This window comes from Burkholderia sp. BCC1985 (assembly GCF_905339915.1).
Classification (GTDB): Bacteria; Pseudomonadota; Gammaproteobacteria; order Burkholderiales; family Burkholderiaceae; genus Burkholderia.
Map to the genome: position 1 here is coordinate 1 of NZ_CAJPGY010000027.1, position 56408 is coordinate 56408.

51 protein-coding genes and 1 pseudogene are annotated in these 56408 nt (G+C 67.7%); 18 read left to right on the plus strand and 34 right to left on the minus strand.

Features of this window, described 5'->3' with window-relative positions:
- The 4 genes and pseudogenes from U4Z31_RS24870 to U4Z31_RS24885 form a co-directional block, all read left to right on the plus strand.
- Positions 1-316: pseudogene (locus U4Z31_RS24870) on the plus strand (potassium transporter TrkA); the annotation flags it as partial.
- A 142-nt stretch (positions 317-458) separates the two neighbouring features.
- Positions 459-1937 carry a sensor domain-containing diguanylate cyclase gene (locus tag U4Z31_RS24875; RefSeq protein ID WP_321811639.1) on the plus strand — a complete coding sequence of 493 codons (1479 nt, stop codon included), beginning with the start codon at positions 459-461 and terminating at the stop codon, positions 1935-1937.
- Positions 1938-2248: 311 nt separating this feature from the next.
- Complete coding sequence (locus U4Z31_RS24880; protein WP_321811640.1) at positions 2249-3676, plus strand: MFS transporter; 1428 nt, start codon at positions 2249-2251, stop codon at positions 3674-3676.
- A 104-nt stretch (positions 3677-3780) separates the two neighbouring features.
- Entirely contained in the window at positions 3781-4113 is a 333-nt protein-coding gene (locus tag U4Z31_RS24885; protein ID WP_044843221.1) for a cupin domain-containing protein, read from the plus strand.
- A 112-nt stretch (positions 4114-4225) separates the two neighbouring features.
- On the opposite strand, the gene U4Z31_RS24890 is transcribed toward U4Z31_RS24885, so the two are convergent.
- On the minus strand, positions 4226-4852 hold the full coding sequence (locus U4Z31_RS24890) for a helix-turn-helix domain-containing protein (protein WP_321811641.1): 627 nt from the start codon (positions 4850-4852) through the stop codon (positions 4226-4228).
- A gap of 310 nt (positions 4853-5162) precedes the next feature.
- Here U4Z31_RS24890 and U4Z31_RS24895 point away from each other — a divergent pair, with 310 nt between their 5' ends.
- Entirely contained in the window at positions 5163-5498 is a 336-nt protein-coding gene (locus U4Z31_RS24895) for an H-NS histone family protein (RefSeq protein ID WP_321811642.1), read from the plus strand.
- Positions 5499-5536: 38 nt separating this feature from the next.
- Here U4Z31_RS24895 and U4Z31_RS24900 read toward each other — a convergent pair whose 3' ends face one another.
- Together U4Z31_RS24900 and U4Z31_RS24905 are read right to left on the minus strand one after the other, a co-directional pair.
- Positions 5537-6295, minus strand: a complete 759-nt coding sequence (locus U4Z31_RS24900) for an SDR family oxidoreductase (protein WP_321811643.1) — start codon at positions 6293-6295, stop codon at positions 5537-5539.
- Positions 6296-6408: 113 nt separating this feature from the next.
- Positions 6409-7353, minus strand: coding sequence for a LysR family transcriptional regulator (locus U4Z31_RS24905; protein WP_321811687.1), 945 nt, complete (start codon positions 7351-7353; stop codon positions 6409-6411).
- 183 nt (positions 7354-7536) lie between these two features.
- On the opposite strand from U4Z31_RS24905, the gene U4Z31_RS24910 reads away from it, so the two are divergent.
- Positions 7537-8751 carry an FAD-dependent monooxygenase gene (locus U4Z31_RS24910; protein ID WP_321811644.1) on the plus strand — a complete coding sequence of 405 codons (1215 nt, stop codon included), beginning with the start codon at positions 7537-7539 and terminating at the stop codon, positions 8749-8751.
- 113 nt (positions 8752-8864) lie between these two features.
- Here U4Z31_RS24910 and U4Z31_RS24915 read toward each other — a convergent pair whose 3' ends face one another.
- Together U4Z31_RS24915 and U4Z31_RS24920 are read right to left on the minus strand one after the other, a co-directional pair.
- Positions 8865-10265 (minus strand): LLM class flavin-dependent oxidoreductase, encoded by a 1401-nt coding sequence (locus U4Z31_RS24915; RefSeq protein WP_124520711.1) that lies wholly within the window; start codon positions 10263-10265, stop codon positions 8865-8867.
- Positions 10262-11527, minus strand: a complete 1266-nt coding sequence (locus U4Z31_RS24920) for an acyl-CoA dehydrogenase family protein (protein WP_321811645.1) — start codon at positions 11525-11527, stop codon at positions 10262-10264. The genes U4Z31_RS24915 and U4Z31_RS24920 overlap by 4 nt, the downstream gene beginning before the upstream one ends.
- A gap of 293 nt (positions 11528-11820) precedes the next feature.
- Here U4Z31_RS24920 and U4Z31_RS24925 point away from each other — a divergent pair, with 293 nt between their 5' ends.
- Entirely contained in the window at positions 11821-13059 is a 1239-nt protein-coding gene (locus U4Z31_RS24925) for an SfnB family sulfur acquisition oxidoreductase (protein ID WP_321811646.1), read from the plus strand.
- Between the two features lie 130 nt (positions 13060-13189).
- Here U4Z31_RS24925 and U4Z31_RS24930 read toward each other — a convergent pair whose 3' ends face one another.
- Positions 13190-14128: an alpha/beta hydrolase gene (locus U4Z31_RS24930; protein ID WP_321811647.1), complete on the minus strand. Its 939-nt coding sequence runs from the start codon at positions 14126-14128 to the stop codon at positions 13190-13192.
- Positions 14129-14189: 61 nt separating this feature from the next.
- Positions 14190-15293, minus strand: coding sequence for an OpgC domain-containing protein (locus tag U4Z31_RS24935; RefSeq protein ID WP_044843341.1), 1104 nt, complete (start codon positions 15291-15293; stop codon positions 14190-14192).
- 381 nt (positions 15294-15674) lie between these two features.
- Between U4Z31_RS24935 and U4Z31_RS24940 the strand changes: the two genes are divergently transcribed.
- Positions 15675-16829, plus strand: coding sequence for a porin (locus tag U4Z31_RS24940; RefSeq protein ID WP_044843230.1), 1155 nt, complete (start codon positions 15675-15677; stop codon positions 16827-16829).
- Between the two features lie 52 nt (positions 16830-16881).
- On the opposite strand, the gene U4Z31_RS24945 is transcribed toward U4Z31_RS24940, so the two are convergent.
- Positions 16882-17793, minus strand: coding sequence for a LysR family transcriptional regulator (locus U4Z31_RS24945; protein WP_044843231.1), 912 nt, complete (start codon positions 17791-17793; stop codon positions 16882-16884).
- A gap of 140 nt (positions 17794-17933) precedes the next feature.
- Between U4Z31_RS24945 and U4Z31_RS24950 the strand changes: the two genes are divergently transcribed.
- Together U4Z31_RS24950 and U4Z31_RS24955 are read left to right on the plus strand one after the other, a co-directional pair.
- On the plus strand, positions 17934-18953 hold the full coding sequence (locus U4Z31_RS24950) for an aldo/keto reductase (protein WP_321811648.1): 1020 nt from the start codon (positions 17934-17936) through the stop codon (positions 18951-18953).
- 231 nt (positions 18954-19184) lie between these two features.
- Positions 19185-19925, plus strand: a complete 741-nt coding sequence (locus U4Z31_RS24955; protein WP_321811649.1) for a sulfite exporter TauE/SafE family protein — start codon at positions 19185-19187, stop codon at positions 19923-19925.
- A 102-nt stretch (positions 19926-20027) separates the two neighbouring features.
- Here the strand turns inward: U4Z31_RS24955 and U4Z31_RS24960 are convergent, their stop codons facing one another.
- From U4Z31_RS24960 to U4Z31_RS24970, 3 genes are all read right to left on the minus strand, one after another.
- Complete coding sequence (locus tag U4Z31_RS24960) at positions 20028-22202, minus strand: hypothetical protein (RefSeq protein ID WP_321811650.1); 2175 nt, start codon at positions 22200-22202, stop codon at positions 20028-20030.
- Between the two features lie 495 nt (positions 22203-22697).
- Positions 22698-23084 carry an ester cyclase gene (locus U4Z31_RS24965; RefSeq protein ID WP_321811651.1) on the minus strand — a complete coding sequence of 129 codons (387 nt, stop codon included), beginning with the start codon at positions 23082-23084 and terminating at the stop codon, positions 22698-22700.
- A 51-nt stretch (positions 23085-23135) separates the two neighbouring features.
- On the minus strand, positions 23136-24032 hold the full coding sequence (locus tag U4Z31_RS24970; protein ID WP_321811652.1) for a LysR substrate-binding domain-containing protein: 897 nt from the start codon (positions 24030-24032) through the stop codon (positions 23136-23138).
- Positions 24033-24568: 536 nt separating this feature from the next.
- Between U4Z31_RS24970 and U4Z31_RS24975 the strand changes: the two genes are divergently transcribed.
- From U4Z31_RS24975 to U4Z31_RS24985, 3 genes are all read left to right on the plus strand, one after another.
- Entirely contained in the window at positions 24569-25414 is an 846-nt protein-coding gene (locus U4Z31_RS24975) for a peptidoglycan DD-metalloendopeptidase family protein (RefSeq protein ID WP_321811653.1), read from the plus strand.
- Between the two features lie 189 nt (positions 25415-25603).
- Positions 25604-26494 (plus strand): class A beta-lactamase, encoded by an 891-nt coding sequence (gene bla, locus U4Z31_RS24980; RefSeq protein ID WP_321811654.1) that lies wholly within the window; start codon positions 25604-25606, stop codon positions 26492-26494.
- Between the two features lie 369 nt (positions 26495-26863).
- Complete coding sequence (locus U4Z31_RS24985; RefSeq protein WP_044843239.1) at positions 26864-27736, plus strand: LysR substrate-binding domain-containing protein; 873 nt, start codon at positions 26864-26866, stop codon at positions 27734-27736.
- 31 nt (positions 27737-27767) lie between these two features.
- Here the strand turns inward: U4Z31_RS24985 and U4Z31_RS24990 are convergent, their stop codons facing one another.
- The 9 genes from U4Z31_RS24990 to sapR form a co-directional block, all read right to left on the minus strand.
- Positions 27768-28103: a type 1 fimbrial protein gene (locus tag U4Z31_RS24990; protein ID WP_321811655.1), complete on the minus strand. Its 336-nt coding sequence runs from the start codon at positions 28101-28103 to the stop codon at positions 27768-27770.
- Between the two features lie 354 nt (positions 28104-28457).
- On the minus strand, positions 28458-28712 hold the full coding sequence (locus tag U4Z31_RS24995) for a GlsB/YeaQ/YmgE family stress response membrane protein (protein ID WP_044843241.1): 255 nt from the start codon (positions 28710-28712) through the stop codon (positions 28458-28460).
- 145 nt (positions 28713-28857) lie between these two features.
- Entirely contained in the window at positions 28858-29619 is a 762-nt protein-coding gene (locus U4Z31_RS25000) for an ABC transporter ATP-binding protein (RefSeq protein ID WP_124520696.1), read from the minus strand.
- Positions 29616-30530, minus strand: coding sequence for an ABC transporter ATP-binding protein (locus U4Z31_RS25005; protein WP_321811656.1), 915 nt, complete (start codon positions 30528-30530; stop codon positions 29616-29618). Before U4Z31_RS25005 ends, U4Z31_RS25000 begins: the two co-directional genes overlap by 4 nt.
- A gap of 1 nt (position 30531) precedes the next feature.
- Positions 30532-31446 carry a nickel transporter permease gene (gene nikC, locus U4Z31_RS25010; protein ID WP_321811657.1) on the minus strand — a complete coding sequence of 305 codons (915 nt, stop codon included), beginning with the start codon at positions 31444-31446 and terminating at the stop codon, positions 30532-30534.
- Between the two features lie 66 nt (positions 31447-31512).
- On the minus strand, positions 31513-32583 hold the full coding sequence (locus U4Z31_RS25015; RefSeq protein ID WP_321800459.1) for an ABC transporter permease: 1071 nt from the start codon (positions 32581-32583) through the stop codon (positions 31513-31515).
- A gap of 10 nt (positions 32584-32593) precedes the next feature.
- The gene (locus tag U4Z31_RS25020) at positions 32594-34195 is read right to left on the minus strand and encodes an ABC transporter substrate-binding protein (protein WP_321811658.1); all 1602 of its coding nucleotides are present in this window, start codon (positions 34193-34195) and stop codon (positions 32594-32596) included.
- Positions 34196-34259: 64 nt separating this feature from the next.
- On the minus strand, positions 34260-34823 hold the full coding sequence (ddpX, locus tag U4Z31_RS25025; protein WP_321811659.1) for a D-alanyl-D-alanine dipeptidase: 564 nt from the start codon (positions 34821-34823) through the stop codon (positions 34260-34262).
- 15 nt (positions 34824-34838) lie between these two features.
- The gene (gene sapR, locus U4Z31_RS25030) at positions 34839-35720 is read right to left on the minus strand and encodes a sap1 transcriptional regulator SapR (protein ID WP_044843248.1); all 882 of its coding nucleotides are present in this window, start codon (positions 35718-35720) and stop codon (positions 34839-34841) included.
- A 257-nt stretch (positions 35721-35977) separates the two neighbouring features.
- Between sapR and U4Z31_RS25035 the strand changes: the two genes are divergently transcribed.
- Positions 35978-36226 carry a helix-turn-helix domain-containing protein gene (locus U4Z31_RS25035; RefSeq protein WP_044843249.1) on the plus strand — a complete coding sequence of 83 codons (249 nt, stop codon included), beginning with the start codon at positions 35978-35980 and terminating at the stop codon, positions 36224-36226.
- 3 nt (positions 36227-36229) lie between these two features.
- Positions 36230-37564 carry a type II toxin-antitoxin system HipA family toxin gene (locus U4Z31_RS25040; RefSeq protein WP_321811660.1) on the plus strand — a complete coding sequence of 445 codons (1335 nt, stop codon included), beginning with the start codon at positions 36230-36232 and terminating at the stop codon, positions 37562-37564.
- A 36-nt stretch (positions 37565-37600) separates the two neighbouring features.
- On the opposite strand, the gene U4Z31_RS25045 is transcribed toward U4Z31_RS25040, so the two are convergent.
- From U4Z31_RS25045 to U4Z31_RS25075, 7 genes are all read right to left on the minus strand, one after another.
- Positions 37601-38854 (minus strand): hypothetical protein, encoded by a 1254-nt coding sequence (locus U4Z31_RS25045; RefSeq protein ID WP_321811661.1) that lies wholly within the window; start codon positions 38852-38854, stop codon positions 37601-37603.
- A 26-nt stretch (positions 38855-38880) separates the two neighbouring features.
- Positions 38881-39423: a class I SAM-dependent methyltransferase gene (locus U4Z31_RS25050; RefSeq protein ID WP_044843252.1), complete on the minus strand. Its 543-nt coding sequence runs from the start codon at positions 39421-39423 to the stop codon at positions 38881-38883.
- Positions 39424-39502: 79 nt separating this feature from the next.
- Positions 39503-41092: an ABC transporter substrate-binding protein gene (locus U4Z31_RS25055; RefSeq protein ID WP_124520684.1), complete on the minus strand. Its 1590-nt coding sequence runs from the start codon at positions 41090-41092 to the stop codon at positions 39503-39505.
- A gap of 138 nt (positions 41093-41230) precedes the next feature.
- Entirely contained in the window at positions 41231-41563 is a 333-nt protein-coding gene (locus U4Z31_RS25060; RefSeq protein ID WP_059533926.1) for a hypothetical protein, read from the minus strand.
- A gap of 247 nt (positions 41564-41810) precedes the next feature.
- Positions 41811-42140 (minus strand): hypothetical protein, encoded by a 330-nt coding sequence (locus U4Z31_RS25065; RefSeq protein WP_321811662.1) that lies wholly within the window; start codon positions 42138-42140, stop codon positions 41811-41813.
- Between the two features lie 135 nt (positions 42141-42275).
- On the minus strand, positions 42276-43196 hold the full coding sequence (locus U4Z31_RS25070; protein WP_321811663.1) for a bestrophin family protein: 921 nt from the start codon (positions 43194-43196) through the stop codon (positions 42276-42278).
- 12 nt (positions 43197-43208) lie between these two features.
- Positions 43209-45533 carry an FdhF/YdeP family oxidoreductase gene (locus U4Z31_RS25075; protein WP_321811664.1) on the minus strand — a complete coding sequence of 775 codons (2325 nt, stop codon included), beginning with the start codon at positions 45531-45533 and terminating at the stop codon, positions 43209-43211.
- A 152-nt stretch (positions 45534-45685) separates the two neighbouring features.
- Between U4Z31_RS25075 and U4Z31_RS25080 the strand changes: the two genes are divergently transcribed.
- Complete coding sequence (locus tag U4Z31_RS25080) at positions 45686-47107, plus strand: PLP-dependent aminotransferase family protein (protein ID WP_044843258.1); 1422 nt, start codon at positions 45686-45688, stop codon at positions 47105-47107.
- Between the two features lie 67 nt (positions 47108-47174).
- Here U4Z31_RS25080 and U4Z31_RS25085 read toward each other — a convergent pair whose 3' ends face one another.
- Positions 47175-48416: a mechanosensitive ion channel family protein gene (locus tag U4Z31_RS25085; protein ID WP_321811665.1), complete on the minus strand. Its 1242-nt coding sequence runs from the start codon at positions 48414-48416 to the stop codon at positions 47175-47177.
- 312 nt (positions 48417-48728) lie between these two features.
- Between U4Z31_RS25085 and U4Z31_RS25090 the strand changes: the two genes are divergently transcribed.
- Positions 48729-50447 carry a SulP family inorganic anion transporter gene (locus U4Z31_RS25090; protein WP_321811666.1) on the plus strand — a complete coding sequence of 573 codons (1719 nt, stop codon included), beginning with the start codon at positions 48729-48731 and terminating at the stop codon, positions 50445-50447.
- A gap of 110 nt (positions 50448-50557) precedes the next feature.
- Here the strand turns inward: U4Z31_RS25090 and U4Z31_RS25095 are convergent, their stop codons facing one another.
- Positions 50558-51433, minus strand: coding sequence for a LysR substrate-binding domain-containing protein (locus U4Z31_RS25095; protein WP_321800484.1), 876 nt, complete (start codon positions 51431-51433; stop codon positions 50558-50560).
- 95 nt (positions 51434-51528) lie between these two features.
- Here U4Z31_RS25095 and U4Z31_RS25100 point away from each other — a divergent pair, with 95 nt between their 5' ends.
- Positions 51529-52125: a LysE family translocator gene (locus U4Z31_RS25100; RefSeq protein ID WP_321811667.1), complete on the plus strand. Its 597-nt coding sequence runs from the start codon at positions 51529-51531 to the stop codon at positions 52123-52125.
- Positions 52126-52159: 34 nt separating this feature from the next.
- On the opposite strand, the gene U4Z31_RS25105 is transcribed toward U4Z31_RS25100, so the two are convergent.
- From U4Z31_RS25105 to U4Z31_RS25125, 5 genes are all read right to left on the minus strand, one after another.
- Positions 52160-53614, minus strand: a complete 1455-nt coding sequence (locus U4Z31_RS25105; protein WP_321811668.1) for a DHA2 family efflux MFS transporter permease subunit — start codon at positions 53612-53614, stop codon at positions 52160-52162.
- Positions 53611-54174, minus strand: a complete 564-nt coding sequence (locus U4Z31_RS25110) for an isochorismatase family protein (RefSeq protein ID WP_321800490.1) — start codon at positions 54172-54174, stop codon at positions 53611-53613. The genes U4Z31_RS25105 and U4Z31_RS25110 overlap by 4 nt, the downstream gene beginning before the upstream one ends.
- Positions 54175-54244: 70 nt before the next feature.
- On the minus strand, positions 54245-54700 hold the full coding sequence (locus tag U4Z31_RS25115) for a MarR family winged helix-turn-helix transcriptional regulator (RefSeq protein ID WP_321811669.1): 456 nt from the start codon (positions 54698-54700) through the stop codon (positions 54245-54247).
- Between the two features lie 163 nt (positions 54701-54863).
- Entirely contained in the window at positions 54864-55100 is a 237-nt protein-coding gene (locus U4Z31_RS25120) for a hypothetical protein (RefSeq protein WP_321811670.1), read from the minus strand.
- Positions 55101-55146: 46 nt separating this feature from the next.
- Positions 55147-56226, minus strand: coding sequence for a serine hydrolase (locus U4Z31_RS25125; protein ID WP_321811671.1), 1080 nt, complete (start codon positions 56224-56226; stop codon positions 55147-55149).
- Between the last annotated feature and the right edge of the window lie 182 nt (positions 56227-56408).

Below are 56408 nucleotides of genomic sequence, written 5' to 3' on the forward strand. Positions count from 1 at the left end.
GCAGGCGGGCGCGGACGTGATCGTGTCGTCGACGAAGATCGGCGCGCTGCTGCTCGCGGATGCGGTGCATAGCCGCTACATCGTGCCGTTCGTGAACGACATGCTGTCGACGCGCGGGCGCGCGACGCTGCTGGAGCGCGAGGCATTGCCGCACGAAATCGGCTGCATGACGAACGTCGTGCCGGGTGCGATCGTCGTCGGGCTCGATCGCTGCGGGAAGATCCATTCGTTCTACGAGGATCCACCGTGCCGGATCGAGGCGGGGGATACGCTGGTCGTGATTCAGTCGGCGCGGATTCCGGATCCGGATGTGTGAGGGCCGGTTGTGCAGCATCCCGGCATCGTGCGCCATGCCGCGCGGTGACCGGGGCAACCCCGCTTGATATGTCCCCGCACGTTATTTAGTATGAGGTAATCGCGTCGTGCGCCGCGCACGAGCGTGATCATCGAGGAGACACATGCAATTCAGGTCGACGGCGCCCTATACCATCGTCGTGATCGGTATCGTAATTGCGTGCGCGCTCATGGGTCTGTGCGTGCTGCAGCTGTTCCAGAGCCGTAACGACGCGCTCGCGCGGGCGAGCGAAACCTCCCGCAATCTCGGCCTGATCGCCGAGCGCGACATCGAACGCAATTTCGAACTCTACGACCTGTCGCTGCAGGCTGTCATCGCGGGGCTTCAACGTCACGACGTGATGACCGCGCCCGCGAGCTTGCGGCGCGCCGTGCTGTTCGATCACGCCATGACGGCAGAGTTTCTCGGCTCGATGCTGGTGCTCGACGCCGGCGGCAACATCGTCCTCGATTCCGCCGGCGACGAGCCGCGTCACGGCAATTTCGCCGATCGCAAGTATTTCACCATCCACCGCGACAATCCGGACGCAGGGCTCTACGTCAGCGATCCGTTCATATCGCGCCTGCGAAGAGGCTCGCCCAGCATCGGGCTCTCGCGGCGGATCTCGAACCCGGACGGCTCGTTTGCCGGCGTCGTGCTCATCGCGGTCAACCTCGAGTATTTCCATCAACTGTTCGCCGGCCTGTCGCTGGGGCAGCATGGCTCGATCTCGCTGATCGGCAACGACGGCGTGATGGTGATGCGCCAGCCGTACGACGTGCATACCATCGGGCGCAACATCAGCAAAGCCGCGACCTTCCGGCGATTCCAGACCGCGCCGGAGGGCTCGTTCTCTGAAACGTCGTCGATCGACGGGGTGCGCCGTCTCTATTACTTCAAACATCTACCCAAGCTCCCGCTGATCATCATGGTCGCGGAGGCGGAGCAGGATATCTACGCGGCCTGGCGGCACCGCGCCGTGACGATCGGCGCGCTGGTGGCGACGTTCGGCGCCGCGTTCATCGGGGTGTCCTTCGTGCTCGGCACGCAACTCCGGCGCCGGATGCGCGCCGAGTCGGAACTCGTGCTGCTCGCCCGCACCGACGGTCTCACCGGCCTGAACAATCGCCGCAGCTTCGCGGAAGTGCTGGACCGCGAATGGCGCCGCGCGCGGCGCGCGCGATCGGTGTTCTCGTTGCTGTTCGTCGATGTCGACCGCTTCAAGGCCTACAACGATACCTACGGCCACCAGGCGGGAGACGATGCGCTGGCTGCGGTTGCGCGCTGCATCGGCGACAACATTCGCCGGCCGGCCGACACCGCAGCCCGCTATGGCGGAGAGGAATTCGTCGTGCTGCTCCCCGATACCTCCGAGACGGGTGCCGCCCAGATTGCGGAGCGGATTCGCGCGGCGATCGACGAGCTGCCGCTCGAACACGCCGGCAGCGAACACGGGCATGTCACGGCCAGTATCGGTCTGGCGAGCTGGACGCCCGAGCACGATGCCGAGGCCGAGGCCGTGATCAAGGCTGCCGACGAAGCGTTGTACTACGCGAAGGCGACCGGCCGGAACAAGGTCGTCGCGTTTCAGCCGCCGGCATGACGCGTGGCGCGACACGCAGGCGCGTGGCCGCGCTCGAATTGCCTCGAGCCCGCCGCGGTCGCGATTGCACCTGCGCGTGCCTGCCAGGCGTACGCGGCCGCGAAACTTTATGACGTACACCGAATAATTTATCGGTTTATATCGGTTGGGAATGCCGGATCGCGGGAACAGAATCGTCGCTTCCGGAACCCGAATGCCTGTGTGTCGACGCTCCAGCATCCACTTTTCAGTTGATGGCGAGCGTGCATGCACGTGTCGGGTTCCTGTCTCCATGTGGACATCGCCGGCCATGCGGCGAACAAGGGAATGCGATGAGTTCGATCGATCTGAACGCAGTCACGCCGGTTTCCGCGCCCATCCGCTCCGTGAGCGACGTGGCGCGCCTGATCAATACGACGGACAGTTCCGTCAGCCACGCGCGGATGATCGTGCTGCTCGCGCTCGGCGGTGTGTTTCTCGACGCGTACGACCTGACGACACTGTCGTACGGCATCGACGACGTCGCGCGCGAATTCGGCCTGACGCCCGCGCTGACGGGGCTGGTCGGCTCGGCGATCATGATCGGCACGATCTTCGGCAGCCTGATCGGCGGATGGCTGACCGACAGGATCGGCCGTTATCAGGTGTTCATGGCCGACATGCTGTTCTTCGTCGTCGCGGCGATCGCGGCCGGGCTCGCGCCGAACGTCTGGGTGCTGATCGCCGCGCGCTTCGTGATGGGGCTCGGGGTCGGCATCGACCTGCCCGTCGCGATGGCGTTTCTCGCGGAGTTCTCGAAGTTCAACGGCCGCGGCAACAAGGCGTCGCGGCTCGCCGCATGGTGCCCGATGTGGTACGTGGCGTCGTCGGTGTGCTTCCTGCTGATCTTCGGCATGTATTTCCTGCTGCCGGCCGAGCATGCGGGCTGGCTGTGGCGCGCGTCGCTGATCTTCGGCGCGGTGCCGGCGCTCGTCATCATCCTGGTCCGGAATCGTTTCATGAACGAATCGCCGTTGTGGGCCGCGAATCAGGGCGACCTGGCCAATGCCGCGCGCATCCTGCGCGAGTCGTACGGCATTCACGCCCATGAAGCGGACGACGCGCCGCGCGAGCCGAGCCCGCCGCCCGTGCGGATTCGCGTGCTGTTCCAGCGTCCGTATCTCGGCCGAACGATCGTTGCCAGCGTGATGAACCTGTGCATTCCGTTCGAATACACGGCGATCGCGTTCTTCCTGCCGTCGATCCTGTCGCAGTTTCTCGGCGCGGGCGTGTTCGAGACGATCGCGGCGTCGCTTGCGCTGAACGTGCTGTTCGCGTTGACGGGCGGTTTGCTGGGCATGCGTCTCGCGTATCGATATCCGTCGCGTCACGTCGCGATCGCGGGGTTCGCGCTGCAGTTCGTCGCACTCGTCGCGCTCGCGCTGGCGGGGCATCCGCACGGCGCATTCGCAATCGGCCTCGTGTTGCTGATGCTCGGCACCTGGCTGTTCGCCGAAGGTTTCGGGCCGGGTGCGCAGATGATGATCTATCCGACGCTGTCGTATCCGGCGGCGATCCGCGGCACCGGTGTCGGCTTCGGGCGCTCGCTGTGCGGGATCGGCCAGGCGCTCGCGCTGTTCGTGCTGCCGATCCTGCAGGCCCGTCTCGGCACGGACATGTTCTGGGTCGTCGCGGTCAGCGCGGTCACGCCGATCGTGTTCCTGCTGATCGTGCGTCATGAACCGACGGCGCGCGATATCGACGCCGAGGCGGCCGCGTGAATGCAGCGCTTGCCGGAACCCGCAAACAAGTTCGCCGCGATGCCGGCCTTCGCGCTACATTGGCGTCATTCGCCTTCAGCCGAAGGCCGACCCGGAGTCGAACCATGCAACGCCAGACCGGCAACCTGTTCAGCCTCGAAGGTGCGCGCGGCGACGACGAGCGCGTCGACGTGCTCGTCGCGGGATCGCGCCTGAACGTCGAGCGGATCGTGTCGATGGGGCACACGAGTCCCGATGGATTCTGGTACGACGATTCGCGCGCCGAATGGGTCGTGCTGCTGTCAGGTGCCGCAGTGCTCGAGTTCGAAGCGGACGCGACGCTGCACGACATGCGCCCCGGCGACTACGTGCTGATCGAACCGCATTGCCGGCATCGTGTCGCGTGGACGCATCCCGAAGAACGGTCGGTCTGGCTCGCGATCTATCACGATCGATGAGTCGCGCGGGTGTGGCGTCACCCGTTCGCATGCGATGCAATGCCGCCGCATCACGCGTAATCCGGCCCGATCGCGGAGCCGGTCAGTCCTTTCGCGCCCGCGACCTCACAGGTCAACGCACGGGCTCCGCGGAGGCCAGCAAGCTGCGCAGGAACACCATGATCATGTGCCCGATCGGCACTTCGGACAGAATCGACTGTTGCAGCGACAGCCCTTGCGAGAGCCCCATGAACGACACGGCCAGGACGGCCGGCGACTCGGGCGGCACTTTCTTGAATCTGGCGAAAATCTGTTCGATGCAATAGGCGAGGCCGTCGCGGTGGGTGTCCAGCAACGCCTGCGATGCCGTCGCAAAAGCGGGATTGCGACGCCCCTGAAGCTTGAACTCGACGCCCAGCACCGACCACTCGGGCTCGGCATCGACCGTCTGCGACCACACTTCCAGTGCATCCAGTATGTCGTCCCCGGACGCGGACGGGTCGCTCAGCGCCCGGGCGATGTCGGCCACTTGCGTCTTCGAGCGCTCCAGCATCAGTTCGACAAACAACGCTTCCTTGCTCGCGAAATTCGAATAGAACGCGCCCTGCGTGTAGCCGGCCTCGGCCGCGATATCCCTGAGCGACGTGGCGCCGAAGCCGCGCTCGACAAACAGCCGCTTCGCCGCGGCAAGCAAATGCGCGCGGGTCTGCAGTCGACTTTCTTCGCGGGTCAGCCGCGGGGGAAGGGGCGCCATGTTCATGGGCGGAAGGATATCAGTTGATATTTGAGATGGATACCATTACGATGGCATTTCAAATATCACTTGATATGTGAAACGTGGCGCGCGATCGTGCACCTGAATGTCCGCCATGGGCGGGTCGTGGGCGAACGATCGTATCCGCACGCATGCGTCGTCGCGGCGTCGATGTGCGGCGGATGGCCGTTTTCCGTACACCGGGTCGGCAGCGTGACGATCGAGTGAATGCGGCCCTCCCGGGACGTGGTGAAACAGTCCATTAGTCATGCGAATCATATCGCTTCGCATGCGGATGCGAGGCAGGAAGCAGAAGATGAGCGTGAGGAAGACCTATGCGCAGCTCGTGGTGGAGCTGGCGGAACTGGACGAGGAAATCGAGCGCGCCCGCGCACGCGAACGCATCGATGCGATCGCGGAGGTTCACGCGCTGATGGACACCTATGCGATCAAGCATCGCGACCTGGTCGGCCGCAACGGCCGTCGGGGGGCGTACGTCGTGAAAGCCCTGCCGGCGCGCTATCGTGATCCGGCGAGCGGCAAGGAGTGGAGCGGGCGCGGTAACGCGCCGCTTTGGATCCGGGGCAAGGACCGCCGTCAGTTCGTCATAGGCAAGCCCCCGCCGATTGGCAAGAAGACGAGGAGGGGTTGACGGAACATGGGGCGCCCGGCACCGTCAGCTGCACGTGTTTATCCCCGTCCCACGAACGGCATCGTCGTCGCCATGATCGTCATGTTCAGGATGTTCGTGTCCAGCGGAAGAGTCGCCATCTGAACGACCGCATTCGCGACATGCGTGACGTCCATCCGCGCCTCGGGCGCCATGCGGCCGTCGGCCTGCGGCACGCCTTCCGTCATGCGATCCGTCAGCGACGTGGCCGCGTTGCCGATGTCGATCTGGCTGCACGCGATGTTGTATGCACGGCCGTCGAGCGCGAGCGACTTGGTGATGCCGGCCACCGCATGCTTGGTGGCCGTGTACGCGATCGTGTTCGGGCGCGGCGTATAGGCGGAGATCGAGCCGTTGTTGATGATGCGGCCGCCCTGCGGCGTTTGCGCCTTCATCACGCGCCACGCGGCCCGCGCGCACAGAAAGACGCCCGTGAGGTTCGTCGCGACGACGTCGTTCCATACGTCGAACTCGTGTTCGTCGAGCGGCACGGCCGGCGCATTGCGCCCGGCATTGTTGAAGAGGACGTCCAGCCGCCCGAACCGCTGCGCGATCTGCGCGAACGCGTGTTCGACCGACGCTTCGTCGGTGACGTCGGCCGGAAACGCGTGTGCGTCGCCATGGGCGGCGACGATCGCCTCTTTCGTTTCACGCAGCGAGGCTTCCTTGCGTCCGAGCAGCGCGACGGCAAATCCGGCGTTCGCGAGCGCGATTGCCGCGGCACGACCGATGCCGGATCCGGCGCCCGTGACGGCGGCGAACTTCTTCGAGACAGACATGGCTTGATTTCCTGCGGGTTGGGTGAGGAAAGCGGCGGCGGGCGCGCGATGGACCCGCCGCGCCGGTTGAAGCGACATCCTACCGCGCACACCGGATTTCGCGACGCGAGCGGCTATGCCTTGCGCGTCGGCGCGGCCTTGCGTTCGCGCGTTCCGGCTTGCGCGAACAGGCTGACCACGACATCGCGGAGCCACCGGTTGCCTTCATCCTGATTCACGCGCGCATGCCACAGCATGTGGATCGGCGCGCCCGGCAGCGTGACCGGCAACGCGCGCCAGCCGAGCGAAAACGGCGCGGCGAGCTGCAGCGCCAGGTGTTCCGGCACGGTCGCGATCAGGTCGGTGCGCTGCAGGATATAGCCGACGCTCATGAAATGCGGCACCGTCAGCCGCACGCGGCGCTTCACGCGGCGGCGCTTCAGCCATTCGTCCACCTGGCCGTGACCGGTGCCGGCCGACACCACGACGAGATGCTCGGCCGCTCGCCATGCGTCGACGGTCAGCGGCGCGTCCTCGAGAGGATGCCCGCGCCGGAACAGGCACACGTAGCGCTGATCGAACAGCCGGCGCTGATAGAACCCGCCCTGCAACTGCGGCAGCAGGCCGATCGCGAGATCGACGCGGCCGTCGGCCATCTCGTCGGCGAGGTTGACGCTCGTGTTGCGCACCGTATTGAGTGCGATGCCCGGTGCCGTGCGCGACAGGTGTTCGAGCAGCGCGGGCAGGAACACGACTTCGCCGATATCGGTCATCCCGATCGTCATCGTGCGCGATGCGCGCAGCGGATCGAAACCGGTCTCGGGGTTGAGCGCGGCATGCAGCGTCGACAGCGCGTGCGCAACCGGTTCGGCCAGGCGCAGCGCGAACGGTGTCGGCACCACGCCGCCCGGCCCGCGCACGAACAGCGGATCGCCGAGCCGCCGGCGCAGCTTCGCGAGCGCGTTGCTGACGCCCGGCTGGCTCATGTTCATCTGCTCGGCGACGGTCGACACGCGCCGCTCCTGCATCAGTCGCTGAAACAGCAGCAACAGATTGAGGTCGATCTCGCTCAGTTCCATGGTTCCGGGTTGTCTCCGATCATTCCGGTCAGTGATGAAGCAGATTCCCTGCATTTTATTGTGGGATAAGGGGGCGCTGCTGAAAATACCGATACGGCGTTCGCGTTCGACAGGCGCGCCGGGCGGGGCACGCGCGCCGCGGCCTCGACCACTCACCATCTGAATATCGGAGACACGTTCATCATGCAGACGAATCTGAGGATCGCGATCGTCGGGGCCGGCATCGGCGGCCTGACGCTGGCGCTTGCATTGCGCGAGCTGGGCATCGACGCGCAACTGTACGAGCAGACCGACGTGCTGCGCGAGGTGGGGGCAGCCGTCGCGCTGTCGGCCAACGCGACGCGCTTCTACGAACGGATGGGATTACGGCCGGCTTTCGACGCGGTGTGCGCGGAGATTCCCGGCCTCGTCTATCGCGACGGGCGCAGCGGCACGGTGATCGGCCATCATCGCGGCGAACCCGACTATCGCCGGCAGTTCGGCGGCTCGTACTGGGGCGTGCATCGCGCGGACCTGCAGGCGATCCTGTCGAAGGCGGTCGGTGTCGAGCAGATTCATCTCGGCCATCGGCTCGTCGATCTCGCGCAGCATCCGGATCGCGTCACGCTGAGCTTCGCCAACGGCGCACGCGTCGACGCCGATCTCGTGATCGGCGCGGACGGCGCGCGTTCGATCACGCGGCGCTGGATGCTCGGCTACGACGACGTGCTGTATTCGGGGTGCTCGGGCTTTCGCGGCGTGGTGCCGGCCGAGCGGATGGACCTGTTGCCCGATCCCGAGACCATTCAGTTCTGGGTCGGGCCGCACGGCCATCTGCTGCACTATCCGATCGGCGACAACGGCGACCAGAACTTCCTGCTGGTCGAGCGTCATCCGTCGCCGTGGCCGTCGCGCGACTGGGTCATGCCGGCGCAAGAGGGCGAGCAGTTGCGCCTGTTCAAGGACTGGCATCCGGCGGTGGTGCAGATGATCACCGCGGTGCCGATCAGCCAGCGCTGGGGGCTGTTCCACCGGCCGCCGCTCGGCCGCTGGAGCCGCGGGCGCGTGACGCTGATCGGCGACGCCGCGCATGCGCTGGTGCCGCATCACGGGCAGGGCGCGAACCAGTCGATCGAGGACGCGATGGTGCTGGCCGCGCAGCTGGCGAAGGCCGGGCGCGGCAACTGGCGCGAGGCGCAGGAAGCGTACGAGCGGCTGCGGCGCGGCCGCACGCGCAAGGTGCAGTACGCGTCGATCTCCGCGGCCGACGTGCTGCATCTGCCCGAGGGGCCGGCCGCGCAGGCGCGCAATGCGCGTCTCGGCGAGCGCGACAGCGTGCTGCATCACCTGGACTGGATTCACGATTTCGACGCGCTCGCCGATGAACCGAACGAGCGGCAGGGCGGGACGTGGCTTTGACCTGACAGGCGCGATCAGTGGCAGTGCATCAGGCAACCGGTGCGGCAGTTGCGTGGGGGCGTTCGTCGGGAAGGCCGGCCTTTCTCGTGCAGGCTGGCCAGCCCGGCTGGCCGTCACGCGTAGTCGGCCACCTGTTGCGCGTCGCGCTTGACCTGTTCGATGTCGCGAAACCGCGCGGCCGGATGGGCGTCCGGCAGCCGCGCCGATGCACCGAACAGCTTCTCGCGCAGCGTGCCCGGCGCATATTCGGTCGGATAGACGCCGCGCCGCTGCAACTCCGGCACGAGGTAGCGCACGATGTCCTCGAAGGTTTCGTGCGCAACGGCATACGCGAGATTGAAGCCGTCGACGTCGGTCGCGGCGACCCATTCCTGCAGGATGTCCGCGACGGTCTGCGCTGAGCCGACGAACACGGGCCCCATCCCGCCGATGCCGCCCCACGCGGCCAGTTCCTCGATCGTCCACGCGGTATCGCCGCCGGCCAGATGCTCGACGGCCGACACGATCGCGTTCGTCTCGACGCGCCGGACGGGATCGGTCGGCGCGTACTGGCCGAAATCGATGCCGGTCCAGCCGGACATGAACACGAGCGAGCCGTCGTACGACACATAACGACGGTACTCGTCGAACTTGGCCTGCGCCTTCTCGTCGGTCTCGTCGACGATCACCGTGACGAGGTTGTAGATCAGCACGTCGTGCGGGTCGCGGCCCGCGGCGGCGGCCTGCGCGCGCACGTCGGCGACATAGCGCGCGAGTTGCGGGCGGGTCGGCGCGGCGACGAACACGCATTCGGCGTGCTGCGCGGCGAACGCCTTGCCGGGGCCGGACGCGCCGGCCTGGAACAGCACCGGCGTGCGCTGCGGCGACGGTTCGCACAGGTGATAGCCGGGCACGTCGAAGAAGCGCCCCTTGTGGCCGATCTCGTGCACCTTCTCCGGATGCGTGAACACGCGGCCGTCGCGATCGCGCACGACCGCGCCGTCTTCCCAGCTGCCTTCGAACAGCTTGTACAGCACTTCGACGTATTCGGCCGCGACCGCATAGCGATCGTCATGGGTGCGCAGTCCGTTGTCGCCGACGTTCTTCGCGCCGCTTTCCAGGTACGACGTGACGATATTCCACGCGAGCCGGCCCTTCGTGTGATGGTCGGCGGTCGACAGCCGGCGCGCGAACGTGTACGGATGCTCGAACGTCGTCGACGCGGTGATGCCGATACCGAGATGCTCGGTCGCCATCGCGATCGGCGCGGCGAGCTGCAGCGGATCGTTGACGGGGATCTGCGCGGCCTGGTGCAGCGCGTGGTAGTTGCTGCCCTGGTAGACGTCGTAATAGCCGATCACGTCTGCGATGAAGATCGCGTCGAAGATCCCGCGTTCGAGCACGCGGGCGAGATCGGTCCAGTAGTCGAGATCCTTGTACTGCCACGAACGATCGCGCGGATGCGCCCACAGGCCGGGTGACTGATGGCCGACGCAATTCATTTCGAACGCGTTGAAGCGGATGGTCTTGCTCATCGCGCGGCTCCCGTTTCCGTGCCGGCTTGCGCACCCGCACCGTTGCCGACGCGCCAGACGAACGGCGGCGTGCGTCCGTTGATGACCCAGTCGCCGACGATCCGCGCCTTGTAGACGAGCGGATTGTGCGACGACACCGTGCGCGCGTTGCGCCAGTGACGGTCGAGCGCGGTCGTGCTGCGCGTCGCGGATGCGCCGAGCGCGTCGAACAGGCGCGTCGCCGCGCGCAGCACGAGTTCCGACACGACGAGCTGGCTCTGCGCGGATTCGATTTCGGCGGCGACGTTGGCGGCATGTTCGGCTTCGTCGTCGTCGCCGAAGCGTGCGACGTATGCCTGCTGCAGCGGCTGCGCGGCGCGCAGCGTGAGCGCATCGGCCGCATAGGCCCACGACGCGATTTCGCCGATGACCTGCTGGAGCTGCGCATCGTCGCCGGCGCGCGCGGCGTTGCCGTGGCTGTACACGCGCGTGCGGCCGCGCACGAGCTCGCCCGCGTCGCGCACGATCGCATGGCCGATGCCGGCCAGCGTGGCGACGTGGAACAGCTGGTAGAACGCGGTCTGGTATTTGAAGCGGCGTGCGAAATCGATCACGTGGTCGGCGTCGACCGCCGCATTCTCGAAGCGCGTCGTGCCGCTGCCGGTCGTTTTCTGGCCGAAGCCGTCCCAGTCGTCTTCGAGTATCACGCCGGGCTGCCCGGTGGCGATCGCGACGATCACGTCGCTGCCATCCTCTTCGCGCTGCGCGAACACGTCGATCCAGTCCGCGAACAGGCTGCCGGTGCTGTAGAACTTCCGGCCGTTCAACACGAGCCGGCCGTTCTGCTCCGATACCTTGGTGATCGTCTGGCCGAGCGGAACGTCGCCGGCCTCCGACCACGCATTGCCGACGAGCTGGCCGCTCGCGAAACGATCGAACCACGTCGTGCGCTGCGGCCCGGGCGGCGCGTTCAGCCAGTCCTCGACGAACGCGAAATGGCCGCGCAACGCTTGCGGCAGATTGGAGTCGGCGGCGGCGAGTTCGGTCAGCAGCCGGAACAGCTGCGGCAGCGACGCGCCGGCGCCGCCGTCACGCACCGGCAGCCGTATCGCGCCGAAGCCGGCGGCCTTGAGCCAGCCGATCGCTTCGTACGGCAGTTCGCGGCGGCGTTCGCGCTCGGCGGTGCCGGCGGCAATCCGGTCGAAGATCGGCCGGAACCGGCTCGCGAGTGCGTCGTAGTCGGTGCCGGTGGACAGTTCGGTATCTGCGTGCGACGAAGTCATGCGGGGTTCCTCGTAGGGCGGGGCCGTTTGCACCGGGAGCCCAGTATAGGAAGCACGACGCGCACGTTCCAATAACGGATTCGCAGATCGTTATCGTCGCTGCGCATTACGCGAACGGTGCCGTGAAACGTCGACGCCAGGGCGTCGATTGCGACGCCGAAGCGCGGAAGCGGATGCGGTGCCGTGCAATGTCGTTTGTTATCCGAAGGAATATCGTTACGAGAATCGCTCGGTTTGCCGGCCTGCGGCGCGCTGCTAGATTGAGTGCTTTCGTGATTCGACAGGAGAGCCCGATGTCAGATACGAGCGCGACGATTCAGGACCGGCCGGCCGACGCAAGACCGCAGGTGGCCCGCGTGATCGCCGACGACGCACAGGCGATCGCGGTTGCGCAGGCACTCGCGCTACGGCTGGCCGAAGGGGCGGCCGAGCGGGACCGCGAGCGCCGGCTGCCGCGCGACGAGATCGAATGGTTCTCGCAGTCGGGGCTGTGGGCGATCACGGTGCCGAAGGCCTACGGCGGCGCGGGCGTCTCGAACGTGACGCTCACCGAGGTGATCAAGATCGTCGCGGCGGCCGATGCGTCGCTCGGGCAGTTGCCGCAGAACCACTTCGGGCTGGTCGACGTGATCGCGCTGGCCGGCACCGACGCGCAGAAGCGCCATTTCTTCGCTGAGATCCTGAGCGGCAAGCGCTTCGGCAACGGTTTCTCGGAGAAGGGCACGAAGCACGTGCTCGACCTGAAGACGCGCGTGCGGCGCGACGGCGACGACTATGTCGTCGACGGCACGAAGTTCTATTCGACCGGCGCACTGTTCGCGCATTACGTGCCGGTGCTCGGCCTCGACGATGCGCAGCAGGCATGGCTCGCCTACATTCCGCAGCCGACGCCGGGGCTGACCGTGATCGACGACTGGTCGGGCTTCGGGCAGCGCACGACCGCGAGCGGCACGGTGGTGCTGGACGGCGTGCGCGTGCCGGCTTCGCATGTGTTGCACGCGCAGCGCGTGTCGGACGAGCCGACGCTCAACGGCCCGCTGTCGCAGATCATCCAGGCGGCGATCGATGCCGGCATCGCGAAGGCCGCGATCGCCGATACGGAGGCGTTCGTGCGCACGCGCACGCGGCCGTGGGTCGACAGCGGCGTCGAACGGGCGGCCGACGATCCGTTGATCGTCCGCGAGATCGGCCGTCTGCATATCCAGCTGCATGCGGCGGAAGCGCTGCTCGAACGCGCGGCGCGCACGCTCGACGAGATCGGCGCGCGCGGCACGGTGACCGACGACGATGTCGCGCGTGCATCGGTCGCGGTCGGCGAGGCGAAGGTGTTGACGACCGAGATCGCGCTGCTCGCGGGCGAGAAGCTGTTCGAGCTGGCGGGCACGCAGTCGACGCTCGCCGAACACAATCTCGACCGGCACTGGCGCAATGCGCGCACGCACACGCTGCACGATCCGGTGCGGTGGAAGTATCACCTCGTCGGCAACTACTACCTGAACGGCGTGCGGCCGGCGCGTCACGCGTGGAATTGAATCGGGCGCGAGGCAGCGCGACAGCGCGGCGCGCGCCTTGCGCCGGCGACGCCGGCGCAGAGTAGGAAGCGGCGTCAGGTAATCGTCGTGCGGTTGCCTGACGCGTCGGCCGGCTCCATTACGTCACGCATTACTTCACGCATTCCAGCGCGTACTTCAACCCCGACCCGAGCACCCCGCGCCACACGTCCCACGTGTGCCCGCCATCGACGATGCGCAGTTCGGCCGGGTTCTGCGCGCGGCGCAGTTGCGTGTACAGCACGCTCGATTCGGCCTGGATCGTCAGGTCGTCGTCGCCGGCCGCGATGAACATCGGCACGCGCCAGTTGCGCGCGAAATAGCCGCGCATCAGGGCCGGGTAGTTCAGCTCGTGCCACACGCGCGGGTCGAACTGCCGGTCGCCGAACACGCCGACATAGCGCGCGGCGGAATTGAGCGGCGGCTCGTTCGCGTAGATCGCGGGGCTCAACAGCATCGCGCCGCAGAACAGGCCCGGTTCGAGCAGCGAGAAACGCAGCGCGCCGAAGCCGCCCATCGACACGCCGCCGATCGCGCGGCCCGCGCGCTGGTTCGACACCGCGAAGTGCGCTTCGACTTCCGGCAGCAGGTCGTTCAGGAACGCGCTCTGCATCTTCTCCTTGCGGTCGACGTACCAGTCGGTGCCGCCTTGCGGCATCACGATCACGACGGGCGGGATCTCGCGGCGTTCGATCAGCGTGTCGGCCGTGGCCTGCAGCCGGCCCTGCGTGATCCAGTCGTTTGCATTGCCGGCATTGCCGTGCAGCAGGTACAGCACCGGGTAGCGCGCGCCTTCCGGGTTGTAGCCGGGCGGCAGGTAGACCGTGTACGACCAGTCGCGCTTGAGCGACGCCGACCGGAACGCGCGCAGCACGATGTTGCTGCCCGGATTGACCGGCGGTTCCTGGGCGGCCGGCGCGACCGTTGCGGGCGGGACGATCGCGGGCGCGGACGTCGCCGGCGCAGCCGCGGGCCCGCCCGGCGTGGCGTGGGCGGTGGCGATGGAGCCGGCGATCAGGGCGACGGCGAACGGAAGGGCGAGTCGGCGCATGGCGAAGCGTTTCAGGATAGGCGCCCGCTATCGTAGCAGCGGCGCGTGACGGCGCGGCACGTCATCGCCGCGTACGGAACGGGAACGACAGCCGCGACACCAGCGGCGCATAGAGTTTCGCGACGAGATACAGCAGGCCCATCGCGACGACGTCGGCAGCCAGGCCGAGCGGCACGTCGAGATAGCCTTCGGTCGCCTGGTAGAGCAGCGAGTCGACCGCGAGCGAGATGCCGGTGCCGGCGACGAAGCACAGCAGCCCCTGGCGGCCGATCGTGCCGATCCACGGCATCGCGTGCGCGACCTTCTTCATCCACCCGAGGTGCACGAGCTTGGCCGCGAGCCACGCGATCGCGAGGAAGTTCGCGAGCCGCAGCGCGCCGAGGTTCTGCTTGATCGACGGATCGGTCGGGAACGGCTCGACGCGCAGCCGGTAGTACGCGCCGGCCGCGACGATCGCGAGCGATACGGCCGTCAGCAGCCAGCCCTGGGGTTTCGGCGCGAGCGTCTGGTAGACGGGCTGGCAGCGCGCGATCACGCCGAGCACGAACAGGAACTGCCACGCGAACGGGTTGAAGTCCCACGGTGCGCCTTCGACGGTCGGCAAGAAGCGCGCGACGTGCGGCGCCGCGTACCAGAGCGAGCCGCTGAACGCGAGCATCAGCCACGGCTGGGTGCGCGCGAGCGGCAGCGCGAGCGGGACGAGCAGCGCGAAGAACGCATACATCGGCAGCACCGACGCGAGATACGGCTGGCGGCGGAACAGCAGGATGTCGCGCAGCGCGGCGAGCGGCTTGTGGAGTAGGCCGTCGAGATCGTTGGTCGGCATGTTAGGGCCGTCGATCGAGAACGCGTTCAGCACGGCGGTGATCAGCAGCATCAGGCCGGCCGTCACGAGGAATGCGCGGTAGATCTCGAACGCACGGCGGATGAAACGCTGGCGCGCGGCGGCCTCGTCGTGGCGCTCGGCGAGCGAGTTGTACGCGATGGCGGTCGCGAAACCGCCAAGGAACACGAACACCTCGGCCGCATCGCACAGCGCGTACGCATGCAGCGTCACGCGCGACAGGATGCTGCCGCCGATGTGGTCGACGACGATCACCAGCAGCACGAGGCCGCGGAAGAAATCGAGTTCGGCGTAGCGGCCGGCCCGGGCGGCGGCGGTCATCGGGCCGCCTCCCGGCGCGCGCCGCGTGCGCGGCCGGCACCTGCCGCGCATGAATCGGGGTGAAGCATGAATTCGTGAAGAAATGACGAACGGATGCGCATTGTGCCACCGATGCGGTGTCGTCCGGGTTTACGCGGATAGCGGGCCGGCCGGCCGCTGCCGATAAGCGTGCTCATGGCATCGGAAGAACAGGGCAGTTGGACGAGCGCAACGCTTTGCTGGCCGCGCCCACGCCCCGATGGACGGGCGGTTTGCGACGTGACACCATTTTGTCCTCGCGGCCGCACACCGCGCAGTCCGCCCTGCGGGCCACTTCTATAAAACAGACCAAACAATCGCCGGGCGAATGGCCTGTCCGGCACCCGGCTCCGGAGATCCGTCATGAAGAAGCACGTCATTTTTGCCGCCGCGCTGGCCGCTTTCGCCGCGCCGGCCTTCGCGCAGGACAGCGTGACGCTGTACGGCCTGATCGACGAGGGCTTCAACTACACGAACAACGTGAGCGTGAACGGGGTCGGAAAAACCAATTACCAGCTCGCGAGCGGCTATGCGCAGGGCAGCCGCTGGGGCCTGAAGGGCAGCGAGGACCTCGGCGGCGGGCTGAAGGCGATCTTCACGCTGGAAAACGGCTTCGACGTGAACAACGGCCGGTTCAACCAGGGCGGCCGGATGTTCGGTCGCCAGGCGTTCGTCGGGCTGAGCGCGTCGCGCTTCGGCACGCTGACGTTCGGCCGCCAGTACGATGCGGTCGTCGACTATCTCGCGCCGCTCACCGCGAACGGCAACTGGGGCGGCACGCTGTTCTCGCACCCGTTCGACAACGACAACACGGACAACTCGTTCCGCGTCAACAACACGGTCAAGTACGCGAGCCCCGACTGGAACGGGCTGTCGTTCGGCGGCACCTACAGCTTCAGCAACAGCACGGGCTTCTCGACCAACCGCCAGTACAGCATCGGCGCGCAGTATTCACTGGCCGGGCTGCAGGTCGCGGCCGCGTATCTGCAGGCGAACAGCCCGGGCGTCGGCAATGCGGGCGCGATCGCGGCCGACGACGCGAACTTCGTTGCCGACCGCCTGCGGATCTTCGGCGGCGGCATCAACTATACGTTCGGTCCGGCGACGGTCGGCTTCGTCTATACGAAGACCGACGTGAAGAACCCGGTGTCGACCGTCTACCTGCCGGCGTCGACGTTCGACGGCCTCGGGCTCACGGCGACCAGGTTCCAGAACTTCGAGATCAACGGCAAGTACCAGCTCACGCCCGATTTCTATCTCGGCGCGCAGTACGTGTATACCGACGGCAAGTTCGACGCCGCGGCCGGTTCGTTCAAGCCGAAATATCACACGGTCGGGCTGATGGCCGACTACAGCCTGTCCAAGCGCACCGACGTCTACCTGCAGGGCGCATGGCAGAAGGTCGCCGGCGACAAGACGGGCACCGCGGCCGACGGCGGCTACGTGGTCGGGACGGACGGTCCGTCGTCGTCGGCGAACCAGTTCGCGGTGCGCGCCGCGATCCGCCACAAGTTCTGAGTGCCCTTGACCGGCCGGCGCCCGGGGTGGGCTGCCCTGGTGCCGGCCGTCGTCATTGCGCCCGGTGCGCGTCGTCGAGCGTGTGCGCGAGCCAGTCGACGAAGATCCGCACGCGCGGCGCCAGATGCCGGCCGTTCGGAAACACGACCGACACCGGCAGCGGCGCCGCATGCCATTCCGGCAGCACCTCGACCAGCGAGCCGTCTTCCAGCAGCGGCGCGAGCCCGTCGCGCGGCGCCTGGATCAGCCCGAGGCCCGCGAGGCAGCACGCGAGATACGCGTGCGAGCTGTTCACCGCGACCACGCTGCGCATCTTCACGGTCTGCAGCGCGCCGGAATCCATGTCCGCATATTCCCAGTCCAGCTCGCGGCCCGTGCGGCTCGAGAAATAGCCGACCGCGACGTGGTCGGGCAGATCGTCCGGCGAGCGCGGCGTGCCGTATCGCGCAAGATACGCGGGTGACGCGCAGTTGATCTGCGCCATCTCGCCGACGCGCCGCGCGACCAGCGACGTGTCGGACAGCACGCCGACCCGCACCGCGCAGTCGATCCCGTCGGCGACGAGATCGACGAAGCGGTCGGTCGTGCTCAGCACGACGCGCAGGTCGGGATAGCGTGCGTGGAAATCCGGGAGCGCCGGAATCACCTTGTCCAGTGCAAAGCGCTCGGGGAGGTCGACGCGGATCAGGCCGCGCGGCGACGCACCGGCTTCGTCGAACAGCGTCTCGGCGTCGTCCAGGTCGGCCAGCAGCCGCGTGCAGCGCTCGTAGTAGGTCGCGCCTTCCGCGGTCAGCGCGACGCGCCGCGTCGTCCGCTGCAACAGGCGCACCTTCAGGTGCTTCTCCAGGTACTGGACGGCATTGCTGACGGTCGGGCGCGGCAATTGCAACTGCTCGGCGGCTTTCGTGAAGCTGCCGAGGTGGGCGACGCGCGCAAAGATGCGCATTGCATGCAGATGGTCCATGCGGGGCGGAAACGTGGCGGATCGGGACAGGCTCCATTGTTAATCAGCGTCGAATGATTTGGTTGGGCGTTTCGCGTTTATCGCGCGCCGCGTTACGCCCAGAATCCGGTTCATTCACTCACCACCGCGAGGAAACGGACATGGACAAGCGTCAACTGGGCCGCACGGGCCCGCAGGTATCGGCGATCGGGCTCGGCTGCATGGGGATGTCGGATCTCTACGGGCCGGCGGATCGCGACGAAAGCATCGCGACGCTGCACGCGGCGCTCGACAACGGGATCACGCTGCTCGATACCGGCGACTTCTACGGGATGGGCGACAACGAGATGCTGATCCGCGACGCGCTGCGCGGCCGCACGCGCGACCAGGTGCTGATCAGCGTGAAGTTCGGCGCGCTGCGCGATCCGGCCGGCGCGTTCGTCGGCTACGACGCGCGGCCGCAGGCGATCCGCAATTTCGTCGCGTATTCGCTGAAGCGGCTCGGCACCGACCACATCGACATCTACCGGCCGGCGCGCGTCGATCCGGCGGTGCCGATCGAAGAGACGGTCGGGGCGATCGCCGATCTCGTGAAGGCCGGCTACGTGCGCCACATCGGCCTGTCGGAGGTCGGTGCCGACACGATCCGCCGCGCGGCGACCGTCGCGCCGATCGCCGACCTGCAGATCGAATACTCGCTGCTGTCGCGCGGGATCGAGACGGACATCCTGCCGGTGTGCCGCGAACTCGGGATCGGCGTGACGGCCTACGGCGTGCTGTCGCGCGGGCTGCTCGGCGGCGGCTGGAGTGCGGCGAGGCAGGGCGAGCGCGATTTCCGCGCGGCCAGCCCGCGGTTCCAGGGAGAGAACCTCGCGCACAACCTCGCGCTGGTCGACGCGCTGCGCGCGATCGCCGACGAGAAGGGCAGCAACCCGGCGCAGATCGCGATCGCGTGGGCGCTGTCGCGCGGCGACGACATCGTGCCGCTGATCGGCGCACGCAAGCGTACGCAACTCCGGGACGCGCTTCAGGCATCATCTAAATTGCAACTAACGGTCGATGATCTCGCCCACATCGAAACGGCGGTTCCCGCCGGGGCGGCTGCCGGCGAGCGTTATCCGGCCGCGCAGATGGCGCACCTCGACAGCGAGCAGGGACGGGGGCCGGCGCACAGTGCCTGAACGGCGCGCATGGTGGGGCGACGGGGCGACGGGGCGACGGGGCGATGAGGCGATGAGGCGATGAGGCAACGGGGCGATGAGGCGATGAGGCGATGAGGCGATGGGTGGCGGGGTAGCGGGGTGACAGGCCCCGCCAGGCGGGCCCGAGCCAGCCTCAGGCAAAGCCAGATGGCCGACGGCGTGACGGTGGTTCACCATCGGCGCCGTATTCAACCGGACCGAACCCCCGCCATGCAAACGCATACGCTGACGATCATCGTGCTGGTCTTTCTGCTCGCCGGCGCGGTCAAGGGCATGATCGGCCTCGGCCTGCCGACGATCGCGATGGGGCTGCTGACGCTCGCGATGCCGCCGTCGGCCGCCGCGAGCCTGCTGCTCGTGCCGTCGTTCATCACCAACGTGTGGCAGTTGTGGCTCGGCCCGTCGTTCGGGCCATTGCTGCGGCGTTTGTGGCCGCTGCTCGCCGGGCTGACGCTCGGCACGCTGACGGGCGGGCTGCCCGCGCTCGCGGCCGGCAGCGCGTGGACCCGTGCGGCACTCGGCATCGTGCTGGTCGCATACGGCGGCTGGGGGCTCGCCGCCGCGCGGCTGCCCGCGCCGGGCCGTCACGAAAAGTGGCTGTCGGCCGCGGTCGGCTACCTGACGGGCGTCGTGACGGCCGCGACCGGCGTGTTCGTCGTGCCGGCCGTGCCGTACCTGCAGGCGCTGCGCCTGTCGAAGGACGACCTGATCCAGGCGCTCGGGTTGTCGTTTACCGCGTCGACGATCACGCTCGGCCTGCAGTTGCGCGTGACGGGCGCGCTGCAGACGGTCGATCTCGGCGTATCGGCGCTGGCGCTCGTGCCGGCGCTCGCGGGGATGATCGGCGGGCAGTACGCGCGGCGCGTGATGAGCGAGAAGGCGTTCAAGCGCTGCTTCTTCGTCGGGATGATCGCGCTCGGCGCCTATATGGCGGTTTCGGCGTGGCGGTGAGCGGGCATTGCCGACACGCGCGATGCGCGCCCGGCGTGAATGCCCCGAAGCCGGTTTCGAAAGCCGGCTTCGAGGACGCTCACGGAACGGCGGCCATGCCGCTCAGGCCGGGTCGGCGTATTTCAGCGTCCACCCAAACGTGCGGGTAGCGCCCGCACCGAGCGCGAACGGACTGGTCTTGCATGCGAAGTTCGAATGCAGCTGGCCGATCGGCGTCGTCGACAGCGGGTTCGTCGCACCGTTGACCGTGTCGAAGGCGGACAGCGCGCAGGTGTCGAACCCGGATGCCGTATAGCCGGTCGCGGCGCTGTTCGCGTACGTCACCGACACGCCGTCGCCGTTGGCCTGCGTCGACGCGAAATCCGCGAACGACGTGAAGTCCGTCTCGACCGCGAGGTTGCCCGTGAGCGTGCCCGAACTCAGCGTATCGCTGCGCGAGACGGTGCCGTGCGCGAACGTCAGCACCGTATGCACCTGCAGATCGAGATCCGTCGTGTATGCCGCGTTCTTCGATGCGAGACGGAACTTCGTCGTATCGAACGACACGATCACCTGGCCGTTGCTTTGCTGCACGTTCAGGTTCTTGTAGTACGTGACGGGAATGTACGTCTTTGCGTTGTACGTCACCTGCGGCACCAACAGCGCATAGCCGAGATCGGTCGTGCCGTAGATCAGCTTGTCCGAGAACGGCACCGGGTAGTACGGCGTGTACGAGTTGTAGTCGGGCGCCTGGCTCAGGTTCAGGTTGATCACGCGCCGGCCGTCGCGCACGGTGAGCAGCGCGGCGCTGTACGGATGGGCGGCATCGGTCGGCTGGTTGTACCAGGTCAGCGTGTAGCGCGGCAGCGCGTCGAGCCATGCGCCGTAGTCCGCATCGGCCATCGGCGCCTTCCCGCCGAAGCCGAGCTTGTTCCACCACGCGTTCACGTACAGGTACTGGTGCAGCAGGCTGAAGTTCTCGCCCATCACGCGCGGCTTGCCGCGATACGCGTCGGTGCCGCGACCCTTGACCCACATGTTCACCGACGGCGTCGGCAGCGACGGGTCGTACCAGTACGTGTCGAAACGATGCGCGGCCTGGTAGATGAACGCATACGCGACCTGCTTCTCCTGGTCGGTCAGCACGCCGGCGTTGGCGGCGGCCGTCAGCACCTCCATGAATGCGGAATCACCGTACGGACCGATCGAGCGGCCGTAGTTGAAGCCCTGGCCGTTGGCGTTCAGCTGCGGCAGGATCAGGTCGACCGACTTGCGCAGATAGCCCTTCAGTTCGGGCGTGAGATTCGCCACGTTGTCCATCTCGAACGTGCGCTCGACCACTTCACCGATCAGCAGCGTGCTGTAGCGGTCGAAGCGCGCCTGGTCGTAGTAGGTCGTGTGCGTGTTCGACGCTTCGTCGGAGAACCCGCCCGACGAATCCTTGCGGATGTGGTTCGTCAGTGTGTACAGCAGCGCATCGCGCGCACCCATCGTCGCGACGGCCGGATCGGCCGCCGACGAGAACGACGGATTGCTCCAGCCGAGTTTCTGCCGCAGGCCGGCAATTCCGTAGGACACCGCATAGTAGTTCTGCGCGGTGTTGAGCGACGCGATGTCGATCGGCGTGCCGGCGGCTGGACAGGTGCTGGTCTTGCCGCTCGCATCGGGGCCGAACATGTCGCAGAAGGTGAGCCGTTGCTGCAGCGTCGCGAGCATCGCGTCGCTGAAGACTTCGTTGAGCATGCCGTGCGCCTTCAGGTTGTTCAGCGCGACGAGGTAGTAGTACTCGCCCCATGACGTGTTCGCATACGTGTAGTTGCTGCCCGACTGCGCCATCATCGCGGTCGTGATCGTTTGGTACGTTGCGAGGTAGCTCGCGTATTGCGGATCGCCCTTCGACTTCATGTCGATCAGGATGTACGACAGGCCGAGCGCGAGCTTGCCGGGCAGGAATTTGTCGCCGGTGTTCGTGTCGAGCACGTGAACCGGCGAACCGTCGCCGAGATCCATGACGACCTGCGTGAAGTCGGGCGACTTCCGGATCAGGTCGAACAGCGCACGCATCTGGCCCATCATCGTGACCGGAATGGTCGTGCCGGCCGGCACGCTGGTGTCGGGTGCGCCGTAGACGAGCGCCTGCAGCGAGTTCGGTGCGAGCGCGGGTGTCGACGGCGGGGGCGACGAGGGCGGCGACGAGGGCGGCGGGGCGGTCACGTCGTTGCCGCCGCATGCGCTGACGAACAGGACGGAAAAGGCGCTGAGCGCGGCGCCGAGCGCGAATCTGCTGCGCGTATGCATTGTGTCTCCAGGTTCGAATGGTAATGAAGGGCGGGCGGGTTCAACCGTTGCCGCGCTCGACGCCCGACCCGGCCGCCGTCTCGCAACCCTGATCCCTGTGGACGGATGGCTTGAATCACTACTCGAGCAGGCAAGCGTTCTCCCTGCGCGAGCCGTGGCCGCCGTCGCGCCGATATGACAGGAAAACGTTTTCCAAATTTAGGCTTCGATGGATTCGATGTCAACGCGCTTTCGCGCCGGATGCGCCGGTGAAAACCCGAATGGCCAAAGCACGAGGTGCATGAAGAGGGCATATTCACGTAGAAATTTCCGTGATTTCTGTTTTTTTCGCTGCGGCGCGGCGTGAATATCTCGGCAGTGACAGCGGTGGCGGAAAGGTGCCCGGGCAGTGCGTTTTTAGGTGAGATTAGGTGGAAAACGTTACCCTAAAGAGTCAAATCGAATCAGGCCGGGTATCGGCTCGTCGATCCCGCCTGGCGGCCGTCCCGCGCCGTGCTAAAGCTGCGCTTCGATCGCGGCCTTGTCGATCACCGACCACACCTGCCGGATCCTTCCGTCGTGAAATTCGTAGAACACGTTCTCGGCGAACGTGACGCGCGTGCCGTCGACGGCGAGCCCCATGAAGGTCCCTTTCGGCGCACAGGCGAAGCGCAGCCGGCATGCGATGCGCGGCGGTTCGCACACGAGCAGCCGGACCTCGAAATGGAGATCCGGAATGTCGCGGAAATCCTGCTCCAGCATCGCGCGATAGCCGGCCAGGCCGAGCGGCCGGTCGTTGTGGATCACGTTGTCGGCGACGTACCGGGCGAGCGCCGGCCAGTCCTGCCGGTTCAGGCAGTCGATGTAGGCGCGATAGTGCATCGCGAGTTCGGGTCCGGTCATGGCTGCGATGTCTCCTCGGGTATCGCCACGCTGCTGCGGCGCGCGCGACGTTCAGCGTGGCGGCATGTCGCCCGACAGATACGACACGAACGCCTGCGTGTATTTCGGCAGCGCATCGAACGAGCGCGCGCAGAGCGTCAGCTTGCGGTGGCTCCACGCATCGGACAGCTCGACGAGCCGCACGTCCATCGTCTGCATCGCGCGTTCGGCCGCATGGCGCGACACGATGCCGATCCCCACGCCGCTTGCGATCACGCGGCAGATCGCATCGAAACTCTTCAGCTGCACACGGTAGCGGATCCGCTTGCCGAGCGCACGCGCCTGGTCCGCCAGATGGACCTGCAGCGCGCTGCCGTCGGTCAACCCGATGAAGTCCGCGTCGGCGATCTCGTCGAACGCGACCTTGTCGCGCGCGGCGAGCGGATGACCGGCCGGCACGACCGCGATCAGCCAGTCCTCTCTGAACGGCTTCTGTTCGAGCCCGCCGAGCCCGACCGAATCGGCGACGATGCCGACCTCGGCCGTCCTGTTGCGGATCGCATGCACGATGTCCTGGCTCGAGCGCTCCTCGACGCTGATCGACAGTTTCGGGTGAAGCGGCAGATACGCGGCGAGCGCGTCGGGCAGGTATTCGCTCAGCGACGCCGTGTTGCACAGCAGCCGGATATGCCCGCGCAGCCCCTGGCCGTATTGCTGCAGCTCGCCGCGCATGTGGTCGATCTGCTGCAGCACCGTGCGCGCGTGGTGCTCGAGCGCGCGGCCGGCGTCGGTTATCTGCGCGCCCGACTTGGTCCGGTGCAGCAGCGGCACGCCGAGCTCGTCCTCCATCCCGCGGATGCGCTCGCTGGCGGCCTGCAGCGTGATGTGGGTGCGCTCGGCGCCGCCCGTGATCGTGCCGGCCTCGCAGATGTTCAGGAAGAGCCGCAGGTCGGTCAGGTCGAAGCGCATGATCGTTGGGGGCGCGTAAGGATGGGTATGGCCGATAAGTTAGCAGGAACCGCCGCACCGGTCTCAGGCTGGGCCTGAGGCCCGGTTCGCCGGTTCCTCATTTTCGGGGCGGGATCGATGCCGGATCATGGCCGTATATCAACCGGGGGAGACTGTCATGCGGGTCGATTCGTCGTGGGGCGTGTCGTTCAAGATCGCGCTGCACCTGCTGTTCCTGTGCATCGGCATCGCGTGGGCCTGCGCGGAGCTGGTCGACTGGCTGCGTTGAGCGGGCGGGCGGTGCGGGCCGCATTGGCTCGCCGGCGCGCTCACGCGCGCAATGAAAGCTTTTCGAAATAATCGGTGCATCGCGAAATTTCTTCCGAATCGCCCGTCCAATACCGTCAAGTTTTTCCGAATCCGACCGTATTCCCGGTAACAAGTGTTTGCCGGCACACGGTTCGTGATCGTTTGTCATCATTGTTTGCATCCGGTTACACGTCGGCCGTTCCGTTTTTGAGATGCTTGAAAGATTGTCAAACCGGAGTCGATCGTCCATGAAACAGCGCGAGATTTGCCGCAAGTCGGCGTGGCTGTCCGGCCTGGCCGCGGTGCTCGTCATGGCCGGTTGCGCCAGTACGCCGTCCGTCCCGCCGAGCGATACGCTGGCGGGCTCGACGTCGGGCCAGCCCGCCGCCGCGCCGGCGGCGCCGCCGGCGCCCATTCTCGTCGCGCAGAAGTACGTGGTGAAACGCGGCGACACGCTGTCGGGCATCGCGTCCGCCAACGACTGCAGCGTCGCCGACCTGCGGACCTGGAACAAGCTCGACGGGCGTGGCAGGCTGCGCATGGGGCAGGTGCTGCGCATCGTCCGGCAGCAGCCGCTGCAGGCGCCGGGCGCGGCGGCCAGCGCGCAGTCGCCCGCACCGGCCGCACCGGCCGCCGCGAGCAATGCGGCAGGCGCCGCGCAGGCGAGCGCATCGACGGCGAGCGACCGGCAGGTCGTGAAGGAGACCCGGCGCCATGCGGGCGCGGTGGCGCTCAAATGGCCCGCGCAGGGCAAGATCGTCGATGCATTCAAGCCGGGGCAGAACCGCGGCATCCAGATCGCCGGCCGGCCGGGCGACCCGGTTCGCGCGGCCGCCGACGGCCGCGTGATGTACGCGGGCACCGGCCTGAACGATTACGGCACCTTGATCATCGTCCAGCACAACGCCGATTTCCTCACGGCCTATGCGCACAACCGCAAGCTGCTCGTGAAGACCGGCGACATCGTGCGCCAGGGCGACGAGATCGCCGAGATGGGCGACCTCGACAACGCGCGTGTCGCGCTGCTGTTCGAGGTGCGGCGTGACGGCAAGCCCGTCAATCCGATGCCGTACCTGCCTTCGTCGCAAGGCTGACGCGAGCGGCGCGCGCTGCTACGCTAGGGTCTGTTCATGTGAGTCCCGCCGCATGCGGGGCCGACGGACGTCTTGGGGGATGCGCGGCGAATGCCGTCGCGAGCCGTCCGTCGGCGTGAACACGCGCGCACCGCCGATGCGCGCGTGCGTTGCTCCGTGCCACCGTTTCCGACCGAACAGCCTTCATCCATGGAACACTCTCCGACACGCCGCTCGCTGTTGCTCGCCGCCGTCGCCGCGCCGTTCGTCGCCGCCTGCTCGTCGGCACCCGTCGCCGACCAGGGGCGCGCCCACGTCGCCCAGGCCGAACTCGCCGCGCTCGAAAAAGCGTCGAACGGCCGGCTCGGCGTTGCCGCACTCGATACGTCGAACGGCACGCGCATCGCGCATCACGCGCGCGAGCGCTTCCCGCTGTGCGGCACCTATGCGGTCGCCGCCGCCGCCGCGATACTCGCGCGCGGTTCGCTCGACGCATCGCTGCTGCCGCGCCGCATCCTGTACCGCCGCTACGAGGTCGTGGCCGGGTCGCCGGTGACGGAAAGCCATGTGGATACGGGGATGACGATCGCGCAGCTCTGCACCGCGCTGCTGCAGTCGGGCGACAAGGGTGCGGGGAACCTGTTGATGGGCGTGCTCGGCGGCCCGCAGGCCGTCACGTCGTTCGCGCATGAAAGCGGCGACACCGCGTTCCGGCTCGACCGCTGGGAACCCGAACTGAACCAGGCCGCGCCCGGCGATGAGCGCGATACGTCGACGCCGGTCGCGATGGTCGACATGCTGCAGCGGCTGCTGCTCGGCGACACGCTGCGCGAGCCGCAGCGTGCGCAGCTCACCGAATGGATGACCGGCGGCGCGACCGGAATCGCGGCCGGCGTGCCGCCCGGCTGGCGCAGTGCCGGCAAAACCGGCACCGGCGGCTACGGCACGACGACCGACGTCGCGGTGCTGTGGCCGCCGTCGCGCGCGCCGATCGTGCTGGCCGTGTCGTTCACGCAGCCGCGTGCCGACGCGGCGGCACGCGCGGACGTCGTCGCGTCGGCGGCGCGTATCGCGGCGGGTGCGCTCGTTCCCACCGCCTGAGCGCGGCGGCACGCGCGGACGTCGTCGCGTCGGCGGCGCGCATCGCGACGGGTGCGCTCGTTCCCACCGCCTGAGCGCGGCGGCACGCGCGGACGTTGTCGCGTCGGCGGCGCGCATCGCAGCGGGTGCGCTCGTTCCCACCGTCTGAGCGCGGCGGCACGAGCGGACGTCGTCGCGTCGGCGTCACGCATCGCGGCGGGCGCGCTAGTTCCTACGACCTGAGCGCCCGGCGCACCTCGCGTAAAGCCCGCGTTTGGCTTATCGTGTCGATCAGCGCGCGCCGATGTCGACGCGCGGTCCTGCCGCGCCGTCGTTCGGCGCGGTCGATCCGCGATCCGCGGTCCGTTTACCCGCCTTACCCGCTTCGTCATGCGCCGACTTCCGCCCCTGCACGCGCTGCAGATATTTTCGACCGTGGCTCGCCACCGCAGCTTCACGCGCGCGGCCGAGCAGCTGTGCCTCACGCAGGGCGCGGTGAGCCGGCAGATCCTGACACTCGAGGCGCACTACGGCTTTCCGTTGTTCAAGCGGCACGCGAAGGGCCTCACGCTGACGGCGGAGGGCGAGCAATTGCTGCCGGTCGTCAACGAGAGCTTCGCGCGAATCGAGGACATCTCGATGAAGCTCACGCGGCAGCGCACCGATCTCGCGCTGAAGGTGCCGACCTGCGTGATGCGCTGGATGCTGCCGCGCATCATGCGCTTCCAGGGCGAGCATCCCGATCTCCACGTGCAGATCACGACCGCGTGGCAGCACGTCGTCGATTTTTCGGCCGAGCCGTTCGATGCGGCGGTCGTTTATGGCACGTCGCCGGGCGCGGGCGTGTTCGCGCTGCCGCTGTTCGACGAGCGGCTGACGCCGGTGTGCGCACCCGAGCTGCGGCACGCGACGCCGCTCGATGCGGTCGGCGATCTCGCGCGCCATACGCTGCTGCATCCGACGCGCGACCATCGCGACTGGCGCGCGTGGCTCGATTACGCAGGCGAGCGTGCCGTCGACGCGGAGCGCGGGCCGACCTTCGACACGCTCGATCTCGCCACGAACGCGGCGATGCAGGGCTTCGGCGTCGCGATCGGCGACGTGACGCTCGTCGACGACGACGTCAGCGCGCGCCGGCTCGAACGGCCGTTCGACATCGTGCTCGAGACCGGCGCCCGCTATTTCTTCGTCTATCCCGAGAGCATCGGCAGCCAGCAGAAGATTCGCGCGTTCAGCGACTGGATCGCCAGCCATCGCGACTGACGCGCGACGCGACGCCGGCGGCGCATGTTGCTTACTGATAGGTGACGACGGCGATCATCGGCGCATGCGCGTTGCCCGGACGGTCCGGTAAAACGATTGCGCGCGACGCCTGCGTAAAGGTCGTGGTCTTGATCGTGCGCAGGCTGGCCGCGTCGACGAACGCGACCTGTCCGGTCGCCGGACGCGGGCAGTCGGCGCGCACGTGCGCATGCGCAGTGTCGGCGGTGTCGAGCGCGAACGAGCACGGCGGCTCGACGATCATGCCGGTGAAGTGGATGATGCCGGACGTGCCGGCGGCAAATGACGAGGACGAGGCCAGAAGCGCGGCAGCCAGGGCAAACGAGGCGGCAAACAGGCGATGCTTCATGACAGGCTCCAGAGAGGAAGCGCGTCGCAGCGGGGCCGCTCGAATGGCAGTCCGTCAACGCTGCGGTGCTGTATGCGTAAACGGCAAATCCATCGGACCTCTTGAATGAAAAGACGGAAATAACGGCAATAAGCAAATGACGCCGTATTCCTTCAATCAATTTATCTCAAATTTGTGCGGCCGCAAGTCAGGGTATTGCCGGTGGCGTACGCTTGCGGAAGGGGCGTCAATGGATGCGGCGTTTGCCGGTAAATCGTTGAGGATTCAACGATTCACGGGTGGCGCGAATCGAGGTATGCAAAAAGAAAACGGCCGCTCGTGCGAACGAGCGGCCGTTGTGCATCGATGCGGCGGTCAGCCCGCGCGCTTGCGCACCGCGCCGACGATCACGAGCAGCACGATCGCGCCGATGATCGACGCGATCCAGCCGGCGCCCTGGCCCGGCGCATACCAGCCGGCAGCGCGGCCGACGTAGCCCGCGACGAGCGAGCCGACGATGCCGAGCACGATGGTCATCAGGATACCCATCTTGTCGTCGCCGGGCTTGAGCGCACGGGCGAGGAGGCCGACGATGAGCCCGACCACCAGGGTTTCGATGAATTGCAGCATGAACGCCTCCCTATAGCTGTTGAGCTGTTGACGAAAGGACATGGACCCGCGCGGCGCGCGTGGGTTCCATTCGGCGGCGCGTCAGCGCACTGGCGCACCGACGCACGGGGTGCCGAGTATCGCACGCCCGCGCGTCGCGCACATGTCAGGCGACCGGATCGAGCCGGCGATACCCTTCGGTCGCGCGCAGCAGCGTGCGCGTGTAGTCGCGTGCCACCTGCCCGGCGCGCACGTCCTCGATCCGCAGCTGTTCGACGATCTCGCCATGCTGCATCACCGCGACGCGCTGGCACAGGAAGCCGATCACCGCGAGGTTGTGGCTGACGAGGATCATCGTCAGGTTGCGTTCGCGATGCAGGCGGCGCAGCAGGTTCAGGATCTCTGCCTGCACCGACACGTCGAGCGCGGAGGTCGGCTCGTCGAGGAGCAGCACGCGCGGCTCGACGATCAGCGCACGCGCGATCGCGACACGCTGGCGCTGGCCGCCCGACAGCTGGTGCGGATAGCGGAAGCGGAACGCCGGGCCGAGCCCGACTTCGGACAGCGCGCGGGCGATGCGCGCGTCGGCGTCGTCGATCCCGTGGATCGACAGCGGCTCGCGCAGCGTCTGGTCGACCGTGAAGCGCGGATGCAGCGACGCGTACGGATCCTGGAACACCATCTGCACGTGGCGGCGGAATGCGCGGTCGGGCGTGCCGCCGACGGGCCGGCCGTCGATCGACAGGCTGCCGCCCGCGAGCGGCACGAGGCCGGTCAGCGCACGCAGCAGCGTCGACTTGCCGGAGCCCGATTCGCCGACGAGGCCGAACACTTCGCCGTCGCGCACCGCGAAGCTCGCATCGCGCACGGCGTCGACATGGCCCGTGCGGGTCGGAAAACGGATCGAGGCGTGATCGACGTCGATCATGATGCGGACTCCTGTTGTGCCGTCGCGGCGCCGGCAGGCGAAACGGTATCGAGCCATGCCGGATCGCGCCGCAGCACCGGCAGTTCGTCGGGCGGGTTCGCGAGCGGCGGGTTCGCCGCGAGCAGCCCGCGTGTGTAGGGATGCGTGGCGTTGCGCAGGTCGCGCGCGGCGCAGGTTTCGACGACCCGGCCCGCATACATCACCGCGACGCGATCGCAGAACGACATCACGAGCGGCAGGTCGTGGCTGATGAACATCAGCCCCGTGCCGTGCCGCGCGATCATCGCGTCGAGCACCGCGAGCACCTGCATCGATACCGCGACGTCGAGCGCGGAGGTCGGTTCGTCGGCGATCAACAGACGCGGGCCGGTCGACACCATCATCGCGATCATCACGCGCTGGCCCATGCCGCCCGACAGCTCGTGCGGATACGCATCGGCGACGCGCGCCGGATCGCGGATCTGCACGGCCGCGAGCGCATCGACGATCCGTTCGCGCAGCGCGCGGCCGCGCAGCCCCGGCTCATGCAGCCGGAATGCTTCGCCCATCTGCTTCGCGACGGTCATCACCGGGTTCAGCGAATACTTCGGATCCTGCAGGATCATCCCCATCTGGCTGCCGCACAGGCGCCGGCGTTCGCTCGCCGACATCGCGAGCAGATCGTGGCCCGCGAAGCGCATCGTGCGGGCCGACCAGCGCGCGGCTTCAGGCAGAAGGCCGAGCAGCGCGCGGCCCGTCAGCGATTTGCCGGAGCCCGATTCGCCGACGATGCCGAGCCGTTCGCCGGGCGCGAGCGTCAGCGACAGGTCGCGCACCGCGTCGGACACGACGCCGTCGTGTCCGCGAAACCCGATCTTCAGGCCGTCGATCTCGCAGAGCGGCGCGGCGGCGTTGGCGGAATTCAGTGACATGTCACGCTCCATGACGCGGATCGAAGACGTCGCGCAGCCCGTCGCCGAGCAGGTTGAACGCGAGGCTGACGAGCAGGATCGCCGCGCCGGGCAGCGTCGCGACCCACCACGCGTCGAGCAGCACGTTGCGGCCGGACGCGACCATGAAGCCCCATTCGGGGCTCGGCGGCTGCGCGCCGAGGCCGAGGAAGCCGAGGCCCGCGACGGTCAGGATGATGCCGGCCATGTCGAGCGTCGCGCGCACGATCACCGACGACATGCACAGCGGCACGATGTAGCGCAGCAGGATCCGCGGGCCCGATGCGCCTTGCAGGCGCGCCGCATGGATGTAGTCGGCCTGCGCGATGCGGATCGTCTCCGCGCGCGCGAGCCGCGCATAGGCGGGCCACGCGGTGATCGAGATCGCGACGACCGCGTTGATCACGCCGGGCCCGAGCGCGGCCGCGAACGCGAGCGCGAGCACGATCTTCGGGAACGCGAGCGCGATGTCGGTGACGCGCATCAGCACGCTGTCGACGAAGCCGCCGCAATAGCCGGCCGTCGTGCCGATCGCGAGGCCGATCGGCACGACGATCACGACCACGAGCAGCGCGATGCCGAGCGTGAGGCGCGAGCCGTCGATCAGCCGCGAGAGGATGTCGCGGCCGAGCTGGTCGGTGCCGAGCCAGTGCGACGGCGAGCCGGGCGGCAGCAGGCGGTCGGGCAGCACCTGGCGCAGCGGATCGTGCGGCATGATCAGCGGGCCGACGATCGCGACGACGATCAGCGCGACCAGGATTGCGAGCCCGAACAGGTTGAGCGGATTGGCGGCGAAGCGGCGCCAGCGGCGATACGCAAGGCCGAACGCGGCCTGCGCGCGCGACGCGGGCGCATCGGAAAGCAGCCACGCGCGCAGCGTGAGACGCTCGGCATTCATGATCGGGGCACCTTCGGCATGGACGGGAAAGGAAGCAGCGTGAAAGCAGTCATGTCGCGGCAGCCCTCAGCGCGCACGCGGATCGAACACGCGGTACAGCGCGTCGGTCAGCAGGTTGACGGTGATGAACATCGCGCCGATCACGAGCGTCGCGCCGAGCACCGCGTTCATGTCGGCGTTCAGCAGCGCGCCCGTCAGGTACGAGCCGAGCCCGGGCCACGCGAACACGATCTCCGTCAGCACCGAGCCTTCGAGCAGGTTGCTGTACGTGAGCGCGATCACGGTCAGGAGCGGCACCGCGATGTTCCCGAACGCGTGCCGCCAGATCACGCGGCGCTCGGACAAGCCTTTCGCGCGCGCGGTGACGATGTATTCCTGGCTCAGCTGGTCGAGCATGAACGAGCGCGTCATCCGGCTCAGGTACGCGACCGAGTAGTAGCCGAGGATCGCGGCCGGCAGCGCGATGTGCGATACCGCGTTGCGGAACACGTCCCACTCGCCCGCGAGCGCCGCGTCGATCAGCAGGCTGCCCGTGCGCGGGTCGACCATCCCGTCGTACACCGGGTCGAGCCGGCCGGGGCCGCCGACCCAGTGCAGCCGCGCATAGAACAGCAGCAGTCCCATCAGCCCGAGCCAGAACACCGGCACCGAATTGCCGATCAGGCCGACGAAGCGCGCGACGTGGTCGATCGGCCGGTTGTGCTTCACCGCGGCCGCGACGCCGAGCGGCACGCCGATCGCGATGCCGATCAGCGTCGCGATCGTCGCGAGTTCGAGCGTGGCGGGGAACACGCGCCGGATGTCGTCGAGCACCGGGTTCGACGTCAGCAGCGACATGCCGAGATCGCCGTGCAGCACGTCGCGCGCGTAGATCAGGAACTGCGTGACGAGCGGCTTGTCGAGGCCCAGCGCGATGCGTTCGGCCGCGTACGCCTCGGCCGACGCGCGATCGCCGAGGATCGCGAGCACGGGATCGATCGGCACCTTGCGGCCGATCACGAACGTCAGCGCGAGCAGACCCGCGAACGTGACGGCGAGCGTGAGCGCCCAGCGCAGCACGCGCAGCGCCCAGCGTACGGCCGGGCGGCGCGCGGGCAGCGTGCGCAGTGCTTCGAGGGAGGAGACGGGAGTCGACATGCGGCGAATCTTATTGCTTCTTCAGGTTACGGTACGACACGAGATCGTTGATCGGTCCGACTTCGAGCCCGCTCACGCCGGGCCGCGTCGCGACCTGGGCGACCTTCTCGAACATGATCACGAACGGCGAGCGCGCGAGCAGGTCCTTCTGCATCGCCTGATACCGTTGCGCACGTTGCGCGGCGGTCGGCTCGGCGAGCGCGGCGTCGGTCTCCTTCGTCAGTTGCGGAATGTCCCAGCTGTTGCGCCAGGCCAGCATTTTATAGCTCGACTTGTCGGAGTTGTCGGGGTTCCATGCGAAACCCTGCGCGTTGCTGTGCGGGTCGATGTAGTCGGCCGACCATTCGCCGATATAGATGTCGTGCTGGCGCGCACGGTATTTCGCGAGCGTCTGCTTGTTGTCGCCGGGAATCAGCTGCACCTTGACGCCCGCCTGCGCGAAGTTCGCCTGCACGGCCTGCGCGATCTCCGTATACGGATAGTCGTTGCGCACGTCCATCGTCACCGAGAAGCCGTTCGGTACGCCGGCCTTCGCAAGCAGCGCCTTCGCCTTCGCGACGTCGAGCTTGTACGGGTTCGCCTTCAGCGTGCCGAGGAAGCCTTCGGGCAGGAAGGTCTGGTGTACCTTGTAAGTGGTCTTCACGACGTTGGTCTGGATGCCGGAATAATCGACCAGCCACTTCAGCGCTTCCTGCACGTCGGGCTTCGCGAGCGTCGGGTTCTTCGTGTTCAGGCCGAGATAGAGCAGCGTCGCCTGCGGCGAGGCCATGACCTTCGCCTTGCCGGATTTCACGACCGACGCGAGATCGTCGGGGCTCAGGTCGCGCGCCGCGTCGACGTCGCCGTTTTCCAGCAGCAGGCGCTGGCTCGCCGCTTCGGGCACGTGGCGCAGCACGATGCGCTTCATCGCGAGCGGCAGCCGGTAGCCGTCGAAGCGCTGCAGCACGATGCTGTCGCCGGCCGCCCACTTGACCAGCTTGTACGCGCCGGAGCCGGCCTCGTTGGTCTTCAGCCATGCGTTGCCGAAGTCGTCGCCCTGCTGGTGCGACAGCAGCAGCTTCCTGTCGAGCACCGACGCGGGCCACGCGCCGAGCACGTTCAGCACGAAGGTCGGCGCGTATTTGTGGTCGGTCGTGATCGACACCGTCTGGTCGTCGAGTTTCTTCACGTTCGCGACGACGTTCGCCTTCGTGAGGCCGATGCCGGTCAGCACGGCGGCCGGCCCCTTGTCGAGCAGCACCGCGCGCTGGATCGACCAGGCGACGTCGTCGGCCGTCAGCGGGTTGCCCGAGTGGAACTTGAGGCCCGGGCGCAGCTTGAACGTATAGGTCAGCCCGTCGGGGCTCACCGTCCACGACTGCGCGACGTCGCCGTTGAATTTCGACGGATCGCGCAGGTCGACGCGCACGAGCCGGTCGTACGTGTTCGCGACGTATTCCTCCGGCACCAGCTCGTAGATCTCGCCGGGATCGAGCGTCGTGAATTCGTCGAGCAGCGTGGCCATCACGAACATGTCCTTCGGTGTTTCCGCGCGTGCGGCGGCAAGCGGAACGGCGGCGAGCACGGACGCGGCGGCCAGCGCCGCGACGAGCCGGGAGGTCAGGGGCTTCATGTGCGTTTCTCCATGTGTCGTTGAAGTCGTTGAACGTGAACGGTGAAGGGAGCGTGCAGCGTCGTTACATCAGGCGCCACGGGCCGCTCGCGTCGTTGTCGATCTGCGGCAACGCATGCGAACCGGGCAGCTCGTAGTGCCACCACTCGCTGTCGATATGCGCGAAGCCGGCCGCGTGCATCACGCCGAGCAGCAGCAGCCGGTTGCGTTGCACGGCTTCGGGCAGCCCCGCGTGGAAGTGGCCCGACGCGGCCACCATCTCGTCGAAGCCGGTGCCCATGTCGAGCACCTCGCCGTTCGCGTCGACGAGTGTCAGGTCGAGCGCGGTGCCGCGGCTGTGGTTCGAGCCGCGGCCGAGATCGGCGACGAAGTTCGGGTCGGGCAGGAAATCCCACAGCACCTGCTGCGCCTGCGGCGGCCGGTACGCATCGTAGACGCGCAGCGTGAAGCCGGCCTGCGCGGCGACGTCGACCGCGCGGCGCAGCGCGGCTTCGGCGGGCTCGAGCAGCAGGCAGTGCGCGCGGTGGTAGATTGCCTTGCCGGTCAGGTTGCGCTCGGTCGCGTAGACGAGATCGATCTCGACGCGATGCGTGGCGGGTGTGATTTCGACGAGGCGGGGAGGGTTCATCGGCGGTCGGGGCGCTCAGGATTCGAATTGGTCGAACGTGCGCTGCAGTTCGCGGTTGCGCGCGACGCGCCGGTCGATCGCGGGGCCGAGGCGGTCGACCACGGCGGTGATCAGCAGGTTGAACAGGCAGGTGAGCGGCGCGAGCGAATCCCAGAACTGGCCGACGTCGGTCTTCACCTGCAGCAGGTCGGCCGGCCATTCACGTGCCCACGGGCAATAGAGATCGGTGACCAGCGCGAACGGCTGGCCGCGCTCGGCGGCCGCCTGGCAATAGCGGCGCGCGCTGCGCGAATAGGCACGCGTATCGGTGACGATGCAGTACGGCCGCTCGAATTCGGAGTTCAGCGAATCGACGTACGAGCCCGACTGGCCGTCGGAATAGAACACGCGAGGGCGCAGGTATTCGAGATAGCTGCTGAACGCATTGCTGATGCCGCGGGTCGACTGGATGCCGAGGATGAACACGGCGTCGGCATGCGCGATCCGGTCCGCGACCTGCGCGAACACGGGTTCTTCCGCGAGCCGGTAGACGTGGCGGATCGCGTCGAGTTCGCGATCGAGCGACGATGCCAGCGTGCCGTCGCTGCGGGTGCCGTCGCCGTCGCTCACGTGTGTGCCGGCGGCGCGACGATATTCGTCGAGGCGATCGGTGATCATCCACGGGCGATCGCTGCCGCCGCGCAGTTCGCGTTTCAGATCGTCGAGGTTCCGGTAGCCGATGCTGCGCAGGAAGCGCCCGACCGAGATGCCGCTGGTGCCGGCCTGCTGCGCGATCTGGTCGGCCGTTTCGAGTCCGAGACGGTCGAGGTTCGCGAGCATGTAGCTCGCGATGCGCTTCGCGGTCGGCGTCAGCTCGGCAAAGCGGGATTCGACGGTATGGGCGAACGCGCAGGTCATCGGACTGTTAGATGTTTGTCATCGGATGATTCAGTGTCATCCATCTAACAAAGCCAAAATCATTCGCGCCAGCGGATAAAAACTATGGTTTAGCGGAGGGTGATAGGGTCGGGTACGCGTCCCCGACGGCAATGTCGCGATGCGTAACCACGCAGATTATTTCTGACAGAGATATTTTACGCTTATGTCTGTCAGCAATAATTTGCGTTTATGTCTGTCAGAGATATACTGCATTTATTGCCTACTGGACCCGAGCCGTGGATTTCATCGTCAATACGCCCGCGCAACTGGGCGAAATCCTGTCGTCCGCGCGTCAGGCCAAGGGGCTGACGCAAGCCGAGGCGGCGGCGCGCATCGGCGTCGGCCAGTCTCGCCTGTCATCGCTCGAGACCACGCGCACCGCCAGCCTGTCGCTCAGCCAATTGCTCGAACTGACCGCGCTGTACGGTCTCGAGCTCAGCGTCCGCACAAAGGACGGGCGCGACGCTGCCGACATCGACTGGTAAGCGATGGGGCGCAACTCGCACACGCGCGCGCTGTCGATCTGGGCCAACGGCCAGCGGGTCGGGACATGGCGGATTCCGGCGCGCGGCGACATGGAGTTGCGGTACGACGCCGGCTGGAAGCAGTCCGCCGCGGGCCGCCCGTTGTCGCTGTCGCTGCCGTTTGGCGTCGGCGATGCGCCGTTGCGCGGCGAGCGCGTGAACCACTACTTCGACAATCTGCTGCCGGACAGCGACGCCATTCGTCGCCGGCTGGCGTCCCGGTTCGGCACGGCGACGATCGAGCCGTTCGATCTGCTCGCCGCGCTCGGCCGCGACTGCGTCGGCGCGGTGCAACTGCTCGGCGAGGACGAGGCACCCGTCGGCCATGATCGCATCGACGGTACGCCGTTGTCGGACGACGAGGTCGCGCGCGTGCTCGATCAGGCGAGCGGGGTGGCGGGTGCCGCACAGGACGACGACGACTTCCGCCTGTCGCTCGCCGGCGCGCAGGAAAAGACCGCGCTGCTGTTTCACGAAGGGCGATGGATGCGCCCGCATGGCGCGACACCGACGACGCATATCCTCAAGCTGCCGCTCGGGCTGGTCGGCAACAAGCGTGCGGATCTCACCGCTTCCGTCGAAAACGAGTGGCTGTGTCTCGCGATCCTGCGCGCGTACGGCCTGCCGACGGCCGATGCCGAAATCGTGCGTTTCGGCGAGCACAAGGTGCTGTCGGTCGCGCGTTTCGATCGTGCGCTGCATCGTGAAGGTGGATGGTTGTTGCGCTTGCCGCAGGAGGACTTCTGCCAGGCGCTCGGTGTGCCGCCGCATCTGAAATACGAATCGCAGGGCGGCCCCGGCGTGCCGGATCTGGCCGCCATCCTGCGCCGGTCGGAAACGGCGCAGGACGACCTCGACACGCTGTTTGCCGCGCTGATCGTGTTCTGGATGCTCGCCGCACCGGACGGGCATGCGAAGAACTTCAGCCTGCGCCTGCTGCCGGGCGGTCGGTTCCGGTTGACGCCGCTCTACGACGTGATGTCGATCTGGCCGGTCGAGGGTGATGGCGCGAACCAGTGGTCGTGGCACAAGGCGAAGCTTGCGATGGCCGTACACGGCAAGCGCAAGCACTATGCGATGCGCGACATCACACGCCGTCACTTCAGCGCAATGGCCGAGCATTGTCTGCTCGGCGATATCGCGACGCCGATCATCGAACGGCTGGTCGCCGCGACGCCGCACGTGATCGAGTCGGTCGGCGCGACGCTGCCGGCCGGGTTTCCGGCGCGGATCGCCGAACGCATTCTGGGCGGATTGCGGTTCGCCGCCGAACGTCTCGCCGAAACACCGCGCGCCTGACGTCGGGGAGCGAACCGCCTACGCGTCGTCCACTGCCTACTGCTGCATGTCCGGCGCCTCGCGCAGCCGCCAGATCGCGTTGCACTGCTGGCCGCCGAGGCTCGTCGAGCGCAGCGTGATGACGGTGCCGGCCGAGATCCGATACCAGAAATGGGTCATCAGATCAGGGCCCTTGTGCTGCGCCTGCCCATCGATCAGCACCTCGCATCGCAGCGGCGACGGCGAGCCGGACGGGTGCGTGATGTACACGTTCAGCCGCGCGATGTCGCGGGTCGCGGTCAACACGATCTCGTGGTTCCCGCTGCCGACGAGCATCGTGCCGCCCGGTTCGTCGAGCGCCTGCAGGTACGCGCCCGCGCTGCCCTCGATCGCGGCGGAGCTGACGGTCAGCCCGGCCAAACGCACGTATTCGGTCGCGGCGATGCGGGCGGCGGCCGTGTCGGACGGTGCCGGCCTGCCGTCCGACAGCGCGAACGGCATGCCGTCGCGCAATGCGGCGTCGACATGGTTCGCGTAGTAGCGCCAGCGATCGAAGAAACGGATGTCGCCGGTCATGTGCAGCGCGCGGATCGGTTCGCCCTGATAGCGCAACGTCGTGGCGCCGTTGCTCGGATCGAACGATTCGTGAATGCCGTTCTTGCTGACGAAGTTCTGGACCGGGTCGAGCAGCGCGGTTTCGCCGCGTGCGCCCCACAGGTGCAGGAACGTCGTGTCGATTCCGAAGCATTCCTGAAAGTCGGTGCCGATGCGGGCGACGCAGTCGCGCAGATGCGCCGCGAAGCGCGCCCACGCCGTGGCCGTGCCGGCGACGAGCCCGGCCTGCAGCGCACCGCCGTGACGCGCCTGCACGTCGTCGACGACGAGACGCCAGTGCGCGTCGCGTCGCTCGCCGATCAGCGGCGTGACGATGAACGTGCAGAACAGCGGGTCGGGGCACGCGTACAGGCGGTCGTCGGCGATCCGGGAGAACAGGTCGAACGAGGACGCGCAGAACCAGATGTCCGCGTCGTACAGCGCGAGTTTCGTGATGTGCGGATTGCGCGCGCAATAGTCGGCGGCCTCGATGAAGCGGCCGACCGGCAGCGCATGCGCGCTCGACGCTTCGATCACGTCGACCGACTGGCTTTCCAGGATGCGCCGCTTGCGTTCGGACAGTCCGTAGCCGATGACGGCCACCTGCCCGTCGTAGCCTGTCTGCCGCAGCGACAGCAGGAACGGCACGAGCATCTCGTACCACGCGCGGTTGTTGTCGTTGATCGCCACGCAGACCGCGTGTCCGTTCGCATGCATGGTGCCTCCCGTTGCGCGTGCGAGGCTCAATAGCCGACGTGACGCTCGCACACGACCGCGCCGCAGCCGCGGCTGTCGTGATATGTGATGTGAAACTGCTTGTTGTCCCACAGCCACTGGAATACGGCCTGGTAGACGCCCGACGTGTTCATGTCGTGCAGCACGATCTTCTTGCGCGCGAGCGGGCCAAACCGGTTCAGTTCGGCGAGCGTCTGCTCGTACGTGTGCGTGGTGTCGATGAACAGCAGGTCGCACGCGAGCGGGTCCATTGCGAGGTCATCGGCAATCCTGAATTCGAAGTCGATCGCCAGTTCCTGCGCCGCGTGCTTCAGCTCGTCCTGGATGTGGAAATACTGATCGGTGATGTCGACCGACACGAGCCGCTTCGGCTGCGCGAGCATGAAGGCCGTCGTGGTCAGTCCGGTGAACACGCCCAGCTCGAGGATGCTGTCGCATCCGGCGGCCGTGCGGGTATAGAAGTCGAAGCGCGACGGGCTGTCGCCGAGCCAGCCGATCGGTTCGATCTTGTACTGGAGGAATTCCAGCCGCAGTTCTTGTAATGAGCGCATTGTGTATTCCCCGAGCGAAGCGTATTGGATGACGGATGCACCCGCACGCCGGCGTCGCCGGTCGCGCGGGCAGCCGGGCTTATTTCGCCAGCGTCCGGTACGACACGAGGTCGTTGATCGGGCCGATCTCCGGCCCGGTCGTGCCGGGGCGCGTCGCGACCTGCACGACCTTCTCGAACATGATGATGAACGGCGAGTTCGCGAGCACGGCCTTCTGCAGCGCCTCGTAACGCTGCGCGCGCTTCGCGGGCGACGGCTCGACCAGCGCGGCCTCGGTGTCCTTCGTCAGTTGCGGGATGTCCCAGCTGTTGCGCCACGCGAGCATCTTCGTCTTCGACTGGTCGGAATTGTCCGGATTCCAGGCGAAGCCGCGCGCATTGCTGTTCGGGTCCATGTAGTCGGGCGACCATTCGCCGATGAAGATGTCGTGCTGGCGCGCGCGGTACTTGCCGATCGCCTGCTTCGCATCGCCCGGGATCAGCTTCACGCGGATGCCGCCCTGCGCGAAGTTGGCCTGCAGCGCCTGCGCGATCTCGAGGTACGGATAATCGTTCGGCATGTCCATCGTCACGTCGAAGCCGTTCGCCAGGCCGGCCTTCGCGAGCAGCGCCTTCGCCTTCGCGACGTTCAGCTTGTACGGGTTCGCATTCAGCGTGCCGAGGAAGCCTTCGGGCAGGAAGGTCTCGTGGACCTTGTAGGTCGTGCTGACGATGTTGCGCTGGATGCCGTCGTAGTCGACCAGCCACTTCATCGCCTGCTGGACCTCGGGTTTCGCGAGATTCGGGTTCTTCGTGTTCAGGCTCAGGTACAGCAGCGCGGACACCGGCCACGACGCGACCTTGATCTTGCCGGCCTTGGTCAGCGCGGCGAGGCTGTCGGGGCTCAGGTTGCGCGCGGCGTCGACGTCGCCGTTTTCCAGCAGCAGCCGCTGCGCGGATGCCTCGGGCACGTGGCGCAGCACGACGCGTTTCATCGGGTACGGCGCGCGGTACTTGTCGAAACGCTGCAACACGATGCTTTCGTTCGGCGTCCACTTGGCGAGCTGGTACGGGCCCGAGCCCGCGTCGTTGGTCTTCAGCCAGCCGCTGCCGAAATCGTTGCCCTGCTGGTGCGACATCAGCAGCTTCTTGTCGAGCACCGACGCCGGGCACGCGCTCAGCACGTTGAGCACGAAGCTCGGCGCGTACTTGCGGTCGGTTTCGAGCACGAAGGTCTGCGGGTCGACCGCGCGCACCTTCTGCATCACGTTCGTTTTCGTGAGGCCGAGATCGGCGAGCACGCCGGCCGGGCCCTTGTCGAGCAGGACGGTGCGCTGCAGCGACCATGCGACGTCGTCGGCGGTGACCGGGTTGCCGGAGTGGAACGCGAGGCCGGGGCGCAGCTTGAACGTATAGGTGAGCCCGTCGGCGCCGACCGTCCAGGATTGCGCGATCTGCCCGTCGAAGCGCGTCGGGTCCTTCAGGTCGACCCGCACGAGCCGTTCGTAGGTGTTCGCGACGTACTCGGACGGCACGAGCTCGTAGATCTCGCTCGGATCGAGGGTCGTGAATTCGCCGAGCTGGGTGGCGACGACGAAAATGCCGGGCGGCGTCGCGGCCTGCGCCGGCAGCGCCGGAACAAGCGCGACGAGCGCGGCGCTGACGAACAGCCGGGACAGCAGGTGCTTCATGCGGGCTCCGTGGAAAGGGAATCGTGGTGCGATTCTCTCATCGACGGCCGCCCGGATGAAAAAATTCGACGGGCGCGCGGAACGGCGCCCGGGGGAAGCGGCTTGCGTGCCGGGCGCGGTGCCCGGCAGCGGCGGCGGTCAGATCACGCAGCGCGCGATCGCGAAGCGCATCGCTTCCTCGGCTGGCTCGCTGCCCGAGCCGCGCACGACCTTGACGACCGAACCGTTGCCCGACGGCGTGAGCGTGACGAAGTACGAGCGCGAGCCGACGGTGATGTCGGTCACGCCGTTGTGCTGCGATTGCTCGGTGCCGGACAGGCGGCTGTCGAGGCAGTTGGCGATCGCGTGGGCCGGACGCGCCGACGACACGTAGATCATCGGCGCCGGGCCGGACGCGGCCGAGTCGGACGAGGGCGCGGAACCGCAGGCGGCGAGCAGGGCGGCGGGAAGGAGCAGCAGGAATCGTTTCATGGTCGGAATCGTCGTGTGTCTCGTGTCGAGGCTGGGGCGCGGGGTACGCGAAACGCGGAGCTTCGCGACGAAACCGCTGCAATCGTGCCGTTTTTGACGGTCGATACGGGCGGCGGCTGACGTCGGAGTATACCCGCGGCACTTGACACGAACGGCCGGCTGAAACGATTCGATACAACAACAAGCGCCCGCTGTCGCGCGGCGGCAGCGGGCGTTTCAAGCGATGGCGAATCGACGTTTGCCGGCGTTATTGGCCGATCTTGTGGCTGACCGCATTTTCCTGCTGGTTCAGCACGTGCTTTTCGCTCTGCGTAATGTGGCCGCGATCCTGCGCGGCCATGTCCCGCTCTTCCCGGCGGATCCTGTGGTCGTCACGGTGCAGGCGCGCGGCCCGGGCGTGCGACATCTCGCCTTCCTTCACTTCGTGACGGATCCGGCGATTCTGGTTCGCGAGACGCTGGTTGACCTCCTCGCGGCGCGGATGCGCCTGCTGCCACGGCGTTTCGGCGAACGCGGTGCCGGTCAGCACCGACATCAGGGTGGCGGCGATCGCGAGATGGCGGGTAAGGGCTCGCATGACGTTTTCTCCTGTCGTTGCGCGTCACGAAACGTGCGCGCTTGTCGAAAAAACGCTGTGCGGGCCCCGGCTGTTGACGTTTCCGGCTGTATCGCTTGCAAGTGTTTATTACAGCGCGTCGGCCGTATCGGCTCGTCAGGTGAGCCGATACGCCGGGCCGGGCGTCACCTCCGCCGGCAGCGGCTCGCGGTTCAGTTCGAGCAGCGTGCGCTCGATCGTGCGCGTCATCGCATCGAGCGCGAGGTGGTTCGGCCCGTCGCCGAACGGCTCCGCGATCGCATGCGCGATCGCGTCGAGCGCGATCAGCGTATAGGCGACGAACACGGTGACGAACGGCGTCGCCGCGCCGATCGAATCGACGAGACCGAACGGCAGCAGCACGCAGTACGCGTAGATGGTCCGGTGCAGCAGCACGTCGTACGAGAACGGGATCGGCGTCGACGCGATGCGCTCGCAGCCGCTCACCATCGACACCAGGTCGTCGAGGCGCGCGTCGAGCATCCACAGCCGCGTATCGGCGAGATGGCCCGCATCGGCGCGCGCGGCGAAGGCTTCGCGCAGTTCATGAACGATCGCGATCGGCGCAAACCGGGCGGCGACGATGCGCGCATAGGTCGCGTCGTCGAGCAGCGTGCGCAGGTCCGGCGCCGGATCGGTGCCGCGCAGCTGATGCTTCAACGCATAGACGAACGCGACGACCTTGCGCACGAACGCCTGCCGTGCAGCATCGTCATCGTCGACCGCGCCGTAGCAGAGCGCCTGGGACACCAGCGTGCGCGTGGCGGTCAGCACGCCACCCCACAGCTGTCGGCCTTCGCGATAGCGTTCGTAGCTCGCGTTGTTGCGAAACCCCGCGAAGATCGCGAGCGTGAGGCCGATCAGCGTGAACGGCGTCGGGTTCAGCGGCACCTTCTCGCCGAGCACGCGGCCGCCGCCCCACACCGCGACGAGGCTGATCGCGAGCGTCAGCACCAACTGCGGCAGGATGGTCGGCAGCACCGACCCGTTCCAGACGAGCAGCATCCGCAGCCAGTGCTCGCGCGGGCGGACGATCATCGCGGCGCTCCGTCAGGCGGCAGCCGACGCCGGCGCGGCCGCGCGATGCAGCAGCACCGGCACCGACTTCGATGTCGGCGTGTTGCACACGTCGCCGACGCTGTCGAGCGGCACCAGCGGGTTCGTTTCCGGGTAGTACGCGCCGATGCAGCCGCGCGGGATGTCGTATTCGACGAGCAGGAAGCCGTCCGCGCGCCGCTCGATGCCGTCGTGCCACACGGTTTCCATGTCGACCCGGTCGCCGGCCTTCAGGCCGAGCATCGCGAGGTCGTCGCGGTTGGCGAACACCACGCGGCGCTGGCCGTACACGCCGCGATAGCGGTCGTCGAGCCCGTAGACGGTCGTGTTGTACTGGTCGTGCGAGCGCGTCGTCATCAGCGTCATCAGGCGCTCGCCGTGCAGTGCGCGGGCGCGCTGGATCGGCGTGTCGGTCGGCAGCGCATGCGCGATGAAGTTCGCCTTGCCCGTCGGCGTCAGCCATTCGCGATCGCGCGACGCGACGCGCAGGTGGAAGCCGCCCGGCCGCGCGATACGCGTGTTGTAGTCGTAGAAGCCGTCGAGCGTCGCCTCGATCGCGTCGCGGATCTTCGCGTAGTCGTCCTTGTACGCGAGCCAGTCGATCTTGCCGCTGCCGAACAGCGCGTGGCCCATGTGCGCGACGATCGCCGGTTCCGACATCAGGTTCGCGGACGCCGGCTTGTTCATCCCGTACGACACGTGGACCATGCTCATCGAATCCTCGACCGTCACGCCCTGCGCGACGTTGTCCTGCAGGTCGATCTCGGTGCGACCGAGCGTCGGCAGGATCAGCGCGTCGCGGCCGTGGATCAGGTGGCTGCGGTTCAGCTTCGTCGTGATGTGCACGGAGAGATCGCAGCGGCGCATGCCTGCCCACGTGCGCGGCGTGTCGGGCGTCGCCATCGCGAAGTTGCCGCCGAGGCCGATCAGCACCTTCACGTGGCCTTCGAGCATCCCTTCGATGGTTTCGACGACGTCGTAGCCGTGGTGACGCGGCGGCTCGAAGTCGAACACGTGGCCGAGCCGGTCGAGGAACGCTTGCGACGGCTTTTCCTCGATCCCGACCGTGCGGTTGCCCTGCACGTTCGAGTGGCCGCGCACCGGGCACAGGCCCGCGCCGGGGCGGCCGATGTTGCCGCGCATCAGCATCAGGTTCGTCAGCATCTGCACGGTCGCGACCGAATGCTTGTGCTGCGTGATGCCCATGCCCCACGTCGCGATCACGCGCTCGCTGCGCGCGTAGCGCTGCGCAAGGCCGTCGATCTGCTCGTACGGCACGCCGCTTTCGGCCGTCAGCGCGGACCAGCTTTCATTGCGCAGATCGTCGGCGAACGCGTCGAAGCCGGCCGTGTGCTCGTCGATGAACGCGGTGTCGAGCACGCGCGGCGCGCCGGCGGCGCGTGCGGCATCGTCGAGCTCCAGCACGCGCTTCGCCATCCCCTTGATCAGCGCGAAATCGCCGCCGATCGTCGGCTGGATGAAGGTCGACGCGATCTTCGTGCCCGACATCGTCAGCATCTCGAGCGGGCTTTGCGGATCGGCGAAACGCTCGAGCCCGCGTTCCTTCAGCGGGTTGATCGACACGATCGTCGCGCCGCGCTTCGCGCATTCGCGCAGTTCGCCCATCATCCGCGGATGGTTGGTCGCCGGGTTCTGGCCGAAGATCAGCAGCATGTCCGCATGTTCGAAATCGTCCAGCGTGACGGTGCCCTTGCCGACGCCGACCGACGCCGGCAGCCCGCGGCTCGTCGCCTCGTGGCACATGTTCGAGCAGTCGGGGAAGTTGTTCGTGCCGTACAGCCGCACCAGCAACTGGTACAGGAACGCCGCCTCGTTGCTCGCGCGGCCGGACGTGTAGAACGCGGCCTGGTTCGGGTCCGGCAGCGCGCGCAGGTGGCGCGCGATCAGCTCGAACGCGTCGTCCCACGCGATCGGCACGTAGCGGTCGGTCTGCGCGTCGTACACCATCGGGTCGGTCAGGCGGCCATGCTGTTCGAGCTCGAAATCCGACAGTTCGAGCAGCTCGGCGACCGTATGCGCGGCGAAGAATTCTGGCGTCACGCGCTTGCTCGTCGCTTCGGCGGCCACGGCCTTCACGCCGTTCTCGCAGAATTCGAACGTCGATGCGTGCTGGCGGTCCGGCCACGCGCAGCCCGGGCAGTCGAAGCCGTCGGGCTGGTTCTGGCGCAGCAGCGTGCGGTAGTTGCCGCCGGTAACCTTTTCCTTGATCAGGTTGATCGTGACGGCTTTCAGCGCGCCCCAGCCGGCAGCCGGGTGGGTGTACGGTTCGATGCGCGCGGCGGCGGATTTCTTTTTCATATGCAGGGTGTCAGGGGCGATGCACGCAGAGTACGCGCGGCGCTCCGGCCGCTGTGTGTACACCTTTCGTCTTCAAAAAAGAGTACAGTTCCGGCCATCCGGGCAGTGCGGACCGCAACTGTGTTGTTGAAGGGAAGTTGAAAGGGAGGCGCGTGAAGCGTTATGAACAATTGGCCGACGATCTGCAGGCGCAGATCGAGCGCGGCGTGTACCGGCCCGGCGAGCGGATTCCGTCGGTGCGCCAGGCGAGCCGGCAGCAGCAGCTCAGCGTCACGACCGTGCTGCGCGCGTACCTCGTGCTGGAGAGCCGCGGCCTGATCGAGAGCCGGCCGCAGTCGGGCTACTTCGTGCGGGCGCGCGCCACGGCGCCGGCCGAGGCAGAGCTGCACATGTCGGCGCCGGCCGCCGAGCCGTCGGCGGTGGACGTGAGCCGGCTCGTGCTGTCGACGCTGCGCACGATCTCGCGCGACGACGCGGTGCCGCTCGGCTCGCCGTATCCCGACGCGTCGCAGTTCCCGGTGCAGCGTCTCGCGCGCTACGCGCAGGCGATCGGGCGGCGCCGCACGCGCTGGGGCGTGATCGACGACCTGCCGCCCGGCAACCCGGAGCTGATCCGCCAGATCGCGCGGCGCTACGCGGAGCGCGGAATTCCGGTCGAACCGGGCGAGATCGTGATGACGATCGGCGCGACCGAGGCGATCAACCTGTGCCTGCAGGCGGTCGCGAAACCGGGCGACACGATCGCGGTGGAGTCGCCGACGTTCTACGCGATGCTGCACGCGATCGAGCGGATGGGCATGCGCGCGCTGGAGGTGGCGACCCATCCGGGCGACGGCATCGATCTCGACGCGCTCGAACGGATCCTCGCGCGCGAGCGCATCGCCGCGTGCATGGTGATGCCGAATTTCCAGAATCCGCTCGGCTTCCAGATGCCCGATGCACGCAAGCGCGCGCTCGTCGAGCTGCTCGCGAAGCACGGCGTTCCCGCGATCGAGAGCGACGTCTATCACGAGCTGCATTTCGGCGACACGACGCCGAGCGCGCTGAAGTCGTACGACCGCGACGGGCTCGTGCTGCATTGCGCATCGTTCACGAAGAGCCTGTCGCCGCGCTACCGGATCGGCTGGGCGATGCCCGGCCGCTACCGCGACCAGGTCGAGAAGCTGAAATTCCTGAACACGCTCGCGACGCCGGCGATCGAGCAGCTCGCGATCGCCGAATACCTGAAGCACGACGGCTACGATTTTCACCTGCGGCGGATGCGCAAGCAGTATGCGCAGCAGGCGAGCCTGATGAGCGCGATGGTGCGGCGCTTCTTCCCGGCAGGCACGCGGCTGTCGCAGCCGCAGGGCGGGTACGTGCTGTGGGTCGAGCTGCCGCGGCAGGTCGATGCGATGAAGCTGTATGCGCTCGCGCTCGCGCAAGGGATCACGATCGGGCCCGGCCACATGTTCTCGGCAACCGCCGATTATCGGCACTTCATCCGGCTCAACTACAGCTATCCGTGGTCGCGGCAGATCGAGGAGGCGCTGAAGGTGGTGGGGCGGCTCGCATCCGAGTGCGCGGGGCGGTGAGCGGCGCGGCGCCCGCCGCGACACCGCTTTGCCCGCAGCGACCCGTCGGCGGCCGCGCAGGCAAGCGTCACCGCGCGGACGGCGCGGGCAGTCCGGCTTGCGCCGTGTCGACCATCCGGCGCATGTCGAAGCCCGACGGATGCTGGTACACACGCAGCCCGAACTCCGGCAGCACCGCGATCAGGTGATCGAACAGGTCGGACTGGATCGCCTCGTAATCGACCCAGGTCGTCGTGTCGGTGAAGCAGTACAGTTCGAGCGGAATGCCTTCGGCCGTCAGCGGCAGCTGGCGCGCCATGCACGTCATGTCGCGGCGAATGTGCGGATGGCCCTTCAGGTAGTTCGCGACGTACGCGCGGAAGGTGCCGAGATTCGTCAGCTGGCGGCGGTTCGCCGGGCATTCGCCGGCCGCGCCGAGCGTGCCGTTCCATTGCGCGATCGCGTCGACCTTGTCTGCCAGGTAGTCCTTCAGCAGCGTCAGGCGTTCGAGCCGTTCGATCTCGTCGTTGCCGAGAAAGCGCACGCTCGTCGCGTCGATGAACAGCGCGCGCTTGATGCGGCGCCCGCCGGCCTCGGTCATTCCGCGCCAGTTCTGGTAGCTCTCGGTGATCAGCTTCCAGGTCGGCACCGTGATGATCGTGTGATCGAAGTTCGCGACCTTGACCGTGTTCAGCGTGATGTCGATGACGGTGCCGTCCGCGCCGGCCGACGGCATCGTGATCCAGTCGCCGATCCGCAGCATGTCGTTCGACGACAGCTGCACGCCGGCGACGAGGCCGAGCAGCGTGTCCTTGAAGATCAGCATCAGCACCGCCGACATCGCGCCGATGCCCGACAGCAGCAGGCCGATCTGCTTGCCGGTCGCGTCGCCGATCACGACGAGCGCGGCCGTGATGAACATCACGAGCTTGACGAGCTGCATCGCGCCTTTCAGCGACAGGCGCGGCTGGTCGCGCCGGCTCGTGCGATGCGAGTGTTCGAGCGCGGACAGCGTCGCGCTGATCGTCATCGACACCAGGAACACGATCAGCGCGAACAGCACCTTGTCGGCAGCCTGCGCGGCCACGGCGGGAATGCCGGGCACCGCGCCGAGCCCGAGCTTGATCACGACGAACGGCACGATGCGGTTCAGCCACTTGAATGCGCCGAACTCGAACAGCGCGTCGTCGATGCGGGTGGCCGACAGCCGCGCAAGGCGCGCGACCACGCGAAACAGCAGGAAATGGACGGCGTCGGCGATCGCGCCGGCGGCGGCGAGCAGGATGAGGATGCCGACGAGCGGCGCAAACCAGGATTCGTTCAGGGTCATAAGGGTGGACAGGGGCCTTCTCGTGCGTTGAATCTGTACCGCGACGCGGCGCGCGCCCGGTGAAGGGCACATGAAAGGGACCGTGATTGTGCCATCGGGTTCCGGCCGGATGTCGCGAATGCGTGACGCAGGGCTCCTCAACATTCTCGCCGTTGCGCGGATTTTCCTTGTGGCCTTGTGTCGTCGAGTCCGTGTGCTCACGTGGCGCAACATACTGTGCACTTGCCACGCATCGCCCGCTCGGGGCACGATGCGCGAACGGCTTCGCGAACTCCGCTTCCACGTCGTTCCGGTCAACCACGCATTTCACGCATGCAAGATTCCAACGAAAGCCAGCCGTCACGCGTGCGGCTGCTGAAGGGCATTCTGCCGATTCGGCGCGCGTCGGCCATCCGCGACGTGTTCGCGGGCATCTCGCTCGCGTCGATGGATATCCCGCAGGTGCTCGGCTATGCGCGCATCGCCGGCATGCCGGCCGTGACGGGCCTCTATACCGTGTTCCTGCCGCTGATCGCGTTCGCGTGCCTCGGCGCGTCGCGCCATCTGGTGGTCGCCGCCGACTCCGCGACCGCGACCATTTTCGCGAGCCGCCTGTCGTCGATGGCGCCGCCGGGCAGCGCCGAGTACGTCGCGCTGGCCGGCATGGTCGCGCTGCTGACCGCCGCGATGCTGCTGCTCGCGCGCATCTTCAAGCTCGGCTTTCTCGCCGATTTCCTGTCGCGCACGGTGCTGGTCGGCTTCCTGGCCGGCGTCGGCGTGCAAGTGTCGATCGCGATGCTCGGCGACATGCTCGGCTTGTCCGTGCCGTATCCGGCATCGCGCAGCGTCGCCCAGCTCGACTACGTCGTCACGCATGCGATCCACGCGCATCGGCCGACGCTCGCGCTCGCGGCGCTCGTCGTCGTCGCGATTCTCGCGTGCAAGCGCTTTCTGCCGCGCGTGCCGATGCCGATGATCGCGGTGGCGGGCAGCATCGCCGCGAGCGACTGCTTCGGCTTCGCCGCGCAAGGCATCGCCGTGCTCGGGCCCGTCGCGGGCGGCTTGCCGCCGCTGCGCTGGCCGTCCGTCACGTGGCAGCAGTTCCTCGATCTCGTGCCGGTCGCCGCGTCGTGCTTCGTGATGATCATCGCGCAGAGCGCGGCGGCGGCCCGCGTGTTCGCGCAGCAGTACGGCGAGGACGTCGACACCAACGCCGACATCCTCGGGCTCGCGGCCGCGAACGCGGCGGCGGCGGTGGGCGGCGCGTTCGTCGTCAACGGCAGCCCGACGCAGACCGCGATGGCCGACGGCGCGGGCGTGCGCAGCCAGATCGGGCATCTGGCGTTCGCAGCGGTCGTCGCGGCGGTGCTGCTGTTCCTGAGTGCGTATCTGCAGTACCTGCCGCATGCGGTGCTGGCCGGCATCGTGTTCACGATCGCGCTCGGGCTGATCAACGTGCGCAGCCTCGCGGCGATCCGCAGGGAAAGCCCCGGCGAATTCACGCTCGCGCTCGTCACCGCCGCGGCCGTCGTGACGGTCGGTGTCGAGCACGGGATCCTGTTGGCCGTCGCGCTGTCGCTGATGCGGCACGTGCGCCACAGCTATCAGCCACACACGATGGTGCTCGAAGCCGCCGACGGCAACGGGCGGTGGCTGCCGGTGCCGGCCCGGCCGGGCGCGATGACGGCGCCGGGGCTGATCGTCTACCGGTTCGGCTCCGACCTGTTTTTCGCGAACGACCATCGGTTCGCCGCCGAAGTGACCGAACTCGTCGACGCGTCGCCGGTACCGCTGCGCTGGTTCATCGTCGACGCGGGCGCGATCACCGATCTCGATTACTCGGCCGCGCGGACGCTCACCGATCTCGTCAAGGCGCTGCACGCGCGCCGGATCGGTGTGCTGTTCGGGCGCGTGAACCGCTACCTGCACGCCGATATGGAGCGCCACCGGATCACGGAGATCGTCGGCGCGTCGTGCATTTTCCCGACACTGCACCAGGCGCTGGAAGCGGCGGGCGTGACGCCGGCGCAGCAGGAGCCGGGGGGCACGTAGCGGAAATTGGAAGGCGGAAAGCGGAAAGCGGAAAGCGGAAAGCGGAAAGCTGGGGGAACGCGGGAGGCGGGAGGCGGAACGCGGGAAGTGGAACGCGGGAAGCTTCACCGCTAAGCGGCTGCGCGCACGCGCGCGAAGCCGTTGCGCAAATGGCGGGCCAGTTCCGCCGCGGCCGGCGCGTGCTGGCCGCGCGGCAGATGCAGGTTGATCGCGAAGTTCGGCAGGGCGGGCAGGCCGCTGTCGGCCGGCAGGATGTCGAGATCGGCCGGCACGGTGGACGCGAGCCAGACGGTCACCGCGAGATCGGAGCGCACGGTCGCGGCCGTCGCGTCGATGCTGCCGTTCTCGAACACGGTGCGCCACGCGCGATCGCAGGCCCGTAGCGCGTCGAGCACGGTCGGGCGGAACGCGCAGGTCTGGTCGACCATCGACACGGGCAGCGGCGTCTGCAGATGGGCGCTGCCGCCTTTCGCGCCGACCCAGACCAGACGGTCGACGGCGATGCATTCGCCGCGCGACGGCCCGACCGGCGCCTCGATCAGCGCGACATCGATCTCGCCTTGCCTGAGCGCCTTGCGCAGTGCGGGCGATGCCGCGCACACGAGCGACAGCGCGACTTGCGGGTGCGCGTGCGCATAGCCTTTCAGGATCGGCGCGAGACAGCTGCCGACGAGGTCCTGCGGCGCGCCGATGCGCACAGCGCCTTCCATCGCACCGGCCGTCAGCTCGGTCAGCAGTGCGTCGTGCGCGGCGAGCAGCCGGCGCGCCTGCGCGAGCAGACGCTCGCCGTCCGCCGTGAGCAGCATGTTGCGATGCTCGCGCACGAACAGCGGGCCGGACAGCGTTTCGAGCCGCGCGACCTGCTGGCTGACCGCGCCTTGCGTCAGGTGCAGCGCGCGGCTCGCCGCCGTCATGCTGCCGTGATCGGCGACCGTGACGAAGGCGCGAAGCAGGGCGATGTCGAGGTTGCGTGTCATGGTTCGCATTATGAATGCTAATGACTGGCATAAAAAGCTTTCGCTGTCGTAATGCACGGAGCGCGGGTAAAACGGAGCTTCGACGACCCGAACCGGGAGCCCGTGTGCCGCTTCAAGACTATTTGCCGCTGCTGTTGTTCGTGATCGTGTCCACGGTGACACCGGGTGGCGCGACGACCCTCGCAACCGCATCGGGCGCGCATTTCGGCTATCGGCGTTCGCTGCCGATGATGACGGGCATCGCGGCCGGCCTGGCATCGATGGCCGCCGCCGCCGCGGCCGGGCTCGGCAGCGTGTTGTTGGCCCTGCCCGCGCTGCAGCTCGGGATGAAGGTGCTCGGCTCGCTGTATCTGCTGTGGCTGGCCACGCGCATCGCGCGCGGCGGCAAGCCCGGTGTCGACGCGGCCGTGCAGCGGCCGCAAGGATTCGTCAGCGGCGTATGGATGCTGTGGCACAACCCGAAGGGCTGGGCGATGACGCTCGGCGCGGCCGCGTCGTTCGCCGCGCTCGCGTCCGGCCCCGTGCGGCTCGGCGCGTTGCTCGGGCTGGCGTTCGGCGTGGCGGCGATGGCGTCGCTGTCGCTCTGGTGTTGTGCCGGGCTGCTGTTCGCGCGCGTGCTGCGCACGGAGCAGCAGTGGCGTTGCGTGAATGCGGGCTTGGGGATCCTGCTCGCGGCGTCGATCGTGCCGATGTGGCTGTAGCAGCGGCGCTGCGCGCACGGCGCAGCCCCGACACTCAGCGCGAACCGTCCCGCGCGGCCCTGACGGGCCGTCCGCCCGCGCCACTCGACCATCGCGGCAGCCGCAGCGTCGTCGCGAAGCTCGCCGCATGCAGCGCGCAAAGCAGGCCGAACGTCCACGCGTAGGCGACCCCGTGCGTGCCGCCCGTCGACGCGGATTCGGCCTGCAGCCGCCACGCGAGAAACAGCGTGCACATCGTCGTGAAGGTCGGGCCGCCGAGGCGCTGGACGATATTGAGCGACGTCGTCGCCATCGGCAGGTTGTGCCGCTCGACCGACGCATACGCGGCGGAAATCGACGGCGCGCCGATCGCGCTCTGGCCCATCCCGCGCAGAAACAGCGCGGGCACCAGCACGGCGGGATCGTAGCCGGCCAGCGCGAGATACACGAACGGCAGCGTCGCGGCGAGCGCGAGCAGCGCGCCGGCGGCGGCCAGCCGGCGCACGCCGAACCGGCTGGTCAGCGCGCCCATCGACGGATAGGTGACGAGCATGCCGAGCCCGAGCGGCGCCAGCAGCCAGCCCATCTCGCCGGGCGAGCGGCCGCACGCCTCGATCAGGAACACCGGAATCAGCATCTGGCCCGCGTAGATCGCGCCGTTCGACAGAAACTGCGTGGCCGCCGCCGCGCCGAACACGCGCGAGCGAAACAGCGCGAGGTCGATCAGCGCCCGCTCGCCTTTGCGCAGCTGGACGCGCAGGAACGCGACGAGCAGCAGCACCGAACCCGCGATCGCGGCGATGCCGGGTACCGCGTCGATGCGCTCCGCGCCATACAGGAACAGCACGAGCGCCGGCGACAGCAGCGCGAGGCCGACCCAGTCGAGTTCGCGCTGCTGCGTTTCCTCGCGGTCGCCGGGCAGGAACCACACGGCCAGTGCCAGCGCCAGCGCGCCGACCGGCAGGTTCACGAGAAACAGCCAGCGCCACGACGCGTACTGCAGGATCGTACCGGCGACGACCGGCCCCAGGATCGGTGCGATCAGCACGGGTACCGCCGCATAGCCGATCACGCGCGCCATCTGCTGGCCGGCCACGCGCGCGATCATCATCTGCGCCATCGGCGCGAGCAGCCCGCCGCTGACGCCTTGCAGCACGCGGAACGCGATCAGCGACGGCGCGGACCACGCGAGCCCGCACAGCGCCGACGTCAGCGTGAACGCTGAGAAACACCACAGGTACAGCGCCTTCGCGCCGATGCGATCGACCAGCCAGCCGTTCAGCGGCAACACCAGCGTGAGCGCGAGCAGGTAGCCGCTCGTCACCCACTGGATCGTCGACAGGCTCGCGTGCAGGTCGGTCGCGAGGCTCGACAGCGAGACGTTGACGATCGTCGCGTCGAGTTGCGACAGCAGCGAGCCGAGCGTCGCGACCGCGCTGACTTTCCAGATCGACGGACCGAGCCGTCCGGCCGCACGGCCCGGCGCCGGCCGCGCGCGTTGGTCGCTCACGCGCCGCGGCGGTCGAGCAGCGCGACGATCTCGTGCGTCGAGCCCGTCTCGCCGAGCCGCGGGAACAGCCGTTCGACGCTGTTCGTGTGCGCGTCCGCGTTGAGGTCGGTCATCGCGTCGACCGCGAGCGTCACGTTGTAGCCGAGTTCGTGCGCCTGGCGGGCCGTCGATTCGACGCCGATGCTCGTCGCGATGCCGGCCAGCACGATCTGCGTGACGCCGGCCGTTTTCAGGTGCGCGTCGAGATCGGTGCCCGTGAACGCGCCCCAGGTTTTCTTCGTCACGACGTGGTCGCCCGGCTGGCGGTTCAGTTCGGGCAGGAGCTCGGCCCAGTCGGCCGGGAACGGATCCTTGCGCGGCGGCAGTTGCGTCCGGCCCGGTGCGCCGCCGGCGACGTTGACGAGCACGACCGGCAGGCCGCGGCTGCGGAAGGCATCGAGCAGTTCGCGCGTGCGCTCGATCACCGGTGCGACCGGGTGGGCGGTGGGCAGCGCGACGATGCCCTTTTGCAGGTCGATGACGACGAGTGCCGTATGCGTGTCGAGACGGGTTGTGCTCATGATGCGGATGCTCCATGCATAGGGAGAAGGGACACGTGCCGCACGGATGCCGCACGGCACGCACGCGGGGTCACTGCTCGCCGATGCGCCGGATCAGCGGAATCGCGGCGGCGAGTGTGCGGAGGTCTTCGGCATCGAGCTTCTCGATCGCGGCGCCGAGCCACTTGTGCTTCGCGGTGTCGCGCTTGCGCCGTGCCGCCAGGCCGGCCGCGGTCAGCAGGAACAGGATCTGGCGGCCGTCGGTCGGATGCGGCTCGCGTTCGACGAGCCCGTCTTCCTCGAGACTCGCGAGAATCGCCTTCATTGACTGCGGCTTCATCGCCTCGGCGCGCGCGAGATCGGCGGTCGTCAGGGGGCCCTGTCGTTCGAGCCGCGCGAGCGCACTCGTCTGCGACATGCCGAGCCCTTCGGACTCGATCTCGGCGCGCAGCCGTCGAATCAGCTGGCCGACCGCGAGGGTCAAGTCGGCGGCGACGGTGTCGGCGGAAATGCGGGGTGTGCGTGGCGGAGTCATGCGGCGGATCATAGAACACGACAGTTAAACTTGCAAGTGTAACTGTCTAGTTTGGCGGGCGTTCGCGATGCACCGCGCACCGACGCACGATGCGTCGGCGAGGCCGGGAGAGGAACAGCGGGCGGCGGCTCGGCAACCGCCGATTGTCGGACTGTGGGCAGTGTGCGGCCGGACGCTATGCGCGGCGCGGCAACGGAACCGGCACGACGTCGTTGTACTTCGGCGACGCATTTTCGTGCAGCAGGTCGCCGAGATATTGCGCGAGTTCGTCCGCGGCGAGCGCGGGCGGAACGTGCAGGTTGGCCGGTCGCCGCTTGCCTTCGGTGCCGAGATCAAACACCGCCCAGCGGCCGTTCGTCCGCACGACGGCGAGCAGGCGTCCGAACGCGTTGAAACGGTATTCGTCCTGCATCGCATCGCTCCTTCGTGGATGAATGTGTCGGCCGCGCGCGTCGCGTTTACCGGATCGAGCAGGTCAGCCAGCGATGGATCTTCAGCGCATCGCTCGACACGCCGGCGCGGGTCGGCGCGCCGAGCAGCACGACCGTTTCGCGGCGGCCCTTCACGCGCATGCGCATCACGACGCCGTGCCCCGATTCGTTGATGAAGCCGGTTTTCTGCAGCCGGATCGGCAGGCGGCCGTCACGCACGAGCGGATCGGAGTTCACGTACAGCAGCTCGCCGTCGCCGGCCTGCACGGTAGTCGACGTGTCCGTCGAGAAATAGCGGATCAGCGGATCCTGCGCGGCCGCGCCGACGAGCCGCGCGAGATCCTCGGCGGTCGATACGTTGTGCGGCGACAGGCCGGTCGGTTCGCGGAAATGCGTATCGCGCATCCCGAGCCGGCGCGCCTCGCGGTTCATCGCCTTCACGAACGCGGCACGGCCGCCCGGATAGTCGCGGCTCAGCGCGGCGGCCGCGCGATTTTCCGACGACATCAGCGCGATATGGAACATCTGGCGGCGCGACAGTTCGGCGCCGATCGGCAGCCGCGAACCGGTGAACTTGATCGTGTCGCGATCGCGAGAGGTGACGCGCAGCACGCCGTTCATCGGCCGGTCCGCGTCGCGTGCGACGACGGCGGTCATCAGCTTCGAGATCGACGCGATCGGTCGCACCGTGCGTGCGTTGCGGGCGAGCAGCGGCGTGCCCGAGTCGACGTCGAGCACGTAGGCCGCGCGCGAATGTAGCGAGCTCACCGCGCGCGGGTTGTAGCCGCAGCTCGCGAGCAGGCGCGGCTGCGCGGCGGGGCGCGGGCGAACCGCGTTCGTGCGTTTCGCGCGCCGGTGCTGCGGTGCGGGCGCCGCGTGACGCTTGACTGCATGATGCGTCACGCGCGGGCGGCGGTGCTTGATGGCCTTGTGCTTGCGGTTGGCGGGTTGTTTCTTGACGACTTTCGCATGCGCATGGGGCGTCGCCGTGCGATGCGGCTGCGCACGCTGCGCCGACGCGTTCGTTGCGAACGCAAGTGTCAGGAACGAGAGGGCGATGAGCAGGGTGGTCCGGGCGCGAGGCAGGCGCGCGATGAGTCCGGTCAAGCGAGAGTCTCCTTTTCGCGCGCGTTGCGGCGGCGCGAAATGCGTGGACGGTCAGCGGGTGCGGGAAATTATAAGGTCGATTGTGTGGCGATGACGATGGATGTGCGCGCAATCGTGTGCGATCCGGGCGGAATGCCGAGGCTTTTGCGAAGCGCCGAACGCGTGCGGCGGGCGAAAGGCGC

What these genes read in the sequence shown, in the direction of transcription:
- U4Z31_RS24875 (WP_321811639.1), top strand. Translation starts at nt 459, where the DNA reads ATGCAATTCAGGTCGACGGCGCCCTATACCATCGTCGTGATCGGTATC.
- U4Z31_RS24880 (WP_321811640.1), top strand. Translation starts at nt 2,249, where the DNA reads ATGAGTTCGATCGATCTGAACGCAGTCACGCCGGTTTCCGCGCCCATC.
- U4Z31_RS24885 (WP_044843221.1), top strand. Translation starts at nt 3,781, where the DNA reads ATGCAACGCCAGACCGGCAACCTGTTCAGCCTCGAAGGTGCGCGCGGC.
- U4Z31_RS24890 (WP_321811641.1), bottom strand. Translation starts at nt 4,852, where the DNA reads ATGAACATGGCGCCCCTTCCCCCGCGGCTGACCCGCGAAGAAAGTCGA.
- U4Z31_RS24895 (WP_321811642.1), top strand. Translation starts at nt 5,163, where the DNA reads ATGAGCGTGAGGAAGACCTATGCGCAGCTCGTGGTGGAGCTGGCGGAA.
- U4Z31_RS24900 (WP_321811643.1), bottom strand. Translation starts at nt 6,295, where the DNA reads ATGTCTGTCTCGAAGAAGTTCGCCGCCGTCACGGGCGCCGGATCCGGC.
- U4Z31_RS24905 (WP_321811687.1), bottom strand. Translation starts at nt 7,353, where the DNA reads ATGGAACTGAGCGAGATCGACCTCAATCTGTTGCTGCTGTTTCAGCGA.
- U4Z31_RS24910 (WP_321811644.1), top strand. Translation starts at nt 7,537, where the DNA reads ATGCAGACGAATCTGAGGATCGCGATCGTCGGGGCCGGCATCGGCGGC.
- U4Z31_RS24915 (WP_124520711.1), bottom strand. Translation starts at nt 10,265, where the DNA reads ATGAGCAAGACCATCCGCTTCAACGCGTTCGAAATGAATTGCGTCGGC.
- U4Z31_RS24920 (WP_321811645.1), bottom strand. Translation starts at nt 11,527, where the DNA reads ATGACTTCGTCGCACGCAGATACCGAACTGTCCACCGGCACCGACTAC.
- U4Z31_RS24925 (WP_321811646.1), top strand. Translation starts at nt 11,821, where the DNA reads ATGTCAGATACGAGCGCGACGATTCAGGACCGGCCGGCCGACGCAAGA.
- U4Z31_RS24930 (WP_321811647.1), bottom strand. Translation starts at nt 14,128, where the DNA reads ATGCGCCGACTCGCCCTTCCGTTCGCCGTCGCCCTGATCGCCGGCTCC.
- U4Z31_RS24935 (WP_044843341.1), bottom strand. Translation starts at nt 15,293, where the DNA reads ATGACCGCCGCCGCCCGGGCCGGCCGCTACGCCGAACTCGATTTCTTC.
- U4Z31_RS24940 (WP_044843230.1), top strand. Translation starts at nt 15,675, where the DNA reads ATGAAGAAGCACGTCATTTTTGCCGCCGCGCTGGCCGCTTTCGCCGCG.
- U4Z31_RS24945 (WP_044843231.1), bottom strand. Translation starts at nt 17,793, where the DNA reads ATGGACCATCTGCATGCAATGCGCATCTTTGCGCGCGTCGCCCACCTC.
- U4Z31_RS24950 (WP_321811648.1), top strand. Translation starts at nt 17,934, where the DNA reads ATGGACAAGCGTCAACTGGGCCGCACGGGCCCGCAGGTATCGGCGATC.
- U4Z31_RS24955 (WP_321811649.1), top strand. Translation starts at nt 19,185, where the DNA reads ATGCAAACGCATACGCTGACGATCATCGTGCTGGTCTTTCTGCTCGCC.
- U4Z31_RS24960 (WP_321811650.1), bottom strand. Translation starts at nt 22,202, where the DNA reads ATGCATACGCGCAGCAGATTCGCGCTCGGCGCCGCGCTCAGCGCCTTT.
- U4Z31_RS24965 (WP_321811651.1), bottom strand. Translation starts at nt 23,084, where the DNA reads ATGACCGGACCCGAACTCGCGATGCACTATCGCGCCTACATCGACTGC.
- U4Z31_RS24970 (WP_321811652.1), bottom strand. Translation starts at nt 24,032, where the DNA reads ATGCGCTTCGACCTGACCGACCTGCGGCTCTTCCTGAACATCTGCGAG.
- U4Z31_RS24975 (WP_321811653.1), top strand. Translation starts at nt 24,569, where the DNA reads ATGAAACAGCGCGAGATTTGCCGCAAGTCGGCGTGGCTGTCCGGCCTG.
- bla (WP_321811654.1), top strand. Translation starts at nt 25,604, where the DNA reads ATGGAACACTCTCCGACACGCCGCTCGCTGTTGCTCGCCGCCGTCGCC.
- U4Z31_RS24985 (WP_044843239.1), top strand. Translation starts at nt 26,864, where the DNA reads ATGCGCCGACTTCCGCCCCTGCACGCGCTGCAGATATTTTCGACCGTG.
- U4Z31_RS24990 (WP_321811655.1), bottom strand. Translation starts at nt 28,103, where the DNA reads ATGAAGCATCGCCTGTTTGCCGCCTCGTTTGCCCTGGCTGCCGCGCTT.
- U4Z31_RS24995 (WP_044843241.1), bottom strand. Translation starts at nt 28,712, where the DNA reads ATGCTGCAATTCATCGAAACCCTGGTGGTCGGGCTCATCGTCGGCCTC.
- U4Z31_RS25000 (WP_124520696.1), bottom strand. Translation starts at nt 29,619, where the DNA reads ATGATCGACGTCGATCACGCCTCGATCCGTTTTCCGACCCGCACGGGC.
- U4Z31_RS25005 (WP_321811656.1), bottom strand. Translation starts at nt 30,530, where the DNA reads ATGTCACTGAATTCCGCCAACGCCGCCGCGCCGCTCTGCGAGATCGAC.
- nikC (WP_321811657.1), bottom strand. Translation starts at nt 31,446, where the DNA reads ATGAATGCCGAGCGTCTCACGCTGCGCGCGTGGCTGCTTTCCGATGCG.
- U4Z31_RS25015 (WP_321800459.1), bottom strand. Translation starts at nt 32,583, where the DNA reads ATGTCGACTCCCGTCTCCTCCCTCGAAGCACTGCGCACGCTGCCCGCG.
- U4Z31_RS25020 (WP_321811658.1), bottom strand. Translation starts at nt 34,195, where the DNA reads ATGAAGCCCCTGACCTCCCGGCTCGTCGCGGCGCTGGCCGCCGCGTCC.
- ddpX (WP_321811659.1), bottom strand. Translation starts at nt 34,823, where the DNA reads ATGAACCCTCCCCGCCTCGTCGAAATCACACCCGCCACGCATCGCGTC.
- sapR (WP_044843248.1), bottom strand. Translation starts at nt 35,720, where the DNA reads ATGACCTGCGCGTTCGCCCATACCGTCGAATCCCGCTTTGCCGAGCTG.
- U4Z31_RS25040 (WP_321811660.1), top strand. Translation starts at nt 36,230, where the DNA reads ATGGGGCGCAACTCGCACACGCGCGCGCTGTCGATCTGGGCCAACGGC.
- U4Z31_RS25045 (WP_321811661.1), bottom strand. Translation starts at nt 38,854, where the DNA reads ATGCATGCGAACGGACACGCGGTCTGCGTGGCGATCAACGACAACAAC.
- U4Z31_RS25050 (WP_044843252.1), bottom strand. Translation starts at nt 39,423, where the DNA reads ATGCGCTCATTACAAGAACTGCGGCTGGAATTCCTCCAGTACAAGATC.
- U4Z31_RS25055 (WP_124520684.1), bottom strand. Translation starts at nt 41,092, where the DNA reads ATGAAGCACCTGCTGTCCCGGCTGTTCGTCAGCGCCGCGCTCGTCGCG.
- U4Z31_RS25060 (WP_059533926.1), bottom strand. Translation starts at nt 41,563, where the DNA reads ATGAAACGATTCCTGCTGCTCCTTCCCGCCGCCCTGCTCGCCGCCTGC.
- U4Z31_RS25065 (WP_321811662.1), bottom strand. Translation starts at nt 42,140, where the DNA reads ATGCGAGCCCTTACCCGCCATCTCGCGATCGCCGCCACCCTGATGTCG.
- U4Z31_RS25070 (WP_321811663.1), bottom strand. Translation starts at nt 43,196, where the DNA reads ATGATCGTCCGCCCGCGCGAGCACTGGCTGCGGATGCTGCTCGTCTGG.
- U4Z31_RS25075 (WP_321811664.1), bottom strand. Translation starts at nt 45,533, where the DNA reads ATGAAAAAGAAATCCGCCGCCGCGCGCATCGAACCGTACACCCACCCG.
- U4Z31_RS25085 (WP_321811665.1), bottom strand. Translation starts at nt 48,416, where the DNA reads ATGACCCTGAACGAATCCTGGTTTGCGCCGCTCGTCGGCATCCTCATC.
- U4Z31_RS25090 (WP_321811666.1), top strand. Translation starts at nt 48,729, where the DNA reads ATGCAAGATTCCAACGAAAGCCAGCCGTCACGCGTGCGGCTGCTGAAG.
- U4Z31_RS25095 (WP_321800484.1), bottom strand. Translation starts at nt 51,433, where the DNA reads ATGCGAACCATGACACGCAACCTCGACATCGCCCTGCTTCGCGCCTTC.
- U4Z31_RS25110 (WP_321800490.1), bottom strand. Translation starts at nt 54,174, where the DNA reads ATGAGCACAACCCGTCTCGACACGCATACGGCACTCGTCGTCATCGAC.
- U4Z31_RS25115 (WP_321811669.1), bottom strand. Translation starts at nt 54,700, where the DNA reads ATGATCCGCCGCATGACTCCGCCACGCACACCCCGCATTTCCGCCGAC.
- U4Z31_RS25120 (WP_321811670.1), bottom strand. Translation starts at nt 55,100, where the DNA reads ATGCAGGACGAATACCGTTTCAACGCGTTCGGACGCCTGCTCGCCGTC.